This is a genomic window from Burkholderia sp. Tr-20390 (assembly GCF_017104595.1).
GTDB lineage: Bacteria > Pseudomonadota > Gammaproteobacteria > Burkholderiales > Burkholderiaceae > Burkholderia.
The window spans coordinates 1-52816 of the sequence record NZ_JAAGPC010000045.1 but is presented as its reverse complement, the minus strand read 5'-3'; the positions used below and the strand labels follow the sequence as shown (position 1 = coordinate 52816).

Annotated in this window: 61 protein-coding genes; 5 read left to right on the top strand and 56 right to left on the bottom strand. The window is 64.7% G+C overall.

Annotation, left to right across the window (positions count from 1 at the left end; genetic code table 11):
- From G3N98_RS15120 to G3N98_RS15095, 6 genes are all read right to left on the bottom strand, one after another.
- Window positions 1-245: 2'-5' RNA ligase family protein (locus G3N98_RS15120; RefSeq protein ID WP_277396902.1), on the bottom strand; the 245-nt coding region annotated here is incomplete at its 3' end.
- Window positions 242-1732: an alanine/glycine:cation symporter family protein gene (locus G3N98_RS15115; RefSeq protein ID WP_089424324.1), complete on the bottom strand. Its 1491-nt coding sequence runs from the start codon at window positions 1730-1732 to the stop codon at window positions 242-244. The genes G3N98_RS15120 and G3N98_RS15115, both read right to left, overlap by 4 nt.
- Before the next feature lie 159 nt (window positions 1733-1891).
- Window positions 1892-2971 (bottom strand): phytanoyl-CoA dioxygenase family protein, encoded by a 1080-nt coding sequence (locus tag G3N98_RS15110; protein WP_206148573.1) that lies wholly within the window; start codon window positions 2969-2971, stop codon window positions 1892-1894.
- Window positions 2972-3032: 61 nt separating this feature from the next.
- Window positions 3033-4499: a glutamate synthase subunit beta gene (locus G3N98_RS15105; RefSeq protein WP_089493961.1), complete on the bottom strand. Its 1467-nt coding sequence runs from the start codon at window positions 4497-4499 to the stop codon at window positions 3033-3035.
- A gap of 85 nt (window positions 4500-4584) precedes the next feature.
- Entirely contained in the window at window positions 4585-9288 is a 4704-nt protein-coding gene (locus tag G3N98_RS15100) for a glutamate synthase-related protein (protein WP_089424321.1), read from the bottom strand.
- 289 nt (window positions 9289-9577) lie between these two features.
- Window positions 9578-10291, bottom strand: a complete 714-nt coding sequence (locus G3N98_RS15095) for a transposase (RefSeq protein ID WP_006477151.1) — start codon at window positions 10289-10291, stop codon at window positions 9578-9580.
- A gap of 193 nt (window positions 10292-10484) precedes the next feature.
- On the opposite strand from G3N98_RS15095, the gene G3N98_RS15090 reads away from it, so the two are divergent.
- A complete protein-coding gene (locus tag G3N98_RS15090) occupies window positions 10485-11210 on the top strand; it encodes an OmpW family outer membrane protein (protein ID WP_089472018.1) in 726 nt (241 codons plus the stop codon).
- A gap of 170 nt (window positions 11211-11380) precedes the next feature.
- On the opposite strand, the gene ugpQ is transcribed toward G3N98_RS15090, so the two are convergent.
- From ugpQ to G3N98_RS15030, 12 genes are all read right to left on the bottom strand, one after another.
- Window positions 11381-12154, bottom strand: a complete 774-nt coding sequence (gene ugpQ, locus G3N98_RS15085; RefSeq protein ID WP_206148572.1) for a glycerophosphodiester phosphodiesterase — start codon at window positions 12152-12154, stop codon at window positions 11381-11383.
- A gap of 28 nt (window positions 12155-12182) precedes the next feature.
- Window positions 12183-13268: a sn-glycerol-3-phosphate import ATP-binding protein UgpC gene (locus G3N98_RS15080; RefSeq protein WP_089430498.1), complete on the bottom strand. Its 1086-nt coding sequence runs from the start codon at window positions 13266-13268 to the stop codon at window positions 12183-12185.
- Between the two features lie 32 nt (window positions 13269-13300).
- Window positions 13301-14146 carry a sn-glycerol-3-phosphate ABC transporter permease UgpE gene (gene ugpE, locus G3N98_RS15075; protein ID WP_039366729.1) on the bottom strand — a complete coding sequence of 282 codons (846 nt, stop codon included), beginning with the start codon at window positions 14144-14146 and terminating at the stop codon, window positions 13301-13303.
- Window positions 14143-15027 carry a sn-glycerol-3-phosphate ABC transporter permease UgpA gene (gene ugpA / locus G3N98_RS15070; protein ID WP_089424317.1) on the bottom strand — a complete coding sequence of 295 codons (885 nt, stop codon included), beginning with the start codon at window positions 15025-15027 and terminating at the stop codon, window positions 14143-14145. The genes ugpE and ugpA overlap by 4 nt, the downstream gene beginning before the upstream one ends.
- 106 nt (window positions 15028-15133) lie before the next feature.
- A complete protein-coding gene (ugpB, locus tag G3N98_RS15065; protein WP_089472016.1) occupies window positions 15134-16468 on the bottom strand; it encodes a sn-glycerol-3-phosphate ABC transporter substrate-binding protein UgpB in 1335 nt (444 codons plus the stop codon).
- 90 nt (window positions 16469-16558) lie between these two features.
- Complete coding sequence (locus G3N98_RS15060) at window positions 16559-17743, bottom strand: deoxyguanosinetriphosphate triphosphohydrolase (protein ID WP_241025923.1); 1185 nt, start codon at window positions 17741-17743, stop codon at window positions 16559-16561.
- Window positions 17744-17808: 65 nt separating this feature from the next.
- Window positions 17809-18888, bottom strand: coding sequence for a 3-dehydroquinate synthase (aroB, locus tag G3N98_RS15055; protein ID WP_206148571.1), 1080 nt, complete (start codon window positions 18886-18888; stop codon window positions 17809-17811).
- Entirely contained in the window at window positions 18885-19439 is a 555-nt protein-coding gene (locus G3N98_RS15050; protein WP_089424313.1) for a shikimate kinase, read from the bottom strand. Before G3N98_RS15050 ends, aroB begins: the two co-directional genes overlap by 4 nt.
- 40 nt (window positions 19440-19479) lie before the next feature.
- Window positions 19480-21111 (bottom strand): type IV pilus secretin PilQ, encoded by a 1632-nt coding sequence (pilQ, locus tag G3N98_RS15045; protein ID WP_206148570.1) that lies wholly within the window; start codon window positions 21109-21111, stop codon window positions 19480-19482.
- Window positions 21108-21977 (bottom strand): pilus assembly protein, encoded by an 870-nt coding sequence (locus G3N98_RS15040; RefSeq protein ID WP_206148569.1) that lies wholly within the window; start codon window positions 21975-21977, stop codon window positions 21108-21110. The genes pilQ and G3N98_RS15040 overlap by 4 nt, the downstream gene beginning before the upstream one ends.
- Window positions 21974-22582 (bottom strand): fimbrial protein, encoded by a 609-nt coding sequence (locus G3N98_RS15035; protein ID WP_175240900.1) that lies wholly within the window; start codon window positions 22580-22582, stop codon window positions 21974-21976. Before G3N98_RS15035 ends, G3N98_RS15040 begins: the two co-directional genes overlap by 4 nt.
- Complete coding sequence (locus G3N98_RS15030) at window positions 22579-23505, bottom strand: competence protein ComA (RefSeq protein ID WP_206148574.1); 927 nt, start codon at window positions 23503-23505, stop codon at window positions 22579-22581. Before G3N98_RS15030 ends, G3N98_RS15035 begins: the two co-directional genes overlap by 4 nt.
- Window positions 23506-23725: 220 nt before the next feature.
- On the opposite strand from G3N98_RS15030, the gene G3N98_RS15025 reads away from it, so the two are divergent.
- Window positions 23726-26116 (top strand): penicillin-binding protein 1A, encoded by a 2391-nt coding sequence (locus G3N98_RS15025; protein WP_206148568.1) that lies wholly within the window; start codon window positions 23726-23728, stop codon window positions 26114-26116.
- Window positions 26117-26207: 91 nt separating this feature from the next.
- Here the strand turns inward: G3N98_RS15025 and cyaY are convergent, their stop codons facing one another.
- The gene (gene cyaY / locus G3N98_RS15020; RefSeq protein ID WP_039366759.1) at window positions 26208-26537 is read right to left on the bottom strand and encodes an iron donor protein CyaY; all 330 of its coding nucleotides are present in this window, start codon (window positions 26535-26537) and stop codon (window positions 26208-26210) included.
- 36 nt (window positions 26538-26573) lie between these two features.
- Between cyaY and G3N98_RS15015 the strand changes: the two genes are divergently transcribed.
- The gene (locus tag G3N98_RS15015) at window positions 26574-26849 is read left to right on the top strand and encodes a lipoprotein (protein WP_089455451.1); all 276 of its coding nucleotides are present in this window, start codon (window positions 26574-26576) and stop codon (window positions 26847-26849) included.
- Between the two features lie 78 nt (window positions 26850-26927).
- Here G3N98_RS15015 and msrQ read toward each other — a convergent pair whose 3' ends face one another.
- The 5 genes from msrQ to G3N98_RS14990 form a co-directional block, all read right to left on the bottom strand.
- Window positions 26928-27614: a protein-methionine-sulfoxide reductase heme-binding subunit MsrQ gene (msrQ, locus tag G3N98_RS15010; protein WP_206148567.1), complete on the bottom strand. Its 687-nt coding sequence runs from the start codon at window positions 27612-27614 to the stop codon at window positions 26928-26930.
- Between the two features lie 20 nt (window positions 27615-27634).
- Window positions 27635-28630 (bottom strand): protein-methionine-sulfoxide reductase catalytic subunit MsrP, encoded by a 996-nt coding sequence (gene msrP / locus G3N98_RS15005; RefSeq protein WP_089424306.1) that lies wholly within the window; start codon window positions 28628-28630, stop codon window positions 27635-27637.
- A 158-nt stretch (window positions 28631-28788) separates the two neighbouring features.
- Window positions 28789-29979 (bottom strand): c-type cytochrome biogenesis protein CcsB, encoded by a 1191-nt coding sequence (ccsB, locus tag G3N98_RS15000; protein WP_071335435.1) that lies wholly within the window; start codon window positions 29977-29979, stop codon window positions 28789-28791.
- Window positions 29980-29983: 4 nt separating this feature from the next.
- Window positions 29984-32200: a cytochrome c biogenesis protein ResB gene (locus G3N98_RS14995; RefSeq protein ID WP_206148566.1), complete on the bottom strand. Its 2217-nt coding sequence runs from the start codon at window positions 32198-32200 to the stop codon at window positions 29984-29986.
- A 204-nt stretch (window positions 32201-32404) separates the two neighbouring features.
- Entirely contained in the window at window positions 32405-33058 is a 654-nt protein-coding gene (locus G3N98_RS14990; protein WP_089472006.1) for a c-type cytochrome, read from the bottom strand.
- 214 nt (window positions 33059-33272) lie between these two features.
- Here G3N98_RS14990 and yihA point away from each other — a divergent pair, with 214 nt between their 5' ends.
- Both yihA and hemB read left to right on the top strand, forming a co-directional pair.
- A complete protein-coding gene (yihA, locus tag G3N98_RS14985) occupies window positions 33273-33932 on the top strand; it encodes a ribosome biogenesis GTP-binding protein YihA/YsxC (RefSeq protein WP_089424303.1) in 660 nt (219 codons plus the stop codon).
- Window positions 33933-34184: 252 nt separating this feature from the next.
- Window positions 34185-35183, top strand: a complete 999-nt coding sequence (gene hemB, locus G3N98_RS14980) for a porphobilinogen synthase (RefSeq protein ID WP_089424302.1) — start codon at window positions 34185-34187, stop codon at window positions 35181-35183.
- Window positions 35184-35335: 152 nt separating this feature from the next.
- Here the strand turns inward: hemB and dsbD are convergent, their stop codons facing one another.
- The 32 genes from dsbD to G3N98_RS14820 all read right to left on the bottom strand — a co-directional run.
- Window positions 35336-37192, bottom strand: a complete 1857-nt coding sequence (gene dsbD, locus G3N98_RS14975; protein WP_089472005.1) for a protein-disulfide reductase DsbD — start codon at window positions 37190-37192, stop codon at window positions 35336-35338.
- Window positions 37185-37511 carry a divalent-cation tolerance protein CutA gene (gene cutA / locus G3N98_RS14970; protein ID WP_089472004.1) on the bottom strand — a complete coding sequence of 109 codons (327 nt, stop codon included), beginning with the start codon at window positions 37509-37511 and terminating at the stop codon, window positions 37185-37187. Before cutA ends, dsbD begins: the two co-directional genes overlap by 8 nt.
- A 202-nt stretch (window positions 37512-37713) precedes the next feature.
- Window positions 37714-38109 (bottom strand): 50S ribosomal protein L17, encoded by a 396-nt coding sequence (rplQ, locus tag G3N98_RS14965; RefSeq protein ID WP_006477175.1) that lies wholly within the window; start codon window positions 38107-38109, stop codon window positions 37714-37716.
- 138 nt (window positions 38110-38247) lie between these two features.
- Entirely contained in the window at window positions 38248-39225 is a 978-nt protein-coding gene (gene rpoA / locus G3N98_RS14960; protein ID WP_006477176.1) for a DNA-directed RNA polymerase subunit alpha, read from the bottom strand.
- Window positions 39226-39349: 124 nt separating this feature from the next.
- Window positions 39350-39973: a 30S ribosomal protein S4 gene (gene rpsD / locus G3N98_RS14955; protein ID WP_021161733.1), complete on the bottom strand. Its 624-nt coding sequence runs from the start codon at window positions 39971-39973 to the stop codon at window positions 39350-39352.
- 154 nt (window positions 39974-40127) lie between these two features.
- Window positions 40128-40529, bottom strand: a complete 402-nt coding sequence (gene rpsK, locus G3N98_RS14950; protein WP_004197937.1) for a 30S ribosomal protein S11 — start codon at window positions 40527-40529, stop codon at window positions 40128-40130.
- Window positions 40530-40557: 28 nt separating this feature from the next.
- Window positions 40558-40923 carry a 30S ribosomal protein S13 gene (gene rpsM / locus G3N98_RS14945; RefSeq protein ID WP_006477178.1) on the bottom strand — a complete coding sequence of 122 codons (366 nt, stop codon included), beginning with the start codon at window positions 40921-40923 and terminating at the stop codon, window positions 40558-40560.
- A gap of 38 nt (window positions 40924-40961) precedes the next feature.
- Entirely contained in the window at window positions 40962-41078 is a 117-nt protein-coding gene (rpmJ, locus tag G3N98_RS14940) for a 50S ribosomal protein L36 (protein WP_004199844.1), read from the bottom strand.
- Window positions 41079-41098: 20 nt separating this feature from the next.
- A complete protein-coding gene (infA, locus tag G3N98_RS14935; protein ID WP_004521905.1) occupies window positions 41099-41317 on the bottom strand; it encodes a translation initiation factor IF-1 in 219 nt (72 codons plus the stop codon).
- Between the two features lie 7 nt (window positions 41318-41324).
- The gene (gene secY, locus G3N98_RS14930; RefSeq protein WP_006482915.1) at window positions 41325-42674 is read right to left on the bottom strand and encodes a preprotein translocase subunit SecY; all 1350 of its coding nucleotides are present in this window, start codon (window positions 42672-42674) and stop codon (window positions 41325-41327) included.
- A gap of 42 nt (window positions 42675-42716) precedes the next feature.
- Window positions 42717-43151 (bottom strand): 50S ribosomal protein L15, encoded by a 435-nt coding sequence (rplO, locus tag G3N98_RS14925; protein ID WP_006477180.1) that lies wholly within the window; start codon window positions 43149-43151, stop codon window positions 42717-42719.
- Window positions 43152-43177: 26 nt separating this feature from the next.
- Complete coding sequence (gene rpmD, locus G3N98_RS14920) at window positions 43178-43360, bottom strand: 50S ribosomal protein L30 (RefSeq protein ID WP_006400644.1); 183 nt, start codon at window positions 43358-43360, stop codon at window positions 43178-43180.
- A 15-nt stretch (window positions 43361-43375) separates the two neighbouring features.
- Complete coding sequence (gene rpsE / locus G3N98_RS14915; RefSeq protein ID WP_006482895.1) at window positions 43376-43894, bottom strand: 30S ribosomal protein S5; 519 nt, start codon at window positions 43892-43894, stop codon at window positions 43376-43378.
- Window positions 43895-43908: 14 nt separating this feature from the next.
- A complete protein-coding gene (gene rplR / locus G3N98_RS14910) occupies window positions 43909-44274 on the bottom strand; it encodes a 50S ribosomal protein L18 (RefSeq protein ID WP_006477183.1) in 366 nt (121 codons plus the stop codon).
- Window positions 44275-44286: 12 nt separating this feature from the next.
- Window positions 44287-44817, bottom strand: a complete 531-nt coding sequence (gene rplF, locus G3N98_RS14905) for a 50S ribosomal protein L6 (RefSeq protein WP_006758786.1) — start codon at window positions 44815-44817, stop codon at window positions 44287-44289.
- A gap of 18 nt (window positions 44818-44835) precedes the next feature.
- Entirely contained in the window at window positions 44836-45231 is a 396-nt protein-coding gene (gene rpsH / locus G3N98_RS14900) for a 30S ribosomal protein S8 (RefSeq protein WP_011350677.1), read from the bottom strand.
- Window positions 45232-45245: 14 nt separating this feature from the next.
- Complete coding sequence (gene rpsN / locus G3N98_RS14895) at window positions 45246-45551, bottom strand: 30S ribosomal protein S14 (protein WP_011350676.1); 306 nt, start codon at window positions 45549-45551, stop codon at window positions 45246-45248.
- Window positions 45552-45558: 7 nt separating this feature from the next.
- Complete coding sequence (gene rplE, locus G3N98_RS14890) at window positions 45559-46098, bottom strand: 50S ribosomal protein L5 (RefSeq protein WP_006477186.1); 540 nt, start codon at window positions 46096-46098, stop codon at window positions 45559-45561.
- Between the two features lie 16 nt (window positions 46099-46114).
- Window positions 46115-46423, bottom strand: a complete 309-nt coding sequence (gene rplX / locus G3N98_RS14885) for a 50S ribosomal protein L24 (protein ID WP_006477187.1) — start codon at window positions 46421-46423, stop codon at window positions 46115-46117.
- Between the two features lie 9 nt (window positions 46424-46432).
- Window positions 46433-46801, bottom strand: a complete 369-nt coding sequence (rplN, locus tag G3N98_RS14880) for a 50S ribosomal protein L14 (protein WP_006482918.1) — start codon at window positions 46799-46801, stop codon at window positions 46433-46435.
- 309 nt (window positions 46802-47110) lie between these two features.
- A complete protein-coding gene (gene rpsQ, locus G3N98_RS14875) occupies window positions 47111-47383 on the bottom strand; it encodes a 30S ribosomal protein S17 (RefSeq protein WP_006477189.1) in 273 nt (90 codons plus the stop codon).
- Entirely contained in the window at window positions 47380-47574 is a 195-nt protein-coding gene (gene rpmC / locus G3N98_RS14870) for a 50S ribosomal protein L29 (protein WP_006400652.1), read from the bottom strand. The genes rpsQ and rpmC overlap by 4 nt, the downstream gene beginning before the upstream one ends.
- A gap of 9 nt (window positions 47575-47583) precedes the next feature.
- Entirely contained in the window at window positions 47584-48000 is a 417-nt protein-coding gene (gene rplP, locus G3N98_RS14865) for a 50S ribosomal protein L16 (protein WP_006482873.1), read from the bottom strand.
- 2 nt (window positions 48001-48002) lie between these two features.
- The gene (gene rpsC / locus G3N98_RS14860; RefSeq protein WP_006482899.1) at window positions 48003-48803 is read right to left on the bottom strand and encodes a 30S ribosomal protein S3; all 801 of its coding nucleotides are present in this window, start codon (window positions 48801-48803) and stop codon (window positions 48003-48005) included.
- An 11-nt stretch (window positions 48804-48814) separates the two neighbouring features.
- Window positions 48815-49144: a 50S ribosomal protein L22 gene (gene rplV / locus G3N98_RS14855; RefSeq protein ID WP_004199272.1), complete on the bottom strand. Its 330-nt coding sequence runs from the start codon at window positions 49142-49144 to the stop codon at window positions 48815-48817.
- A gap of 12 nt (window positions 49145-49156) precedes the next feature.
- On the bottom strand, window positions 49157-49432 hold the full coding sequence (gene rpsS / locus G3N98_RS14850) for a 30S ribosomal protein S19 (RefSeq protein WP_004199273.1): 276 nt from the start codon (window positions 49430-49432) through the stop codon (window positions 49157-49159).
- Between the two features lie 10 nt (window positions 49433-49442).
- Complete coding sequence (rplB, locus tag G3N98_RS14845) at window positions 49443-50270, bottom strand: 50S ribosomal protein L2 (protein WP_006482900.1); 828 nt, start codon at window positions 50268-50270, stop codon at window positions 49443-49445.
- A gap of 2 nt (window positions 50271-50272) precedes the next feature.
- Entirely contained in the window at window positions 50273-50587 is a 315-nt protein-coding gene (gene rplW / locus G3N98_RS14840) for a 50S ribosomal protein L23 (protein ID WP_004199275.1), read from the bottom strand.
- On the bottom strand, window positions 50584-51204 hold the full coding sequence (gene rplD / locus G3N98_RS14835; RefSeq protein WP_011350675.1) for a 50S ribosomal protein L4: 621 nt from the start codon (window positions 51202-51204) through the stop codon (window positions 50584-50586). Before rplD ends, rplW begins: the two co-directional genes overlap by 4 nt.
- Window positions 51204-51854 carry a 50S ribosomal protein L3 gene (rplC, locus tag G3N98_RS14830; protein WP_006482922.1) on the bottom strand — a complete coding sequence of 217 codons (651 nt, stop codon included), beginning with the start codon at window positions 51852-51854 and terminating at the stop codon, window positions 51204-51206. Before rplC ends, rplD begins: the two co-directional genes overlap by 1 nt.
- Before the next feature lie 178 nt (window positions 51855-52032).
- Window positions 52033-52344, bottom strand: coding sequence for a 30S ribosomal protein S10 (gene rpsJ, locus G3N98_RS14825; protein WP_004199280.1), 312 nt, complete (start codon window positions 52342-52344; stop codon window positions 52033-52035).
- 287 nt (window positions 52345-52631) lie between these two features.
- Window positions 52632-52816, bottom strand: a 185-nt coding sequence (locus G3N98_RS14820; protein ID WP_080485512.1) for a translation elongation factor Tu, incomplete at its 5' end; no start/stop codon positions are given.

Sequence of the window (52816 nt, the reverse complement as noted above, 5' to 3'; positions counted from 1 at the left end):
GGCCACCACGCGATCCGTTCGACCGGCATCAACGGCAGTGCATGCGCGGCCGCGAGCGCCGGCAGGCACGCGGCCAGCGCGTCGCAGCACGCCCGCTCGATCGCGCCGACGAACGCGAGCGTCACATGCAGTTGCGCGGGCAGCGGACGCCGCGCGCCACGGGTAACCGGCAACGCGTGCAGCGCGTCGCGCGATGCCGCATCGGGCATCAGCGCGACGAACACGCGCAGCCGGTCGCCGTTCATGACTCGCTCGCCACCGCGCGCGGCGCGCGCGCCGGATCAGCCGCGGCCGGACGTTGCGGCAGCGGGCCATGCTCGCCCCACACGTCGGTCGGCAGCACGTTCGCGAGCTCCGGAATCGTGTTGCGCGTGAACACCGGATCGGCCACGCCTGCCGCGCGCTGGCGGCGATAGTCGCGCCAAGCCGCGTGCGCGTACTTGCCGAGCGCAAGGATCGCGATCAGGTTGATGATCGCCATCAGCCCCATGCTCGTATCGGCCATCGCCCATACGAGCGGCAGTTGCCCGACGCTGCCGAACATCACCATCGCGAGCACCGCGACGCGGAACAGCGGCAGCACGCCGCGCCGCTTCGTGATGAATTCGACGTTGCCTTCCGCATACGCGTAGTTGCCGATCACCGACGAGTACGCGAAGAAGAAGATCGCGAACGCCATGTAGATGCCGCCCCAGTCGCCGACGTGGCTCGCGATCGAGCGCTGCGTGAGCGCCGCGCCTTCCATGCCGGTGCCGAGTTCGTACTGGCCCGACAGCAGAATCACGAAGGCGGTCGCGCTGCAGATCACGATCGTGTCGACGAACACGCCGAGCATCTGGATCAGCCCCTGCACGACCGGATGCCGCGTGCTGGCCGTTGCCGCCGCATTCGGCGCGCTACCCATGCCGGCCTCGTTCGAGAACAGCCCGCGCTTCACGCCCATCGCGACCGCCTGGCTGACCGCATAGCCCGTCAGGCCACCCGCCGCCTGTTCGAGACCGAACGCGCTCTTCACGATCAGCGCGATCACGCCCGGCACCAGCGCAATATGCGTCGCGACCGCATAGACCGCGAGCGCGAGGTAGCCGATCGCCATCAGCGGCACGATCACCTGCGCAACCGCCGCGATCCGGCGAATCCCGCCGAAGATGATCGGCGCGGTCAGCAGCACGAGCCCGAGACCGACCGTCGCGCGGCTCCAGCCGAACGACGTGTCGAACGCATCGGCGATCGCGTTGGCCTGCACCGCATTGAACACGAAGCCGAACGCGAGGATCAGCGACAGCGAGAACAGCACGCCGAAGCCGCGCGAGCGCAGGCCCGTCTGGATGTAGTACGCGGGGCCGCCGCGATAGCTGCCGTCCGGATGCGACACCTTGAAGATCTGCGCGAGCGTCGCCTCGACGAACGCGGACGACATCCCGACCAGCGCCGTCATCCACATCCAGAAGATCGCGCCCGGCCCGCCGACGGTCAGCGCGACCGCGACGCCGGCGATGTTGCCGGTGCCGACGCGGCTCGCGAGCCCGGTCGCGAACGCCTGGAACGACGAGATGCTGCCCGGCTCGCCCTTGCTGCCGACCAGCTTCACGCTGAGCAACAGCGCCTTCAGCTGGATCATCCGGAACCGCAGCGTGAACCACAGGCCCACGCCGAGCAGCAGCGCGATCAGCACGTAGTTCCACAACACGCCGTTGACGGCGTCGATCAGCCCTTGCACGAGTGCTTCCATCCAGAGTCCTTGTAAATAGGGTCAGTCACATGCTGCCACCGCGAATGCGGCCCGAGGGGCGACATGATATGACAGTTCGCAAGGAACATTACAAAATGAAAGATATCGGCGGGTTATTCGCGGTCTCCTGTCCGAACGACGCGGGCACGCTTCGTTGCGTCAGCGAGGCCGCCATTCGGCCGGAACATCAAAGACCAGCCCGGACAATCCGCTGGCGAGCAAGACGCGCGCAAAATGCGCCCAGGCAGGTTCGATCGACGCGAATCGCTCGTACTGCAGGATCTGCTTGGCGATCAGTTCGAGCCGCAATCCGGCATCCGGCAACACGTCGGATTTCAGCAGCGGCGGATTCAGCGGGCCCAGGCTGTCGACCTGCACGCCCATCGACATGCTGATCCGCGGCAGGTCCGACAGCGGGCTGCCGCGGCTGCCCCAGTGCAGCACGGCCTGGCTCCACATCATCAGGTCGCCGGCGAGCCCGGGAAGCGCGCGGATGTCCCGCACGTCGAATTCGGCCTGCGACACGCGATCCGTTCCATAGTCGGGATCGCGATGCTTCGGCAGCAGCATCACGCAACCGGTGGACGAATCGACGGGCGTCAGCGGGATCCACAGCGACAGCGCGCCGGCGCGCCCGTCCGGCAGCAGCGATCTCGCCCCCGCATCGCGATGCATGCTCCAGCCGGCCTGCCCCGCGTTCGCGCGGACGTGCCATACCCAGAAATCCGGCATCAACTGGTAGGTGTCGGCACCCAGCGCCGCCTGGACAATCCGGTGCAACCGCCAGTACGTGAGCCAGAATTCGTCGCACACGAACGCGAACACCGGCGGAATGCCGGCCTGCACGAGGCTCGTCACCATGTCGCGCATCGCCGCGAGCGGTAGGGTGCCCCGCACGTCGTCGCTGGGGGTGAACTGGGCGAAGCCCTCGAGCGCCACCCGGGCGTGGATCGCGTCGGCAATGTGTTGCTCGATTTCGATCGGCCGCTGCCGTCCGACGAAAGCGTGATCCTCGACGTGAAGACCGCGGCCGAACGAAAGCAGCAGCGCGACGGCCTCGTCCAGCCGGACGCGCTGGCCGTCGTCCGTCAAGCACGGTCGGGTGATTTCCGGGGCGGTTTCTCGAGACATGGACTGCGCGATACGTTCGTGGCTGAAACAGGCTTCGACCGTCGCCCGGCCAACGCCTGAACCCTGATTCGCGCATGTTAAGCGGCAACGGCCATCCGGCGCACGCATAAAAAAGCGGGCGCCCTTCCGGACGCCCGCCTTTCGTCAAAACCCGCTCGCGAGATTCAGCTTATCGCGGCAAGTTCGAATGCCCCATCAGGTACGCATCGACCGAGCGTGCGCACTGGCGGCCTTCGCGGATCGCCCACACCACGAGCGACTGGCCGCGGCGCATGTCGCCCGCCGCGAACACCTTGTCGACCGACGTGTAGTACGAACGATCACCTTCGGTCGCCGCACGCGCATTGCCGCGCGCATCCTTCGCGACGCCGAATGCCTCGAGCACGGGGGCTGCCGGTTGCGTGAAGCCCATCGCGAGCAGCACGAGGTCGGCCTTCATTTCGAACTCGGAACCCGGCACTTCCTGCATCTTGCCGTCCTTCCACTCGACGCGCACCGCGATCAGCTTCTCGACCTTGCCGTTCTTGCCTTCGAGACGCTTCGTCGCGACCGCCCAGTCGCGCTCGCAACCTTCCTCGTGCGACGACGACGTGCGCAGCTTGATCGGCCAGTACGGCCACACCAGCGGCTTGTTTTCCTCTTCCGGCGGCTGCGGCAGCAGCTCGAACTGCGTGACCTGCTTCGCACCGTGACGGTTCGACGTGCCGACGCAGTCCGAACCCGTGTCGCCACCACCGATCACGATCACGTGCTTGCCCTTCGCGAGCAACTGGTCGACGAGCTTGTCACCCGCGTTCACGCGGTTCTGCTGCGGCAGGAAGTCCATCGCGTAATGCACGCCCGCGAGTTCGCGGCCCGGCACCGGCAGGTCGCGCGGCGTTTCCGAGCCGCCCGCGATCACGACCGCGTCGAATTCTTCCTTCAGCGTGTCCGGCGAGATGGTTTCCTTCGCGAGGCTGCCGATCGACTCGGGCAGCGGATCCTTGCCGATGAACACGCTGGTGCGGAACGTCACGCCTTCCGCTTCCATCTGGCGCATGCGGCGGTCGATCAGCCACTTCTCGAGCTTGAAGTCGGGAATCCCGTAGCGCAGCAGGCCGCCGACGCGGTCGTTCTTCTCGAACACCGTCACGTCGTGGCCCGCGCGTGCGAGCTGCTGCGCGGCGGCGAGGCCCGCGGGGCCCGAACCGACGACCGCGACCTTCTTGCCCGTCTTGTGCTCGGCCGGCAGCGGCTTCACCCAGCCTTCCGCCCAGGCCTTGTCGATGATCGCGTGCTCGATCGACTTGATGCCGACCGGATCGTCGTTGATCCCGAGCGTACAGGCGGCTTCGCACGGCGCCGGGCAGATGCGGCCCGTGAATTCCGGGAAGTTGTTGGTCGAGTGCAGGACTTCGATCGCCTGCTGCCAGTCCTGGCGGTAAACGAGATCGTTGAAGTCCGGAATGATGTTGTTGACCGGGCAGCCGTTGTTGCAGAACGGGATGCCGCAATCCATGCAGCGCGCGCCCTGGACCTTCGCGTCCGCGTCGGTCAGTGCCGCGACGAACTCCTTGTAGTGCTTCACGCGCGTGAGCGGTGCTTCGTACGCCTCGTGGCGGCGTTCGAACTCCAGAAAACCGGTTGCCTTGCCCATAAGGTGCTCTTCTGTTCGGTGTATCGGGTGGGGGAGCCGCGCGCGGCAATCATGCGCGCGCGGCATTCGCTATGTCGTTCGTCGCTCAGGCGGCCAGTTCTTCCTTCGCCGCCTTCTTCGCACCGATCTCGCCCAGCGCGCGCTTGTATTCGTGCGGGAACACCTTCACGAACTGGCGGCGCGCCGCGTCCCAGTTTTCCAGCAGCGACTTCGCGCGCGGCGAACCCGTGAACTGGAAATGACGCTCGACGAGCCCCTTGAGCAGCGCTTCGTCCGTCGTGCCTTCGTGCCAGAGCGCGCGGTCGACCGTGCGCTCCTGCTCGGCCTGCTGCAGCACCGGCTCGAGCGCGACCATCGACTTGTTGCACTTCGCCGCGAACGTGCCTTCCGGATCGTAGATGTACGCGAGACCGCCCGACATGCCGGCCGCGAAGTTGCGCCCGGTCTCGCCGAGCACGACGACCGTGCCGCCCGTCATGTATTCGCAACCGTGATCGCCCGTGCCTTCGACGACCGCCGTCGCCCCCGAGTTGCGCACGCAGAAGCGCTCGCCCGCCACGCCGCGGAAGAACGATTCGCCTTCGATCGCGCCGTACATCACCGTGTTGCCGCAGATGATGTTTTCCTCGGACTTGCCGCGGAAGTCGTTGGTCGGGCGGATGATGATCCGGCCGCCCGACAGGCCCTTGCCGACGTAGTCGTTGCCGTCGCCGACGAGGTCGAGCGTCACGCCCTTCGCGAGGAACGCGCCGAAGCTCTGGCCGGCCGTGCCCTTCAGCTGGATGTGCACCGCGTCGTCGGCCAGGCCGTCATGGCCGTGCTTCTTCGCGATCACGCCCGACAGCATCGCGCCGACCGTCCGGTTCACGTTGCGCACCGGCTGGATGAACGACACATGCTCGCCGTTCTCGATCGCGGCCTTCGCCTTCTCGATCAGCACGTGGTCGAGCGCGCGCTCGAGGCCGTGATCCTGCACGTCGACGTGACGCGGCGCGACGTCCTCGCATTCTTCCGGCTGGTAGAACACGCGCGAGAAGTCGAGGCCCTTCGCCTTCCAGTGCTCGATGCCCTTGCGGGTGTCGAGCAGGTCGGCGCGGCCGATCAGGTCGTCGAACTTCGCGACGCCGAGCTGCGCCATGATCTCGCGCACTTCCTCGGCGACGAAGAAGAAGTAGTTCACGACGTGCTCGGGCTGGCCCTTGAACTTCGCACGCAGCACCGGATCCTGCGTCGCGACGCCGACCGGGCACGTGTTCAGGTGGCACTTGCGCATCATGATGCAGCCTTCGACGACGAGCGGTGCCGTCGCGAAGCCGAATTCGTCCGCGCCGAGCAGCGCGCCGATCACGACGTCGCGGCCCGTCTTCATCTGGCCGTCGGCCTGCACGCGAATGCGGCCGCGCAGGCGGTTCAGCACCAGCGTCTGCTGCGTTTCGGCCAGGCCGAGTTCCCACGGCGTGCCCGCATGCTTGACCGACGACAGCGGCGACGCACCCGTGCCGCCGTCATGGCCGGCGATCACGACGTGATCGGCCTTCGCCTTCGCGACACCGGCCGCGACCGTGCCGACGCCCACTTCCGACACGAGCTTCACGGAGATGCTCGCGCTCGGGTTCACGTTCTTCAGGTCGTGGATCAGTTGCGCCAGATCCTCGATCGAGTAGATGTCGTGGTGCGGCGGCGGCGAGATCAGGCCGACGCCCGGCACCGAGTAACGCAGCTTGCCGATGTATTCGGACACCTTGTGGCCCGGCAGCTGGCCGCCTTCGCCCGGCTTCGCGCCCTGCGCCATCTTGATCTGGATCTGGTCGGCCGACGCGAGGTACTCGGCGGTGACGCCGAAGCGGCCCGACGCGACCTGCTTGATCTTCGAGCGCAGCGAATCGCCGTCCTTCAGCGGAATGTCGCTGACGATTTCATCGCCGATCACCGACTTCAGCGTCTCGCCCGACTTGATCGGAATGCCGCGCAGTTCGTTGCGGTAACGCTTCTCGTCTTCGCCGCCTTCACCGGTGTTCGACTTGCCGCCGATCCGGTTCATCGCGATCGCAAGCGTTGCGTGCGCTTCGGTGCTGATCGAACCGAGCGACATCGCGCCCGTCGCGAAGCGCTTGACGATGTCCTTCGCCGGTTCGACGTCGTCGATCGGGATCGCCTTGGTCGGCTCGACCTTGAACTCGAACAGGCCGCGGAACGTCATGTGACGCTTGGTCTGGTCGTTGATCAGGTGCGCGTATTCCTTGTACGTCTGGTACGAGTTGCTGCGCGTCGCGTGCTGCAGCTTCGCGATCGAATCCGGCGTCCACATGTGGTCTTCGCCACGCACGCGGTACGCATACTCGCCGCCCGCGTCGAGCATGTCGCGCAGGACCGGGCTGTCGCCGAACGCGTCGCGGTGCAGGCGGATCGCCTCTTCCGCGACTTCGAACAGGCCGATGCCGCCGACCTTCGACGCCGTGCCCTTGAAGTACTTCTCGACCAGGTCGCTCGACAGGCCGAGCGCTTCGAAGATCTGCGCGCCCGTGTACGACATGTACGTCGAGATGCCCATCTTCGACATCACCTTCTGCAGGCCCTTGCCGACTGCCTTCGTGAAGTTGTAGACGGCCTTCTCCGGCGACAGGTCGCCCGGCAGCCCTTCGGCCATCTTCGCGAGCGTTTCCATCGCGAGGTACGGGTGCACGGCTTCCGCGCCGTAGCCCGCGAGCAGCGCGAAGTGGTGCGTCTCACGTGCGGAGCCCGTCTCGACGACGAGGCCCGTGCTCGTGCGCAGCCCCTGCTGGACGAGGTGCGAGTGGATCGCCGACGTGGCGAGCAGCGCCGGAATCGCGACATGCTCGGCGTCCGTCTTGCGGTCCGACACGATCAGCATGTTGTAGCCCGACTTCACCGCGTCGACGGCTTCCGCGCACAGCGACGCGAGGCGCGCCTCGATGCCTTCCTTGCCCCACGCAACCGGGTAGCAGATGTTCAGTTCGTACGCGCTGAACTTGCCGCCGGTGTACTGGTCGATCGCGCGGATCTTTGCGATGTCCTTGAAGTCGAGCACCGGCTGCGACACTTCGAGACGCATCGGCGGGTTGATGTTGTTCGTGTCGAGCAGGTTCGGCTTCGGGCCGATGAACGACACGAGCGACATGACCATGTTCTCGCGGATCGGGTCGATCGGCGGGTTCGTGACCTGCGCGAACAGTTGCTTGAAGTAGTGATAGAGCGTCTTGTTCTTGTTCGACATCACCGCGAGCGGCGAGTCGTTGCCCATCGAACCGACGGCTTCCTCACCCTGCTGCGCCATCGGCGCCATCAGGAACTTCAGGTCTTCCTGCGTATAGCCGAACGCCTGCTGGCGGTCGAGCAGCGCGGCGCCCTGCGTGCGGCCGGCCGCGACTTCCTCGGCCTTCGGCTCGATCTCGTCGAGCTTGATGCGCACGGCGTCGATCCAGCTCTTGTACGGCTTCGCGTTCGCGAGGTTGTCCTTCAGTTCCTTGTCGTCGATGATGCGGCCGTGTTCCATGTCGATCAGGAACATCTTGCCCGGCTGCAGGCGCCACTTCTTGACGATCTTCGATTCGGGGATCGGCAGCGTGCCGGCTTCCGACGCCATGATGACGAGGTCGTCGTCGGTGACGATGTAGCGCGCCGGACGCAGGCCGTTACGGTCGAGCGTCGCGCCGATCTGGCGGCCGTCGGTGAACGCGATCGCGGCCGGGCCGTCCCACGGCTCCATCATCGCGGCGTGGTATTCGTAGAACGCGCGGCGGTTCTCGTCCATCAGCGTGTGCTGTTCCCACGCTTCCGGGATCATCATCATCACCGCGTGCACGAGCGGGTAGCCGGCCATCACCAGCAGCTCGAGACAGTTGTCGAACGACGCGGTATCCGACTGGCCCGGATAGATCAGCGGCCACAGCTTCGGCAGATCGTCGGCGAGCACGTGCGACGCGATCGCGCCGGTACGCGCGTTCAGCCAGTTCACGTTGCCCTTCACGGTGTTGATCTCGCCGTTGTGCGCGATCATCCGGTACGGGTGAGCGAGCTCCCACGCCGGGAACGTGTTGGTCGAGAAGCGCTGGTGCACGAGCGCGAGCGCCGACACGACACGCGCGTCCTGCAGGTCGCGGTAATACACGCCGACCTGGCCCGCGAGCAGCAGCCCCTTGTAGACGATCGTGCGCGCCGACATCGACGGCACGAAGTATTCCTTGCCGTGCTTGAGCTTCAGCGCCTGGATGCGGTGGCTCGCCGTCTTGCGGATCACGTACAGCTTCCGCTCGAGCGCGTCCGTCACCATGATGTCCTTGCCGCGGCCGATGAAGATCTGGCGGATCAGCGGCTCGCTCGCCTTGACCGTCGGCGAAATCGGCATCGCATGATCGACCGGCACGTCGCGCCAGCCGAGCACGACCTGGCCTTCGGCCTTCACCGTCCGCTCGAGCTCCTGCTCGCACGCGAGACGCGATGCGTTTTCCTTCGGCAGGAAGATCATGCCGACCCCATATTCGCCGGCCGGCGGCAGGTTCACGCCCTGCTTCGCCATTTCCTCGCGATAGAACGCGTCCGGAATCTGGATCAGGATGCCCGCGCCGTCGCCCATCAGCGGATCGGCGCCGACCGCGCCACGGTGATCGAGGTTCTCGAGGATCTTCAGGCCCTGCTGAATGATCTCGTGGCTCTTCTTGCCCTTGATGTGAGCGACGAAGCCGACGCCACAGGCGTCGTGTTCGTTTTGCGGGTCATACAGACCTTGTGCGGCGGGCACCGCGGCGAGCGGCTGCTGGTGGTCGTTCATGGGGACACCGTCGTAAAGGGGGCCTGGAGGCCGTTGAACCATTTTCTTGTTGCCGTCGATCCCGCTCCCGACGGGAGACGGCACGGCCGACCGTGGATGGGCATGCTTCGCCCGGGCCACCGGAATTCGGAATATACGCGACGAATCAAAGGAATAGCAACAAAAACCGCTTGATCGAACCCCAATAAAATGGATGCCTCGATCTGGTGCCGTTTTATTGGGGCCGTATCGTTTTGGTGCAAAAAGAAGCGGCGCCCGCAGCGCCGCCTCCTGAACCGACATTCCTGCGTTACTGCTGGATCGGCGGCGTGTTTTCACGCACCTTTCTGGGGCGTCCGCGCGGCAGCGGCGACACGCGCCGGTTCGCGGTACGCGCCGCCCACTCGCGATAATTCTCGCCGCCGAGCACCCAGCCCTTCAACGTCGCCTGCTGCAGCTGGTCGGCCTGGCGCTCGTCGAGCGGCTGCTCGCATAGCTCCTTGTACGCGCGCTGGCGGTCGAACGGCGTATTGCCGAGCGCCCAGTAGAGCGGATGGTCGGTGATCAGGCTGTCGACGGTGAGCCCGACGTGGTGCCGGTAGCTCGACCAGCGATAGGCCTCGGGCGTCGCGACGAGCTGCGCGCGCACCGGGCTCATCTCGACCACGCGGCTCGCGAGCAGGAAATAGCGCTCGCCTTCGATCACGGTCGCGCGATAGCGGCCTTCCCACAGGGTGCCGCGCCGCGAATAGCGCCGGTTGAAATGCGCGACGTAGCGGCGACCGACGGCCTGCATCGCTTTCGGCAGGCTCGCTTCGTCGCTCGGCGTCACGAGCAGTTGCACCTGGCGGGGCAGCAGCACGTAGGCGTGCACCGACAGGTGATGATCGCGCGCGGCGGCCTTCAGGCAATCGATGAAGAGTTCGTAGTCCTGGTCGTCGACGAACGCGGGTTGCTGATCCAGGCCGCGCAGTATCACGTGCTGCGGCTGGTCGGGAACGTAGAGTCGTGCTAACCGTGCCATGCTGAATGTCCGTTTGAACGCGTTAGGAAATACCCGGGGGTCCGAAAGTGCGCACCTGCGTAGAATGCCTGTCCCCGCTGGGCGCGAAAGCGTACGGTCGTACGAAACCTAGGGAGAAAACTCTAACTTACGAGCTTGTTTGGTTTTAAACGCAGTCGTCATAATGAGCACGCCTTTGATCGGAGGAGACACAATGAAACGAAAACTGGCCATTACGGGGGCCGCAGCGCTCGCATTCGCGGGCGGTACGGCACACGCACAATCCGCAGGTGATTTCTACGTCAGCACCGGCTGGCTGCACCTTTCGCCGCAGGACAGCAGCGACCCGCTGTTCGTCTACCGCGTAGGCGGCACGCCCATCAACCAATCCATTCCCAACACCGGCGCGGGCATCAACGACGCCGACACGCTGGGGCTCGCGGCGGGTTACTTCGTCACCGACCATATCTCCACCGAGCTCGTGATGGGGATACCGCCGAAGTTCGACATTACCGGCAAGGGTCAGTTCGATAGATTCGGCGTACTCGGCCGCGCGTACCAGTGGAGCCCCGCCGTCTTGCTGCGCTACCACTTCAACGACGCCAATGCGAAGTTCCGTCCGTATGTCGGCGTCGGCGCGACGTATGTCTGGTTCACCGGCGCGAAGATCACCAACGGCACGTTCGAGAACGGCGTGCTCGGCGGCCCGACCAGCGCGACGACCAGCAACCAGTGGGCGCCCGTCTTCAACGCCGGCTTCACGTACAACTTCACGAAGCACTGGTTCGCGGGGCTGTCGCTCTCGTACATCCCTGTCAGCGTGACCGCGACCTTCACGACGGCCCGCCGGACGCCGGTCGGCACCCTGACCGAAACGTCGAAAGCGAAGATCTCGCTGAACCCGATCGTCACGTACCTGAACCTCGGCTACCGCTTCTAAGCGTAGTCGAATATTTGGGGAATGGTTAATCCTGCTGCAATTTGTAGCGGATTTTTCGTGACGTAACGTCTCCACGATGCGAAACGCCCCGGCGGGAATCCCGTCGGGGCGTCGTTTTTTCGCATCAGGCACGTTCCTGACGCCGGTTTCGCCGGCCGTTGTCGCGGCCGTCAGGGGATGGCGATGTCGTCCAGCGCTGCCGGGCCGATCAGGTCGATCCGGTCCGTGCAGACCGCGTCGACGCCCCAGCGGGCGAGTTCGCGTGCCCGCTCGAGGTCGTTCACCGTGTAAACCAGGATGCGCAGCCCGGCCGCCTTGATCGCGCGCACGAGCGGTTCGTCGAGCTGTGTGTGGTCTGCATGCAACGAAACGCAGCCGAGCGCGCCGACGACCTGCGCATGCCAATCGTCCGGCACGGACTCGTAGAGCATCCCGCGCGGCAGCGCAGGCGCCGTCGCGCGTGCCTGTTGCAGTGCGTCGAACGAGAACGACGACAGGAGCGGCGCAATCGCGGCATCACGCCAGTACGCGGCCGCGTCGGCCGCCACGCGATGCCCGGTCTCAATCTCGCGCCCCGGGCACGGCTTGATCTCGACATTCGCTGCCAGCCCGTGGGCGAGGCAGCGCGCCGCCGCCGCCTCGAGCGTCGGCATCCGCTCGCCCGCGAAGCGCGCGTCGCGCCACGTGCCCGCGTCGAGCGCGGCCAGCGCGTCATAACGCATGCCCGCCGCCGCGCCGTGACCGTTCGACGTGCGGTCGACCGTGTCGTCGTGCAGCAGGAACGTCACGTCGTCGGCCGACAGCTTCGCGTCGAACTCGACCATCCGGTGGCCACGGCGCGCGCCCTCGTAGAGCGCGGCGAGCGTGTTCTCCGGCGCGAGCGTGCCGCCGCCGCGATGGGCGACGACGCGCGGATAAGGCCACCAGTCGGTACGGGTCGTCATCGTCGGTCTCTCGGCAAGGTCAGCAGGGTCAGCCGGCACGCTTGCCGGTCTCGGGATCGAAGAAATGCAGGCGGTGCGCCGGCAACGCAGCCGCCAGCGCCGTGCCGCGCGCGGGACGGTCCGCGTGCGGCAGGCGTACCGCGACGTCGTGACTGCCCCAGCGGCCGTGCGCGAGATTGTCCGCGCCGAGCAGCTCGCACGAGTCGACCGGCAGCGTCGCCTGCGCGACGCCCGGCTGCGGCGTCATGTGTTCCGGACGCACACCGAGCACCCAGTCGCGCCCGGTGGCGATTGCCGCGCCGATGCCGGGCGCGCCCGCGACCGGCAGCGCGGGGCCGCCGCCCGCGACCGTAAACGTCGCGCCGTCGTCCGACAGCCGGCCGTGCATCAGGTTCATCGCCGGCGAGCCGATGAAGCCCGCGACGAACACCGTCGCCGGCTTCTCGTACACGTCGACCGGCGCGCCGATCTGCTCCGCGTAGCCGCGGTTCATCACGATCACGCGCTGCGCGAGCGTCATCGCCTCGATCTGGTCGTGCGTCACGTAGACGCTCGTCGTCGCGAGCCGCGCATGCAGCCGCTGGATCTCGAGCCGCATCTGCACGCGCAGCTTCGCGTCGAGGTTCGACAACGGCTCGTCGAACAGGAACACCGACGGCTCGCGCACGATCGCGCGCCCCATCGCGACACGCTGCCGCTGGCCGCCCGACAGCTCGCGCGGCCGCCGCGCGAGCAGCGGCTCGAGCTCGAGGATCTTCGCGGCCGCGGCCACCCGCGAATCGATCGTCGCGCGCTCGATCCCGCGGATCTTCAGCCCGTAGCCCATGTTCTGCGCGACCGTCATGTGCGGGTACAGCGCATAGTTCTGGAACACCATCGCGATGTCGCGATCCTTCGGCTCCAGCGCGTTGACGACACGCTCGCCGATCGCGATCTCGCCGTCCGTCACCGTCTCGAGCCCCGCGATCATCCGCAGCAACGTCGACTTGCCGCAGCCCGACGGGCCGACCAGCACGATGAATTCGCCGTCGGCGATCTCCACGTCGATGCCATGCAGCACGTGCTGCTTGCCGTCGTAGGATTTCCTGACGCCCTTCAAGCTCAGCGCAGCCATTCTTGGTCTTTCTCCCGGTTGCCGTCCGTCATTTATTTCTCGGAATCGACGAGGCCGCGCACGAACCAGCGCTGCATCGCCAGCACGACGACGAGCGGCGGGATCATTCCCAGCAGCGTCGCCGCCATCACGTATTGCCATTCGGTCGCGGCGTCGCCGCTCGCGATCATCGTCTTGATGCCCACCACCGCCGTCGACAGCGAGGCCTCCGTCGTGATCAGGATCGGCCACAGATACTGGTTCCAGCCGTAGATGAAGGTGATCACGAACAGCGCCGCGATGCTCGTCTTCGACAGCGGCAGCACGACGTCCCAGAAGAACCGCAGCGGCCCCGCGCCGTCGATGCGCGCGGCATCCATCAGCTCGTCGGGCAACGTCATGAAGAACTGGCGGAACAGGAACGTCGCGGTCGCCGATGCGATCAGCGGCAGCGTGAGCCCCGCGTAGGTGTTCGTCAGGTGCAGCGTCGACACGACCTGCACGGTCGGGAAGATCCGCACTTCCACCGGCAGCATCAGCGTGACGAAGATCAGCCAGAACGCCGTGTTGCGGAACGGGAAGCGGAAATAGACGATCGCGTACGCGGACAGGATCGACACCGCGATCTTGCCCACCGCGATGCCGAGCGCCATCGCGAAGCTGTTCACGAGCAGGCGGCCGAACGGCGCGGTCGTGCCGCCGCTGCCGTGCCCCCAGATGTACGCGACGTTCTCGAACAGGTGCGTGCTCGGCACGAGCGACAGCGGCACCGTGAACACTTCCTGCGCGTTCATCGTCGCCGCGCAGAACGCGACGTAGACGGGAAACACGATCAGCACCACACCCGCGATCAGCACCGCGTGGCAGAACAGGTCGAAGCCCTTGCGATTTTCGATCATGCGTATTGCACCCTGCGTTCGACGAAGCGGAACTGGATCACCGTGAGCCCGACGACGATGATCATCAGCACGACCGACTGTGCGCCCGAGCTGCCGATGTCGAGCCCCTGGAAGCCTTCCGCGAAGATCTTGTAGATCAGCGTCTTCGTGCTCTGCGCCGGGCCGCCGCCGGTGGCCGCGTCGATCACCGGGAACGTGTCGAAGAACGCGTAGACGAGGTTCACGACCAGCAGGAAGAAGCTGGTGGGCGACAGCAGCGGCAGCACGATGTTGAAGAAGCGCCGCACCGGCCCCGCGCCGTCGATCGCCGCCGCCTCGATCAGCGAGCGCGGAATCGCCTGCAGGCCTGCGTAGAAGAACAGGAAGTTGTAGCTCACCTGCTTCCACACCGACGCGAGCACGACGAGGAACATCGCCTGCCCGCCGTTCAGCGCGTGGTTCCACACGATGCCGCTCTTCGCGAGCGCATAGGTGATCAGGCCGATGCTCGGGTTGAACAGGAACGCCCACAGCACGGCAGCGATGGTCGGGGCGACCGCGTACGGCCAGATCAGCAGCGTGCGGTACACGCGCGCGCCGCGGATCACGCGGTCGGCGCACGCGGCGAGGACCAGCGACACGACGAGCCCGCTCACCGTGACGAGCGAACTGAACACGAGCGTCGTGCGGAACGAATCGAGATATAGCGGATCGGCGAACAGGTGCGTGAAGTTCGCGAGGCCGACGAATTCGCTCGACGTGCCGAACGCGTCCTGCATCTGCGTCGACTGCCATAGCGCGACGCCGGCCGGCCACAGGAAGAACACGGCGGTGATCGCGAGCTGCGGCGCGATCAGCAGGTACGGCAGCAGGCTCGTACCGAAACGGGAACGGGATTGCATCGCGAAGATCCGGTCAGGCGTAACGGAAAGGGGGCGTGCCGCCAGCCGGCACGCGCATCCGCACTGGATGCGACGCGGCCGGCCGGCGGCACGGTGCGATGCGGGCTCAGCCGCCCGACTTCTCGAAGCGGCGCAGCAGTTCGTCGCCGCGCGACGCGGCCGAATCGAGCGCGTCCTTCGGCGATTTCTTCTGCGCCCAGACCTGTTCGAACTCCTCGTCGACCACCGTGCGGATCTGCGGCATGTTGCCCAGGCGCAGCCCCTTCGTGTACGGCAGCGGCGGCTTGTTCAGCATCTGCTTGATCGCGGTTTCGGCGCTCGGGTTCTTCGCGTAGAAGCCCTGCTGGCGCGTGAGGTCGTACGCCGCGGTCGTCACGGGCAGGTAGCCTGTGTCCTGGTGCCACTTCGCGGCGACCGCCGGCGAGGCCAGGTACGCGAGGAATTTCGCGACGCCCTTGTAGGTCGCCGGATCCTTGCCCGCCAGCACCCACAGGCTCGCGCCGCCGATGATCGCGTTCTGCGGAGCGCCCTTCACGTTCGCGTCGTACGGCATCATGCCCGTGCCGTAGCTGAACTTCGCGAACTTCTGCACGTTCGCGAGCGCGCCCGACGACGTCGTCAGGATCCCGCAGTCGCCGCTGTAGAACTTCGCCGACGCCTCATCCTTGCGCCCCGCGTACGTGAACGTGCCGTCCTTCGCCATCTGCTGCAGGAACGAGATGTGCGCAATCTGCTGCGGCTTGTTGAATTCGAGCGCCGCGTCGGTACCGTCGAAGCCGTTGTTGCGGCTCGCGAACGGCAGCCCGTGCCACGCGCTGTAGTTCTCGAGCTGGATCCAGCCCTGCCAGCCGGTCGTGAAGCCGCACGCCATCCCCGACTTGCGCAGCTTCTCGGCATCGGCCTGCACGTCGGCCCACGTCTTCGGCGGCTGGTTCGGGTCGAGCCCGGCCTTCTTGAACGCGTCCTTGTTGTAGTACAGCACCGGTGTCGAGCTGTTGAACGGCATCGAGACGAGATGGCCCGTCTTCGCGTCGCTGTAGTAGCTCGCGATGGTCGGCACGAACGCCTTTTCGTCGAGCGGCACGCCGGCCTGCTTGAACACGTCGTAGACGGGCACGACGGCCTTCTTCGCCTGCATCATCGTGGCCGTGCCGACTTCGTAGACCTGGAGGATCGCCGGCGCGTTGCCGCTGCGATAGGCGGCGATGCCGGCCGCGAGCGCCTGGTCGTAGGTGCCCTTGAAGACCGGCACGATCTTGTAGTCGCTCTGCGACGCATTGAACTGGTCGGCGATCGCATTGACCCGCTCGCCGAGCGCGGCCTCCATCGCATGCCAGAACTGGATTTCCGTCGCGGCGAGCGCCACGTGCTGCATCCCGAACATCAGCGCGCCGCCGAGCGCGATCGAACGAACCAGTGTCCCCGCAGGCTTCTTCTTCATCGACCTCTCTCCTATGAAAACGTTACCAACAGCGTGTGCAACATTCCCGTCGCCATTGAACCGGCGAAGTCTAGTGATCGTTTGTGACAGTCAGTTGTCGCCGATGACGAACAGGCGCTGATACTCCTTCAGCGCGAAGCGGTCGGTCATGCCGGCGATGTAGTGCGCGACGAGGCGCGGCTGCTGCGCGGTGTCGTCGGACTGGTATGGCGGCGGCAGCAGGCGCGGATCGTCGATGAACGCATCGAACAGGCCGGTGACGACGCGCTGCGCCTTGCTCGCCATGCGCATCACCTTGTAGTGACGATAGAGGTTCTTGAAGAGGAAACGCTTGAGGGCAGCCGCTTGCGCGGCGACCGTTTCGCTGTGCGACACGAGCGGCGGCGCGGCGCGCACGTCGTCGAGCGAAGCGGGCGCGACACGCGCGAGATTGCGCGTCGTCTCGTCGATCAGGTCGACGATCAGCGTGTTGATGATGCGGCGCACGGTCTCGTGCACGAGACGGCGGCCTTCGAGGTGCGGGAATTCGGCGAGCGCCGCCTCGTAGTGGCGCTGCCACAGCTCGACTTCCGCGAGCTGCTCGATCGTGATCAGGCCGGAACGCAGGCCGTCGTCGACGTCGTGGTTGTTGTACGCGATCTCGTCCGCGATGTTGGCGAGCTGCGCTTCGAGCGACGGCTGGCGGCCCTGCAGGAAGCGCTCGCCGAGCGCGCCGAGCTTGCGCGCATTCTCGCGCGAGCAGTGCTTCAGAATGCCTTCGCGCGTCTCGAAGCACAGGTTCAGCCCGTCGAACGCACCGTAGTGCTCCTCGAGCTCGTCGACGACCGCGAGGCTCTGCAGGTTGTGCTCGAAGCCGCCATGCTCGCGCATGCAGGCATTCAGCGCGTCCTGCCCGGCATGGCCGAACGGCGTATGCCCAAGGTCGTGCGCGAGCGAGATCGCCTCGACGAGATCCTCGTTCAGGCGCAGGTTGCGCGCGACCGAGCGCGCGATCTGCGCGACTTCGAGACTGTGCGTGAGGCGGGTGCGGAACAGGTCGCCTTCGTGATTGACGAAGACCTGCGTCTTGTATTCGAGCCGGCGAAATGCGGTCGAATGGACGATGCGGTCGCGGTCGCGCTGGAATTCGGTGCGCGCCGCCGGCGGTGCTTCCGGATGGCGACGGCCGCGCGACTGCGACGCGTGTGCGGCATACGGAGCGAGATGGGCTTCCAGCGCCGCCAGCGTCGGCGGCTCGGCCACCGGCGCAGCAGACGCGTGGCCGGCTTCGGGCAGTGTGCTGCTGGATGTCTCGCTCACGTCTCCTCCATGTCAGGGGCGCCGGGGCATCCGGGCCGCCGTTAGCGGGTGGTCTGCGCCAGTGTGGCGAACACGGCTTCGTCCGGCGCCTGCGTGATCAGCGTATCGCCGAATCGCTTCAGCAGGATGAACTTGATCGCGCCGGCCTCGGCCTTCTTGTCGACGCGCATCAGGTCCATGTAGCGCGCATCGCCGAGCGCGGGCCCGCGGGTCGGCAGGTGCGCGGCCGCGATCACCGCATCGAGACGCTGCCGCGACGCTTCGTCGAGCAGGCCGAGCCGTACCGACAGGTCGCCCGCCATCACCATCCCGCAACCGACCGCCTCACCGTGCAGCCACTCGCCGTAGCCGAGCCCGGCCTCGATCGCATGGCCGAACGTGTGGCCGAAATTCAGGATCGCGCGCAGGCCGCCTTCGCGCTCGTCGGCCGCCACCACGCTCGCCTTGATCTCGCACGAGCGCTTCACCGCATGCGCGAGCGCAGCCGGGTCGCGACGGTTCAGCACGTCGACGTTCGCCTCGATCCAGTCGAAGAATTCCGCATCGGCGATCGCGCCGGTCTTGATGATCTCGGCGACGCCGGCCGCCAGTTCGCGGTCGGGCAGGGTCGTCAGCGCGCCGATGTCCGCGATCACGGCCTGCGGCTGATAGAACGCGCCGATCATGTTCTTGCCGAGCGGGTGGTTGATGCCCGTCTTGCCGCCGACCGACGAGTCGACTTGCGACAGCAGCGTCGTCGGCACCTGGATGAACGGCACGCCGCGCATGTAGCACGCGGCGGCAAAGCCCGTCATGTCGCCGATCACGCCGCCGCCGAGCGCGACGAGCGTCGTCTTGCGGTCCGCGCGGTCGGTCAGCAGGCCGTCGAAGATCAGGTTCAGCGTTTCCCAGTTCTTGTACGCCTCGCCATCCGGCAGCACGACCGTCGACACGCGCTTGCCGAGCGGCGCAAGCGCCGCACGCAGCGCGTCGCCATAGAGCGGATCGACTGTTGTGTTCGTGACGATCGTGACGGACGAGCCCTTGATATGCGGCGCGAACAGCTCGGCGCGGCCGATCAGGCCGGCGCCAATGTGAATCGGATAGGCGCGGTCGCCCAGGTCGACGTTGACAGTAATCATGCTTGTAGCGGCTTGGCGATGACGCCGGCCAGTTCGAGTTGCATCAGCACCATGTTGACGAGACCGTTGACCGACGGACGGCCGGTCTCGATGACGAAATCCGCGCATTCGCGGTACAGCGGGTCGCGTACCTCGTACAGCGCTTCGAGACGGCCCTTCGGATCTTCGGTCTGCAGCAGCGGGCGGTTCTTGTCCTTGCGCGTGCGCAGCCACAGATCGTGCGGATTGGCGCGCAGGTAGACGACGATGCCGTGGTTTTTCAGGCAGTCGCGGTTTTCCGGGCGCAGCACCGCGCCGCCGCCCGTCGCGAGCACGATGTTCTCGCGCTGCGTGAGATCGGCGATCACCTGCGTTTCGCGATCGCGAAACCCGGCCTCGCCCTCCATCTCGAAGATCACCGGAATGCGCGCGCCCGTGCGGGCCTCGATTTCGTGGTCGGAGTCGAAGAACGTCCTGTCGAGACGACGCGCGACCGCACGGCCCACGGTGGTCTTACCCGCTCCCATAAGGCCGACGAAAAATACGTTTGCATGTGGGTCCCGCGCTTGCAACGGCTTCCTCTGCTTCAATCTTGCTGGTGTGTGGCGCAGCTTACTGGCAAAGCGGCTGCCTTGTCGAGCCTGCGCCGGCGGCTTCCGGCCCCGTTTTCTCGGCATCCGCGCTGACCGCGCCGCGCGCATTGCAGCGCGCATCGACGACGGTCGGCGTGATGAAGACGACCAGTTCGTTACGCTGATCGCGTTGCGCGCGGTGCCGGAAAAGCGCGCCCAGAAACGGTATTTTGCCCAAGAGCGGCACGCGCGTCACATCGTTCCGGTTCAGTTGTTCATAGATCCCGCCGATCGCGACCGTCCCGCCATTCTCGACCTCGACGCGCGTCTGGACGTGTTTCGTATGAATCGCCGGGCCGGCCGCCGTCGGCTCGCCGATGCTGTCCTTCGTCACGTCCAGGTCGAGCACCACGCGCCCGTCCGGCGTGATTTGCGGCTCGACCTCCAGTTTGAGCGTGGCCCGGCGGAACTGCACGCCGCTCACGCCGTTGCCCACCTTCGCCTGGTACGGCAACTCCGACCCCTGTTCGACGATGGCCTTGACGCGATCGGCGGTCACCACGCGCGGGCTCGAAACGATCTGCCCCCGCCCCTGTGCCTCGAGCGCGCTCAGTTCGACGTCGAGCACACGGCTGAGCGGCGCGGCGAACAGCGTGAAGCCGGCGGTTGCCGCTTCGAAGCCGCCGAGCGGCCGTGCAGCCAGGTCGAGCGCATTGCGGGCACCGGTCGCAAACGTGGCGCTCTCGCCCGACGGCGGCCGCTCCTGCGCGCGCAGCGCGACGCGTGCGCCGAGATTGCGCGAAAAACCCTGCTCGCCCTCGACGATGCGGGCCTCGATCCGGACCTGCCGCGACGGCCGGTCGATCGCCTCGATCAGGCTCGCGACCTGGTCGAGACGCGGCGCGAGATCGGTGACGAACAGCAGGTTCGTGCGCGGATCGGCCGCCGCTGCGCCACGCTTCGACAGCAGCCGCTGGCCGGTCGCGCCGGCCAGCAGTCGCTGCACGTCCTGCGCGCGCGGGTAGTGCAGCGCGAACGTCCGGCTCGCAAGCGGCTCCAGATCGGCGGCCCGCGCGTGCATTTCGAAGCGCTCGCGTTCGCGGGCGGCCAGTTCGACCGCCGGCGTGACCCATATCACGTTGCCCCGCCGGGTCATCGCGAGCGCGTGTGTGTCGAGTAGCGTGTCGAAGGCATCGCGCCAAGGGACATTGTTCAGACGTAACGTGACGGTGCCGCGCACCTGCTCGCTGACGACGATATTGAGCCCCGTGAACCGCGCGAACGCGTCGAACGCGGCCGCGAGCCCTGCGCCCTGCAGATTCAGCGAGATCCGCCGCGTGTCGTCAGCATCGCCCGGTTGCCGGGCCGCAGCGTCGCCCATCCGGGCGGGCGGCGCCAACGGGATCGGCGGCCCCTCCAGCCCGGGTGCGCGGGAGGCGGCCTCCGCTTGCAGCGCCGCGCGAGCCGCCTGATCGAACGGCGGCGGATCGACCTCCGTCGCTACGGTGTGATCCGCACCCTCCACCGCGCCTTGTGGCAACGGCAGGCCCGGCACCTGCGTATCCAACGATGCGGCAGGCCAGACGGCCGGCAGCGGCGGCAATGACGCGCTTGCACCGAACGCGGTCAATCCGGCCCAAACGGCGAGCACCCGGCATCCATGCTTGATCATGGCTGCCTCCCGTCGTCCAGCGTGACCCGGTACGCGCCGTCCGCTGTCGCGAGCGTCACGGCGACGGGATCGACTCGCACCACCCGCGCGGCCCCGAGGGTGTCGCCGGGGACCACGGCCGTGAACACGCCGTCACCGTCGTCGAACAGCGCGAGACCGGTACGCCAGTCGCGAATCGTGCCGGCCAGGCGGACAGCCGCCCCCTGCGCTTCGGACGAACCGGCCTCGCCGAACGGATCGGCACCGGGCGCGCCGGCCAGAACCGACGCCTCCCCGCCCGTGGACGTTGGCGCCGGCAACGCCGGAAACACGTCGACGGACATTTCCACGCGCGCGGCCTCCTTTCCCCGTTCGACACGCAGCGCGGACGGCACTGCCAGCACCGGGAAGCGGGCCAGCCCGCCGACCATCTGCAGCAACGCGTGAAAGTGGCCCTCCGCGACGATGCGCACCGTGCGCCTGCCGTCCGGCACTGCGCCATCGGCGCGCAACGGTTCGATCGATACGTCGCGCAGCCCGCTCGACGCGGCGCGATCCGCCAGTTCCAGCATCAACGCAGCCCATTCCGGCGTACCCGGCGAGCGATCGCCGTATGCCGCCGCCGGCTGCACGCCGCGTTGCCGTGCAGCGGCAGCCAGGACACGCCGCGCATCGGCCTCCCGCATCTGCGCCGCGGCGAGCAACGCGCGGCTATGTGCGAGCCCGCTCCAGTCGGCGGCATTCGCCAGATGAATGCCGCCCGCCAGCACGGCCGCGAATGCGAGCCCGCAGCCTGCGATGTGCGCAGCCGCCGGCGACACACGCCGCATGCCGCCTCGCCATCCGTCGCTGCGCATTGCGGACCGATGCGCGAACACCGCCGTCATGCGCCACCTCCCGACGCATTCCGGGATGCCATCTTGTCGTGCCAGCGCAGCTGGACCGAGAACCGGAACGGCATCCCGCCTGTCACGACCGGAGCACCGGAAGCAGGCTTCAACGCATCGATATCGATCCGCCAGCCACGTTGCTCGCGTGCCATCCCCGCGAGCCATCGCGCGGCCGCCCGGTAGCTCGCGGCGCGCGCATCGATCACGGCGCCGGCCGACGTCGTGCGCAGCGCGTCGAGCCGGACGGTGCCGTCGCGCACCTGCGCGAGTGTGGCCAGCAGACCTGCGACGTGCCGATAAGGCGCGGCGAGCGCGGCCGCCTGCGCGTCGCGTTGCGCGGCAACGGCCGCAGCCTTGGCTGCGCGTGTCGCGGCCCCCACCTGCGGCTGCAACTGCCGCAGCCGCGCCTCCACACTCGCGCGCTCGGCATCCACGCGCCACCGCGCCCCGGTGGCGGCGCCCGCCCACAGGCCGGCGCCGAGCACACCGAACAGAATCGCCGCACCGCACTGCGCGGCACGGCGACGTCGCAACGCCTGCGCCAGCCGCTCGCGGTACGGCAGCAGGTTGAAGCCGCCCGGCTCCGCACGACAGGCCGTCATTCCCACACCCCGCGCAAGGCCAGCCCGAATGCGACCGCCCATGCCGGGCCGCCCGGCATGCCGGCGGCCGGGCACGGTTGCCCACTCCAGCCGGTGCAGTCGAACGACACCGCAACCGCGCCGAGCACGTCGCCAATCTCGGCGACGGACGTGTCGAAGCGAGCAATACACCGCTCGTCCCCGGCCACGAGTACGCAACACACGGCCCCGAGCGCGCGCTGGCGCAATGCATCGGAAAACGCCCCCGGCACGGCGCCGGACAGCATCAGCACCGGTACGGCCAACGGGCCGTCGATTCGCCAGCCGTGCACGCCCGAGTCATGAAACCAGAGCGCCGCGTAGGGGCCCGCCTGCGCGTCGGGTTCGAATTGCGCGGCATAGCGCAACGCACGCAGCGCCGCGGCCGACTCGCCGTCGACCACCGTCAGGTCGACACCGGCCTGGGCGGCCACGTCGATCCGGCGTTCGAGCAGCGCCAGCGGGGCCACGGCAATCTCGATCTCGCCGGCTCCCGCGCCGCCCTCCTGCCGCCAGTCGAACGCGAGACTGTCCGGCGCCAGCCCCGAGATGCGTTCAGCCGCCTGCCGCGCGGCGTCCTCGACGTCGGCCCGCCCGGCCAGATCGAGCGTCGCGGTACGCATCTCGTCATCGTGCAACGCCATCACGCCGCGCGCGTCGCACCGCACCCCGGCCGCCGACAGCCTCGACACGGCGGCGGCCAGCGCACGCGCAACCGCCGCCCAGCGCGCATCCTCCGGCCCGCCCGCCAACCCGACCGGCTCCCGCTCCAGCCCCTCGACGCACACCTCCGCGCCCCGGCCGCGCCGGCTCAGCACGGCCACCCTCACCTCGTCCGCACCGACGTCGATTCCCGTCGACCGTTGCCCACCCTGCGCAAACCGCGCTCGCCATCGTCCCGCCATCCCAGCCTCCCGAAATCGTCGCGGCCCATGCCGCGTTTCCGAGACCTGATTCTGCAAATCGGCGCGTGCGGCCGACAGTCGGCCTAACGGCCAGCATCCGCTCGCGACGGCCATGCACGGGCTATGCTGGAAGCACGCCAGACCGCGTCTTCGCGGCGGGCGCCCCCTGCGTCAGGACCGGTCTTACCGGGCAGCTATAATCGCGGGACTGTTTTCCGGTATGCCTATGCAATCCACGACTCCTACGTCCCCGCCTCCCGCCCCGGAGCCGAAGAAGCGGCCCTGGTGGCAAAAAGTCCTGCTCGGATTCGCCACGATGTGCGTCGCGCTCGTCGTGGCCGGCGGCCTCGTGCTCGGCTACGCGCTCGTCGTTGCGTGGCCGAACATGCCGTCGCTCGACGCGCTGACCGACTATCGGCCGAAGGTGCCGCTGCGCATCTATACGTCCGATCACGTGCTGATCGGCGAATTCGGCGAAGAGCGCCGCGACGTCGTCCATTTCAAGGACGTGCCCGACTCGCTGAAGAAGGCGATCCTCGCAATCGAAGACGCGCGCTTCTACGATCACGGCGGCGTCGATCTCACCGGCATCGTCCGCGCCGGCATCGTCGCGCTGACGAACGGCCATGCGTCGCAGGGTGCGAGCACGATCACGATGCAGGTCGCGCGCAACTTCTTCCTGTCGAGCGAGAAGACCTACACGCGCAAGATCTACGAGATGCTGCTCGCGTACCGGATCGAGCGTGCGCTGACGAAGGATCAGATTCTCGAGGTCTACATGAATCAGATCTATCTCGGCCAGCGCGCGTACGGCTTCGCGAGCGCCGCGCGGGTCTACTTCGGCAAGGACCTGAAGGACATCTCGCTCGCCGAAGCGGCGATGCTTGCCGGGCTGCCGAAGGCGCCGTCCGCATACAACCCGGTCGTGAACCCGAAGCGCGCGAAGGTGCGCCAGGAATACATCCTGCAACGGATGCTCGAGCTGAACTTCATCTCGCGCGAGCAGTACGACGAGGCCGTCGCACAGCCGCTCGTCGTCAAGGGCCCGGGCCGAGATTTCAGCGTGCACGCCGAGTACGTCGCGGAAATGGTCCGACAAATGATGTACGCGCAGTACCGTGAGGAAACCTACACGCGCGGCTTCAACGTCGTCACGACGATCGACTCCGCGGATCAGCAGGTCGCGTACACCGCGCTGCGCAAGGGCATCATGGATTACGAACGCCGGCACGGCTATCGCGGGCCGGAAGGCTTCATCGAGCTGCCGGCCGGGGCCGACGACCGCGAACAGGCGATCGACGATGCACTGCTCGAACACCCCGACAACGGCGAACTGATCGCCGCGGTCGTCACGGCCGCCAGCCCGCGCCAGATCACGGTCGCGTTCATCGACGGCAGCAATGCGACGATCGAGGGCGACAACCTGCGCTTCGCGTCGGGCGCGCTGTCGGCCAATGCGCAGCCGAATCGCCGCATCCGCCCGGGCGCGATTGTCCGCGTCGTGAAGAACGACGCCGGCAAATGGGCGATCACGCAGTTGCCGCAGGTCGAGGGGGCATTCCTGTCGATCGTCCCGCAAGACGGCGCGATCCGCTCGCTCGTCGGCGGCTTCGACTACAACAAGAACAAGTTCAACCACGTCACGCAGGCGTGGCGGCAGCCGGGTTCGTCGTTCAAGCCGTTCATCTATTCGGCGTCGCTCGACAAGGGCCTCGGGCCGGCCACCGTGATCAACGACGGCCCGCTGTATTTCAGCGCCGCCGAAACGGGCGGCCAGCCGTGGGAGCCGAAGAACTACGGCGGCGGCTTCGAAGGCCCGATGTCGATGCGCACCGCGCTGCAGCGCTCGCGCAACCTCGTGTCGATCCGGATCCTGAATCACATCGGCACGAAGTACGCGCAGCAGTACATCACCCGCTTCGGCTTCGACGCCGAACGCCATCCGGCCTACCTGCCGATGGCACTCGGCGCGGGCCAGGTCACGCCGCTGCAGATGGCGGGCGCGTACTCGGTCTTCGCGAACGGCGGCTACCGCGTCAATCCGTACCTGATCGCCGAAGTCACCGATCCGAACGGCGCGATCGTCGTGCGTGCGCAGCCGCTCGTCGCCGAGCAGAATGCGCCGCGCGCGATCGACCCGCGCAACGCGTACGTGATGAACAGCCTGCTGCAGAGCGTCGCGCAGCGCGGCACGGGCGCACGGACCAACGTGCTGAAGCGCACCGACCTCGCGGGCAAGACAGGCACGACGAACGACTCGCACGACGCGTGGTTCGCCGGCTACCAGCACACGCTCGCCGCGATCGCGTGGATCGGCTACGACAATCCGCGCAGCCTCGGCGATCGCGAAACGGGGGGCGGCCTGTCGCTGCCGGTCTGGATCGATTACATGGGCGCCGCGCTGAAGGGCGTCCCCGAGTTCAAGCCGACGGTGCCGGACGGCGTCGAATCGCTCGGCGGCGAGCTGTACTTCACCGAGTTCGCGCCGGGCCACGGCTTCGTGTCGACGGTCGGCGTACCGCAGGCACCGGCCGCGCAGAACGTCGACGCCACCGTGCCGCACGTCGACGAGCAGGAAAAGCAGGACATCATGAACCTGTTCGCGCACTGACCACCGGCCCGGACATGAAAAAAGCGCCCCGCGGGGCGCTTTTTCTTTGGCACGACGCGTCGACGCGCCGCCCCGGCTTCGGCCTGGGCGGTTACGGCGCGCTGAACGTGATCGGCAGGCCGGCCTGCTGCGTCGCGTATTCGGTGAGCGCCGAGAAAAACTCGGTGCCCGTGCGCGTATCGCGCCATTCGCCGTCGATGAAACGGTAGTGGAAACCGCCCGCCTTCGCGGCGATCCACACTTCCTTCATCGGCGGCTGCAGGTTGACGATGATTTTCGAGCCGTTCTCGAACGTCAGCGTCAGGACGCTGCCGTTGCGCTCCAGATCGATGTCGTGATCGCCGTCGTTGGCGTCGTCGACGGTACGCTCGACGGCCGCCAGCACGGCCTCGGCACGGGTCAGGTATTCGGTATCGGACATGCTAAACTCTATCGGTTCAATTGTTCAGGGACGATCATGCGAGTCGTTTTCCGGATGAGCGCGATTGTAGCGGCTTTGGCGATTCTTGCCGGCTGCGGTCAAAGCGGCGCGCTCTATCTGCCCACCGTGCCTCCGATGCCCAAGCCGCTCCAGCAGCAGGACACCCCGCCGTCGGACGTGAAGCCGACCGATGAAAACGCGTCGTCCGACAGTGTGCCCGATTCGTCCGGCACGCCGCTCACGCTGTCACCCGAATTGTCGAGCAGCGCATCGTCCATGCCTGCACCGGCGTCGAGCCCGGCCGCGAAGTAACGACGCGCCGCCTGCACGGCTCACGAAACAAGGCGATGACTTCCCGGTCATCGCCTTTTGTTTTTTCAGGCTGCGCCGTCACACGCGCACGCGCCGCCATCCCCATGCAATGAGCCGCCAGCCGAGCAGCACGGCGACGACTCCCGCATACAGCTTCGGCTGCGCCAGATTGTGCTTGCCGGCTCGCATCCACCAGAAGTGCAGCACGGCGAACAGCGCGATCGCGTAGATCGCGCTGTGCAGCGTCGCCCAGTGGCGGCCCAGGCGGCGCACCATCGCGCGCGGCGACGTTGCCGCGAGCGGAATCAGCAGCACGAACGCGGCGAAACCGACCGTGATGAACGGGCGCTTGCCGACGTCCTTCAGGATCGCGACGACGTCGAACCACTTGTCGAACCACAGGTAGGTCGTGAAGTGCAGCGTCGCGTAGAAGAACGCGAACAGCCCGATCATCCGGCGAAAGCGCAGCAGCGTCGCGAACCCCGTCATGCGCCGAAGCGGCGTGACGGCGAGCGTGATGCACAGGATCACGAGCGTCCAGAGCCCCGTCGAGCGCGTGATGAACTCGACCGGATTCGCGCCGAGCCGGTCGGTCAGCCCGAACAGCACGAGACGCGCGAGTGGATAAAGACCGGCCGCGAAAACCAGCACCTTGGCCGGCGCGAGCCAGCGCGGTGCGGCGGGACGCACCGCGCCGCGCCGTGCGGCACGTGCGGCCTGGCCGGCGCCGGCTGTGGGCGCGGCCGTCAGCGTCGAAGGGGGCATGTCGTTTCTCACCGTCGCCCTCAGAAATTCTTCTTCAGGTCCATGCCCTGATACATCGACGCGACCAGGTCGCCGTAGCCGTTGAACATCAGCGTCTTGCGCTTCGGCGTGAAAAAGCCGTCCTCGCCGATGCGCCGCTCGGTCGCCTGGCTCCAGCGCGGATGATCGACGTTCGGGTTCACGTTCGAATAAAAGCCGTACTCGTTCGACGCATACGTGTTCCAGCTCGTCTTCGGCTGCTTGTCGACGAAGCGGATCTTCACGAGCGACTTCGCGCTCTTGAAGCCGTACTTCCACGGCACGACGATCCGCACCGGCGCGCCGTTCTGGTTCGGCAGCACCTGCCCGTAGACGCCCATCGTCAGCAGCGTCAGCGGATTCATCGCCTCGTCCATCCGCAGCCCTTCCGAGTACGGCCAGTCGAGCACGGGCGTCGAGAGGCCGGGCATCTGCGACGGATCGGCCAGCGTGATGAACTGCACGTATTTCGCGTTGCCGGTCGGCTGCACGCGCTTGATCAGCTCGGACAGCGGCACGCCGATCCACGGGATCACCATCGACCAGCCCTCGACGCAGCGCAGCCGGTACACGCGCTCCTCGAGCGGCGCGAGCTTCAGCAGTTCGTCGAGATCGAACACCTTCGGATGCAGCACCTCGCCCTCGACGCTCACCCGCCACGGGCGCGGCCGCAGCGTGCCGGCGTTCTGCGCGGGGTCGCTCTTGTCGGTGCCGAATTCGTAGAAGTTGTTGTAGGTGGTGATGTCCTTGAACGGCGTCACCTTGTCGGCCGCGACGAACTTCGGATTCGTCTTCGCCGCAAGCTTCGCGGCCCGCGCGTCGGGCGACGCATAGGCGGCCAATGCTGCGCCGCTGCCGCCGAGCAACCCGCCCGCCGCCGCGAGGCCGGCCGCCTGCAATACGCGCCGCCGGTTCTCGAACACCGCACGCGGCGTGATGTCGCCGGGTGCAATATCGCCGCCGGTCAGTACGTTCCGCAAAGGGCGTTTGATCCACATCGTGCTGCTCCTCCTGCCTGCGCCGCGCGCAGTTTCATGAGCGTTCGACCCGGCCCGTCTTGCGCCGTTCGACGCCCGGACCGCCCGCCCGTTACAAAAGAAAACCGCCGGGCACGCAGTGCACCGGCGGTCTCATAGTCGGACGAACAGCGGAAATCTTACAGCTTGCCGTAGCTGTGCAGCCCGGACAGGAACATGTTGACGCCGAGGAACGCGAAAGTCGTCACGAGCAGGCCCGTGAGCGCCCACCATGCGGCCACCGTGCCGCGCAGGCCCTTCATCAGGCGCATGTGCAGCCACGCCGCGTAGTTGAGCCACACGATCAGCGCCCAGGTTTCCTTCGGGTCCCAGCTCCAGTAGCCGCCCCATGCTTCGGCGGCCCACAGCGCGCCGAGGATCGTCGCGATCGTGAAGAACGCGAAACCGACCGCGATTGACTTGTACATGACGTCGTCGAGCACGTCGAGCGTCGGCAGGCGATCGGCGAGCACGCCGCGCTCCTTCATCAGGTACGCGACCGACACCATCGCCGACAGCGCGAAGCTGCCGTAGCCGATGAAGTTCGCCGGCACGTGGATCTTCATCCACCAGCTTTGCAGCGCCGGCACGAGCGGCTGGATCTGCTGCGCGTCGCGCGCGACCGAGTACCACATCAGGAAGCCGACGGCCGCGCTAATCACCAGCAGCACGAACGCGCCGAGCGCGCGCGTGCCGTAGTGGCCTTCGTAATACAGATAGAGCAGCGCAGTGATCAGGCTGAACAGCACGAACACTTCATACAGGTTCGATACCGGAATGTGCCCGACGTCCGCCCCGATCAGGTAGGACTCGTACCAGCGCACCATCAGGCCGGTGAAGCCCATCAGCACGGCGACCCACGTGAGCTTCTGGCCGATCGCGGAGCCCGACGCCGAGCGCGCGAGCAAGCCGATCCAGTAGAAGATCGTCGCGAGCACGAACAGCGCGCTCATCCACAGGATCGCCGACTGGCTCGACAGGAAGTACTTGAGGAAGAACGCCGAATCGGCGCGCGCGAGATCGCCCTGGTAGATCTGGATCGACAGCAGCGCCAGCACGGCGATCGACGCCATCATCAGCCGCGCGGGCTTCCAGCGCCAGCCGAGCGCGATGAGCGCCGGCACGGTGCCGATCATCACCGCCTTGTCGTAGTAATCCATGTGCGCGTTGTAGTGCACGAGCGCATAGCCCGCGCCCACCACGAGCGCCAGTGCGAACAACCAGTCGAGCAGCGACAGGCGCGCGAGGAACGGACGGTCGTCGAACAGCGGCGCCGTCACCGGAGCCTGGGCCGACGCCCGATGGGAAGAGGAGACTTGCGTGAGATCCATGATGTTACCGGGTGGAATTCTCGGAATCGGAACCGCCGCCGGCAGGCGGACGGGCCGTCGATGCCGCACCGGCCGGCGCGGCGTCGCGAGGTGCGGCGTGCAAGGCGGCACCGGCCGCGTCGCGCGTCTGCACGAACTCTTTCTCGAAATCGAAGGTCTTGCGGGCCGTGGACATTGCCATCACCACATCGACGCCCGAACCGGCGTCCTTCAACCAGAACCAGAGGCGCCGCTCGCGCACGTAGAACATCGAGAAGATGCCGGCGACCAGCAGCAGGCTGCCAAGATACACCAGATTCTTGCCGGGTGCGCGCGTCAACTGAAATACCGAAGCTTGCACCTGCTTGAATGAGTCAAGCTGCAAATAGACCGGCGATCCATACAAAAAGCTGTCGGATAGCGCATTGATCGCGTTCTGCACGAAGCGGATCGTGTCGGTGCCCTGCTGCGCCGCCGGCTCGCCCGCACGCTCGCGCGCGATCTGCCAGACCTCCCACATCGAGCCTTCGAGCATGCGCAGCAGCAGGCTTGCGGCCTTCTCCTGCTCGGCCTTCGGCACCGAACGGTCGATGAACGTCGCCACGGCCTGGAAGCCGCCGATCGGCTGGCCGTCGGCGCCACGGCCGACGCTGTCGTCGCTCGCCGCAAAAAGGGTCAGCACCTTCAACGCGCTGTCCTGCAAACGGCTGCGCAGCGATGCGTCGGTGCCCGGCAGCGAACGCTGCGCGAAGCGCGCGGCGGCCTCGGCGCGCGCGGACGGATCCTCGAGCGCGGCACGCAGGTGCATCCATTCGCCGATCGAATCCTGGCTGTCGGCCGGAATCCGCATGTAGCGGAACGGGTCGTTCGGGCTCGCACGCACGCCGGCGAGGAACACGCGCTCGCCGTTCATGTCGACGGGCAGCATGTAGTTGTTGAATTCGCGCGCCTGGCCGTCCTTGCCGCGGATCTTGTACTGCACGGACGGGCCGATGTTGTGGAGCTGCGTCGGCTTCGACGTCTTCGCGCCGGAGCCGAGGCGTTCGTCGAACGCTTCCTTCAGCGAGCTCGTCGTCGCGACACCGCGCACGTCCGGCTTGCCGTTCGCGTCGGCCATGTTCTCGACGTTGATCGCACGGAAATCGGAGAACTCGATCGTGTCGCCGTCGTTGCCCGGAATCTGCAGCGGCGCCGAACTGCCGATCGTCCCCTTCACGGGGAAGGTCTTCGCGTTGCCGCCCGTCATCGGATAGGCCGTCATCTGCATCTGCGAGCCGCCGTCCTGGAAGCTCGACTGGTAGATCGACACGCCCTTGTACGTGAACGGCTTGTTGACCTCGACGCGCGCCGGGATCTTCTGGCCGGTCTCGCGATCGATCACGACGATGTCGCTCGCGAACAGCTTCGGCATGCCCGTCGTGTAGTAGTCGACGATGAACTTGTTGAGCTGGATCGAGAACGGCAGGTCCTGGATCAGCGAGCCGCTCGGCTGGTTCAGGATCGCGGTCGACACGAACTGCCCCTCGGGCACCCACGCGTAGCCGCGGAACGTCGGGTTCGACGCGGACAGGCGATGGTCGGGCGAGATCTCGCTGATCGTCGCGCTCGTGTTGACCGGGCTCTTGCCGAACATCCACATCTGGAATTTGATCGGCAGGTTGCTGTCGAGCAGGCCGCCGATACAGATCACGACGATCGCGAGGTGCGCGGAGATGTAGCCCCACTTGGTCATTGCACCGCGTTTCGCGGAAATCAGCGTCGCGCCGTCGTTCTCACGCACGATGTGCTTGTAGCCGGCCTTGGTGACGAACGTGGCGAGCGTCGCCGTGACCGTCGCGCGCGTGCCGGACGTCGTGTATTCGGCCTTGTGGTGGAAGGCCCGCAGGCTGCCTTCGCGAACCTTGTCCTTCCAGCTCTTCGCATCGGCGAGCATCTTCGGCGCGTTGCGGATCACGCACAGCGAGATCGACACGACGAGGAAGATCAGGATCAGCATGAACCACCACGCGCTGTACACGTTGTACAGGCCGAGCGAGCGGAAGATGTCCGCCCAGAACGGCCCGAACTGGTTCACATAGTTCGGATACGGATCGTCCTGGGTCAGGACCGTGCCGATGATGCTCGCAATCGACAGCACCACCAGCAGCGCAATCGCGAAGCGCATCGAGCTCAGCAGCTCGACCGCGCGCTTGGACGCACCCTGACCCGACTTCGACTGCAACCCCGACGTGGTAACGCTCATTCAAACTCCGACTCAGGGGAAACAGCCCCCAACGCTCACTTTGATTATTGCCCCCGAAGGGGCGGCCAGCACGCGCGTGACGGCCGGCGCGCGCTGACAAAAAAGAAGGGCGAGGCAACCGCAACGATGCGGCGCCCCACCCTTTTCTTGTTCTGACTCCGGCCGCCCTTCGGGCGCCCGGTCATTCCATTCGCGGCTGACCGCTCAACGCAGGCCCGCGATGTAATCCGCGACGGCCTTGATCTCGTTGTCCGACAGCCGCGTGGCGATCTGATGCATCGCCTCGTTGTTGTTGCGCGCGCCGGCACCCTGCTGGAACGCGGTCAACTGCGCGACCGTGTAATCGGCCCATTGCCCCGACAGACGCGGATACTGGACCGGGAGCCCTTGCCCTGTCGGCCCGTGGCAGCTTGCGCAGGCGGGTACGCCCTTTTCCGCGATGCCGCCGCGGTAGATCTTCTGGCCGATCGGCACGGTTGCCGCATCGCGTGCGGTGCCGAGCTTTGTCGTCTGCGACCCGTAGTACGCGGCGACGTTGCGCATGTCGTCCGCGCTCAGCGCGCTCGCGAATCCGACCATCACCGCGTTGGTGCGCACCGGCCCCTTCGCGCCCGGCTGCGTCTTGAAGTCGTTCAACTGCTTGACCAGATATTCGGGATGCTGGCCGGCGAGCTTCGGGAAACTGCCCGACGCGCTATTGCCGTCGGCGCCGTGACACGACGCGCAGACTTGCCCGGCAATCGCCTTGCCACGGTCGAGATCCGGCTTTGCCGCATCCGCCGCGTTTGCCTCCGCTACGAAACCTACGAACCCTGCTGCAACCTGAAGCACCATCAGAGACTTGCACAGTCGATTCATTCGCACACCCTGTTTCGTCTTGTGGGAATTTGAGGTTCTGCAAAAAACGACGGCGTTCAGTCTACCGCAGAAGCTACATAAAAGCGCGAGGCAGGCGCCCGGTAGCCTTCGGTAAAACCGCCGTATTGTACAATATCGTGTTGAAAGCTCCGGCGCCTATCGGGGCTACCCCGCCTCCACCAAGCGGCTCGCGCCGCCCGTCCTTCCGGTTCCCATGGCCTTTCTGCTCCATCAAGCCCGCTTCTACACGACCGTCAACCATCTGCGCGACCTGCCGCCGACGGTCCAGCCGGAAATCGCGTTCGCGGGCCGCTCGAATGCCGGCAAGTCGACGGCGATCAACGTGCTGTGCAACCAGAAGCGGCTCGCCTTCGCGTCGAAGACGCCCGGCCGCACGCAGCATATCAACTACTTCTCCGTCGGCCCGGCCGCCGAGCCCGTCGCGAACCTCGTCGACCTGCCCGGCTACGGCTACGCGGAAGTGCCCGGCGCCGCCAAGGCGCATTGGGAAATGCTGCTGTCGTCCTACCTCGCGACCCGCTCGCAGCTCTGCGGCCTGATCCTGATGATGGATTCGCGCCGTCCGCTGACCGATCTCGACCGCCGCATGATCGAGTGGTTCGTGCCGACCGGCAAGCCGATCCACACGCTGCTGACGAAGTGCGACAAATTGACGCGGCAGGAAAGCATCAACGCACTGCGAACCACGCAAAAGGGGCTCGATGCGTATCGTGACCAGGGCGTTCAGGGCAAGCTGACGGTCCAGCTGTTCTCGGCGATGAAGCGCGTTGGGCTCGACGAAGCGCACGAATTGATCGAAAGCTGGGTGCGGCCGTCCGTCGCCGACGAAAAAAGCGAGCCTGTAGCACAATGATCGGGCAACGCGCGGCCGGGATCGGCGGCGCGCACCTGACGGCGCCTGCGGTTTCGGCCGGCTCATAAAAAAACCCGCCGTTGAACGGCGGGTCAAACAGCCTAATCGAAAAACGACAGGCACCCGCTCAGGGAGGAGAAGCGGGGAGCTGCACGCGACGCGTGCCGCTCGATCGCTATCATATACCAACGCTCCCGAAAATGACCTAAGGGTTCCGTAAGGTCTTACTGCCCTGATTTCTACCCAATCGCCATGAGCTTCCATCCGCTTCATCGTCCGCGCCGGATGCGCCGCGACGACTTCTCCCGGCGCCTGATGCGCGAAAACCGCCTGACCACCGACGACCTGATCTATCCGGTGTTCGTCGTCGAAGGCACCAACGAACGGCAGCCGGTGCCGTCGATGCCCGGCGTCGAACGCGTGTCCGTCGATCTGCTGATGCAGGTCGCCGAGCAGTGCGTCGAACTCGGCGTGCCCGTGCTGTCGCTGTTCCCGGCCATCGAGCCGTCGGTGAAAACGCCTGACGGTCGCGAGGCAGCCAATCCGGAAGGCCTGATCCCGCGCGCGGTGCGCGAGCTGAAGAAGCGCTTCCCCGAACTCGGCGTGCTGACCGACGTCGCACTCGATCCGTACACGAGCCACGGCCAGGACGGCGTGCTCGACGAAAACGGCTATGTGATCAACGACGACACGATCGAGATCCTGATCGATCAGGCGCGCGCGCAGGCGGAAGCCGGCGTCGACATCGTCGCGCCGTCGGACATGATGGACGGCCGCATCGGCGCGATCCGCGAAATGCTGGAAAGCGACGGCCATATCCACACGCGAATCATGGCCTATTCGGCCAAGTTCGCGTCGGCGTTCTACGGCCCGTTCCGCGACGCGGTCGGCTCGGCGTCCAATCTGGGCAAGGGCAACAAGATGACCTACCAGATGGATCCGGCGAACAGCGACGAAGCGCTGCGCGAAGTGCGCCTGGACATCGACGAAGGCGCCGACATGGTGATGGTCAAGCCCGGCATGCCGTACCTCGACATCGTGCGCCGCGTGAAGGACGAGTTCCGCTTTCCGACCTACGTGTACCAGGTGAGCGGTGAATACGCGATGCTGAAGGCCGCCGCGATGAACGGCTGGCTCGATCACGACAAGGTCGTGCTGGAATCGCTGCTCGCGTTCAAGCGTGCGGGCGCCGACGGCGTGCTCACGTACTTCGCGCTCGATGCCGCGCGTCTGCTGAAAGCACAGCGCTAAGCGCCTGCCGGCAGGTGGAAAAAAAAACGGCGGGACACTTCGGTGTCCCGCCGTTTTTTTGTTTGCTGTCGATCGCGGCCGTATGCCTCGATCGTCAATTCATGCCACGCAAGCGCGCCGGTTGGCCACCAGCGCGCACGCGACGCGCCTGGTCATACCGTCGGGACCGCAGCCCGGTCGAGGCTGCGCAGGAACGTCTCGGCCGCCTGATAGCCGACCACGCGCCCGATCTCGTTGCCGCTTCGATCGAAGAAGATGATGCCCGGCGGGCCGAACAGGTTGAAGCGCTTCAGCAGCGCCTGGTCGTCCGGGTTGTTCGCGGTGACGTCCGCACGCACGAGGTGAAGTTGCGCGAGTCGCGCCTGCACACGCGCGTCGGTAAACGTCAGATGCTCCATCTCCTTGCAGCTCACGCACCAGTCGGCGTAGAAGTCGAGCATCACGGGCTGGCCCGCCGTCTTCAGCAGCGTGTCGAGTTCGCCGCTCGAGCGCACCGATGCGAACGCGGGCCCGTCCTGAGCAGCGGCCGCGCCTGCTGCCGCCGTACCGCCCGACGCAACCGTGCGTGCCGCCAGCACCGCCAGCGGCTTGACCGGATCGGTCGAGCCCGCGGCCAGGCCGACGAGCAGCGTAGCCGCCCAGATCGCGAGCGCAGCGCCCACGCCACGGCCAAGGCGACGCCAGATCGACGTGGCGCCGGCATTCGGCGTGAACAGCCCGAGCGCCGCGGCCGCGATCAGCAGCCACAACGCAGCGAGCACCATCTTCAGGCCACCGGCCAGCACCGGCCACACGATCCACAGCGCGGCTGCGAGCAGCACGATGCCGAAGAACACCTTCACGCCGTCCATCCATGCGCCGGCGCGCGGCAGTACCGTCCCGGCCCCGACGCCGACGACCAGCAGCGGCACGCCCAGCCCCAGCCCCATCGCGAACAGTGCAGCGCCGCCGAGCAGCGCATTGCCCGTGTGCGCGATGAAGGCGAGCACCGCGAACAGCGGTGCCGTCATGCATGCGCCGACAACCAGTGCGGACAGCGCGCCCATCGCCGCGACCGCGACGAAATGACCGCCCTGGCGCGCGGTCGATGCCTCGGCCGCGCCGTTCTGCCAGCGTGCGGGCAGCGCGATGTCCTTGCCCGAGATCAGCGAGACGGCAAACGCGGTCAACAGCACGCCGAACGCGCCGAGCACCCACGGGTTCTGCAGCCACGCGCCGAGGCTCTGGCCCACCAGCGCCGCGGCGATGCCGAGCACCGTGTAGACCAGCGCCATGCCGACCACATAGGTCAGCGACAGCGCGAAGCCGCGCGCATGCGTCGCGCGTGTGCCTTGGCCGATGATGATCGCCGACACGATCGGAATCATCGGATACGAACACGGCAGGAGGCTCAGCACGACGCCCGCGACGAAATACAGTGCGACGATCGTGAAGAAGCCATGCCCTTCGAGCAGCGACTGCGCGAAATCGGCGCTCGTGACCTTGTCGAACCAGCTGCCCGCGGCAACCGCATCGGCGGACGACGGCGACGACGAGGCGGCGCCCAGCGCGGCGCCATCGACCTTCACGACGTGCTCGGCCGGCGGATAGCAGATGCCCTCGTCCGCGCACCCCTGCGACGTCACCGCGAGCTCGAACGGACCTGACGCCTGCTTGACGGGCACATGCACGACGACTTCGTCACGGTAGGTCTCGACGTCCTTCTGGAACGTCTGGTCGAACTTCACGTGGCCGGCCGGGAATTGCGGATCGCCGAGCGTCGCCTGCCCGCTCTTCACCGCGAACGCGAACCGCTCGCGGTACAGGTAATAGCCGTTGGCGACCTTGAAGTGGACGTCCACCTGCCCCGGGGATTCACTCGCACTGAACTTGAACGCAACCGACGGATCGAGGAAATCGTCGGCCGCGCGCGCGGCCGACAGGCCGCCGAGCACGAGCATGAACGACAACAGGACTGCGAGGAATCGCAGCGCGCGCACGCGCACGGGAAGCGCCATACCGTTAAACATGAAATAGACGTTGAGTTTCGCTCGTCACCCACTGGCCGTACGCGGCCGATGCCGTCGTCTGCCACGAGACGATTTCGGGCGTCTCGTAAGGATGATGCGCGAGAATAAATCGCTCCAGTTCGAGCGCCCGCACGGGGCTCGTCTTGAACAGCAACTGGATCTCGTCGGCCGTTTCGACCTTGCCCTGCCAGTGGTAGCGCGACTTGATCGCGCCGAGCTCCGACACGCACGCGGCAAGCCGCGCATCGAGCGCACCGTCGGAAAGCGTCTTGGCGGTCTCGGCATCGGGCACCGTCGTCAGCATCAGCACCACTATCATCCGCGCCCTCCTGGCTGGTCTATCGGCTCCTGCCGACGCGAATTGCCCACCTGGAGCGCGCGCCGGCTGCCCCGTATCGTAGCGCAGCCCGCGCAACGCTGCCGGCACCTCCCTGCGACAATCGATCGCAGCCGGCGCCGGAAAAACAAAAAGGGCCAAGCAATTGCTCGGCCCCTTTCAGATACTGCTGCGTACCGGAAGCTTACTCAGCTTCTTGCACGTTTTCCGTTTCGTCGACTTCCGGACGATCGAGCAGCTCGACCAGTGCCATCGGTGCGTTGTCGCCCACGCGGAAGCCGAACTTCAGCACGCGCAGGTAGCCGCCCGGACGGTTCGCGAAACGCGGACCGAGCACGTCGAACAGCTTCGCCACCGAGTCACGATCACGCAGGCGGTTGAACGCCAGGCGACGGTTTGCCAGCGACGGCTTCTTGCCGAGCGTGATCAGCGGCTCGACGACTTTACGGAGTTCCTTCGCCTTCGGCAGCGTCGTCTTGATGACTTCGTGCTCGATCAGCGAGTTGGACATGTTACGGAGCATAGCCAGACGGTGGCTGCTCGTGCGGTTCAGTTTCCGCAGACCATGACGATGGCGCATTTCAGTTTCCTTGATTCAAAGTTTTGATCCAGCTCTTCTATCGCACCTCGATGGGTGCACGGGCCGGTAACGAAAAAAAGCAAGATGCGGATTTTAAAGGAAAATCCGCATCTTTGCCAACTACAGCAACAACCAGGCTTACTTGTCGAGACCAGCCGGCGGCCAGTTTTCGAGCTTCATGCCCAGCGTGAGACCGCGCGAAGCGAGCACTTCCTTGATCTCGTTGAGCGACTTGCGACCGAGGTTCGGCGTCTTCAGCAGCTCGTTTTCCGTGCGCTGGATCAGGTCGCCGATGTAGTAGATGTTCTCGGCCTTCAGGCAGTTCGCCGAACGAACCGTCAGCTCGAGATCGTCCACCGGACGCAGCAGGATCGGGTCGATCTGCGGTGCACGCGACGGCGCTTCGGCTGCCGTTTCCGTGCCTTCCAGCGCCGCGAACACGGACAGCTGGTCGACCAGGATGCGGGCCGATTGACGGATCGCTTCTTCCGGCGTGATCACACCGCTCGTCTCGATGTTCATCACGAGCTTGTCGAGGTCGGTACGCTGCTCGACACGTGCGCTTTCGACAGCGTAGCTCACGCGGCGAACCGGCGAGAACGATGCGTCGAGGACGATGCGGCCGATGATCTTGGCCGTGTCTTCGCCGTAGCGACGGACGTTGCCGGGCACATAGCCGCGACCCTTTTCGATCTTGATCTGAACGTCGAGCTTGCCGCCCTTCGACAGATGCGCAATCACGTGATTCGGGTTGATGACTTCGCAGTCGTGAGCCAGCTCGATATCGCCGGCCGTGACAACGCCTTCACCTTCCTTGCGCAGCGTAACCGTCACTTCGTCACGGTTATGCAGCTTGAACACCACGCCCTTCAGATTCAGCAGCAGGTTGACGACGTCTTCCTGCACGCCATCCAGCGTCGAGTACTCGTGCACCACGCCCGCGATCGTCACTTCGGTCGGCGCGTAGCCAACCATCGACGACAGCAGCACGCGGCGAAGCGCATTGCCCAAGGTGTGGCCGTAACCGCGTTCGAACGGTTCCATGACCACCCTCGCGTGGTTCTCGCCCAGCGATTCCACGGCGATGATCTTGGGTTTCAGCAAACTGGTTTGCATGGGCTTTCCTTTTCAATACCCTCGGCTCGTTACACCGATAAGGCTGACCGGTAACAACCAGAAAATAAACAGCCGAGGCCCCTCCTTGCGCAACGCAATCGGGGTACCTCGGCCGTCAATCGGATTAACGCGAATACAATTCGACGATCAGGCTTTCGTTGATGTCGCCTGCGATTTCAGCGCGTTCCGGCATTTGCTTGAACGTGCCTTCGAACTTCTTCGCATCGACTGCAACCCAGCTCGGCATGCCGCCTTGCTCGGCCAGCGACAGCGCTTCGACGATACGCGCCTGCTTCTTCGCCTTTTCGCGGATCGCGACGATGTCACCTGCCTTCACTTGCTGCGACGGGACGTTCGCGACGACGCCGTTCACGGTGATCGACTTGTGGCTCACCAGCTGACGCGCTTCAGCGCGGGTCGAGCCGAAGCCCATGCGATACACGACGTTGTCGAGACGCGACTCGAGCAGTTGCAGCAGGTTTTCACCCGTGTTGCCCTTGCGGCGGTCGGCTTCAGCGAAGTAGCGGCGGAACTGACGCTCCAGCACGCCGTAGATACGCTTGACCTTCTGCTTTTCGCGCAGCTGCGTACCGTAGTCGGACGTACGTGCGCCCGAGGTACGGCCGTGCTGACCCGGCTTGCTGTCGAGCTTGCACTTGTCGGCGAGCGAGCGACGTGCGCTCTTCAGGAACAGGTCGGTGCCTTCACGGCGGGACAGCTTGGCCTTCGGGCCGATATAACGTGCCACTTTGCATTCCTCTATCAATCAGTCACGCAGATCTGAATCCGCGCTAGTTCGCGCCCTTTGGGGCGAACGGTGGGCTTAGTCAATCAAAAAAGCAACGCCCGTCGACGCTGAGCGGCGACAGGCAATGTGCTAGCACGAACGTGCCAGCACACCTTTAGATACGACGACGCTTCGGCGGACGGCAGCCGTTGTGCGGAATCGGGGTGACGTCCGAAATCGCGGTGATCTTGATGCCGAGGCCGTGCAGTGCGCGCACTGCCGACTCACGACCCGGGCCCGGGCCCTTGATCCGCACTTCCAGATTCTTCACGCCGTATTCCATCGCGACGCGGCCAGCCGACTCGGCTGCGACCTGGGCAGCGAACGGCGTCGATTTGCGCGAGCCCTTGAAGCCCTGACCGCCCGACGTCGCCCATGCCAGTGCGTTGCCTTGGCGATCGGTGATCGTGATGATCGTATTGTTGAACGACGCGTGAACGTGAACCACGCCTTCAGCGACGTTCTTCTTAACCTTCTTGCGAACGCGTTGCGCCGCGGTGTTCGAAGCCTTAGCCATTACGTTTTCCTGTAACTGTCAGTTCCGCTTACTTCTTCAGCGCTTGCGCTGCACGACGCGGACCCTTGCGAGTACGTGCGTTCGTACGCGTACGCTGACCGCGCATCGGCAGGCCCTTGCGATGACGAACACCACGGTAGCAACCGAGGTCCATCAGGCGCTTGATGTTCATCGTCACTTCACGGCGCAGATCGCCTTCGACGACAAACTTGCCCACTTCTTCACGCAGCTTTTCCAAGTCTGCGTCGGTCAAGTCCTTGACCTTCTTCGAAAAATCGACGCCAGCTGCCACGCAGATGCTGCGCGAACGGGTGCGGCCGACACCAAAGATTGCCGTCAGGCCGATCTCGGTGTGCTGGTGATTCGGGATGTTAACCCCTGCGATACGAGCCATTGTTTTTCCTCAAACAAAAAGCGCAAACAAACGCGCGGTCAGCCTTGGCGCTGCTTGTGGCGCGGATCCGAGCTGCAGATCACGCGAACGACGCCTTTGCGCTTGATGATCTTGCAATTGCGGCAAATGCGCTTAACCGATGCCATCACTTTCATGATAATACCCTTTTTTCAAATCACTTCGCCCGGAACACGATCCGCGCACGAGACAGATCGTAAGGCGTCAATTCAACCGTCACCTTGTCGCCCGGCAGGATGCGGATGTAGTGCATCCGCATCTTTCCGGAAATATGCCCCAACACGACATGGCCGTTTTCCAGCTTCACGCGGAAGGTCGCATTCGGGAGGTTTTCAATCACCTCACCCTGCATCTGGATTACATCGTCTTTGGCCATAGTCCTTTCAACGCATCGGGATGTTGCCGCCCTTGAAGTTCGCCTTCTTGAGCAGTGACTCATACTGTTGCGACATAACGTACGACTGCACCTGCGCCATAAAGTCCATCGTGACGACGACAATGATCAGCAGCGACGTTCCACCAAAATAAAACGGCACGTTCCAGCGCAGCACCAGAAACTCCGGCAGCAGACACACGAAGACGATGTAGATCGCACCGGCCAGCGTCAGACGCGTGAGGATGCGGTCGATATATCGTGCGGTCTGATCGCCCGGGCGGATACCCGGAACAAACGCGCCGCTCTTCTTCAGGTTGTCTGCGGTTTCCCTGCTGTTGAACACCAGTGCGGTGTAGAAGAAGCAGAAAAACACGATCGCCAGCGTGTACAGCAGCACATAGACCGGCTGGCCCGGCTTCAGCGCTTCCGCAACGTTATGCAACGTATTGGAAATCCAGCTTCCCGTCGGCTGACCGGTACTGAACCAGCCGAGAATCGTTGCCGGGAACAGAATGATCGACGATGCAAAGATCGGCGGAATCACACCCGACATGTTCAGCTTCAGCGGCAGATGCGACGACTGCCCACCGTAGATCTTGTTGCCGACCTGGCGCTTCGCGTAGTTCACGAGGATCTTGCGCTGACCGCGTTCGATGAACACGACCAGGTAAGTCACCGCGGCAATCAGGACGACGATGATGATCGCCGAAATGATGCTCATCGAACCCGTACGCACCAGCTCGAACAACCCACCGACGGCATTCGGGAACCCTGCTGCGATCCCGCCGAAGATGATGATCGAGATACCGTTGCCCAGACCACGCTCGGTAATCTGCTCGCCGAGCCACATCAGGAACATCGTACCGGTAACCAGCGTCACGACCGTCGTCAGACGGAACAGCATGCCGGGGTCAGTAACGAGGCCCGGCTGGTTTTCCAGCGCAGCCGCGATACCGAACGCCTGGAAGGTCGCGAGCACCACGGTGAAATACCGCGTGTACTGCGTGATCTTCCGTTGCCCTGCCTGCCCTTCCTTCTTCAGCGCCTCGAGCTGCGGCGAGACAATCGCCAGCAACTGCATGATGATCGACGCCGAGATGTACGGCATGATCCCCAGCGCAAAGATCGTGAAGCGGGAAAGCGCGCCACCCGAGAACATGTTGAACATGCCCAGGATGCCGCCCGCCTGGCTCTGGAACAGCTTCGCCAGTTGATCCGGATCGATGCCCGGCACGGGAATGTGCGCGCCGATGCGATAGACGATCAGCGCCAGGAGCAAGAACATTGCTCGCCGGCGCAGATCGCCGAATTTCGCCGTGCTTCGACCGGGTTTTGCAAGACTCGGGCTGTTAGCCAAGTACCTTCTCCGATGAATGCAAGTGACGACGCGCTACGCGTGTCACTCGGCGAACGAACCGCCAGCCGCTTCGATCGCAGCGCGCGCACCCTTGGTGGCACCGAGACCCTTCACGACGATCTTGCGCTTCAGTTCGCCCGTCGCGATGATCTTTGCGCTCTTCGTCAGCTCGCCGACCAGGCCGGCTTGCTTCAGTGCGAGCAGATCGATCTCATCGACCGGCAGCTTCTCGAGGTCGCTCAGGCGCACTTCACCGACGAATTCCTTCGTCAGCGACGTGAAGCCGCGCTTCGGCAGACGACGTTGCAGCGGCATCTGACCGCCTTCGAAACCGACTTTGTGGAAGCCGCCCGAACGCGATTTCTGACCCTTGTGACCACGGCCAGCCGTCTTGCCGAGGCCCGAACCGATGCCACGGCCGACGCGACGCTTGGCGTGCTTGGCGCCAGCTGCCGGCTTCAGGTTATTCAATTCCATATCAACTCCTTGATCCGTAGGGCCGCTTACGCGATGACCTTAACGAGGTACGAGACCTTGTTGATCATGCCGCGGACCGCCGGCGTGTCCTGAAGCTCGCTGACCGAGTTGAGTCGGCGCAGGCCCAGGCCACGCACGGTCGCGCGGTGCGATTCGCGGGTCCCGATCAGGCTCTTAACGAGCTGAACCTTGACAGTTTTTTCAGACATGGTGACCACCCGGGCTTAGCCCAAAATTTCTTCGACGGACTTGCCGCGCTTCGCCGCGATGTCTGCCGGGGTGGACTGCTTGCGCAGACCGTCCAGCGTGGCGCGAACGAGGTTGTACGGGTTCGTCGAACCGTGGCTCTTTGCCACGACGTTCTGAACGCCCATCACGTCGAACACTGCGCGCATCGGGCCGCCGGCGATCACGCCCGTACCTGCCTTCGCCGGAGCGAGGAGGACAGCGGATGCGCCATGCTTGCCGTGCACTTCGTGTTGCAGCGTGCCGTTCTTGAGCGGCACCTTGAACATGTTGCGGCGAGCTTGTTCCATTGCCTTCTGGACAGCGACCGGCACTTCCTTCGCCTTGCCCTTGCCCATACCGATGCGGCCATCACCGTCGCCGACCACGGTCAGTGCGGCGAAGCCGAGAATACGGCCACCCTTCACGACCTTGGTCACGCGATTGACCGAAATCATCTTTTCGCGAAGGCCGTCGTCGCGCTCGTCAGCCTGAACTTTCGCTTGCATCTTTGCCATGACGAATTCCTTCCTTAGAACTTGAGCCCAGCTTCGCGAGCTGCCTCAGCCAGCGCCTTGACGCGGCCGTGGTAGCGGAAGCCCGAGCGGTCGAAGGCGACGGATTCGATGCCGGCAGCCTTTGCCTTTTCGGCAATACGCTTGCCGATCAGCGTCGCGGCATTGACGTTGCCGCCCTTGCCCGACTTGTCGGCCAGTTCTGCGCGCACTTCTGCTTCGAGCGTCGACGCGCTGGCGAGCACCTTGGTGCCGCACGGCGAGAACACTTGAGCGTAGATGTGCGTGTTCGTGCGATGCACGGCGAGACGCGCGACCTGCAGCTCAGCGATCTTGATACGCGTCTGGCGAGCGCGGCGCAGGCGAGATTGAGTCTTATCCATGATTGCGCACCCTTACTTCTTCTTCGTTTCTTTGAGGATCACAACCTCGTCGGAATAGCGCACGCCCTTGCCCTTGTAGGGTTCCGGCGGACGGTAACCGCGGACTTCCGCAGCCACTTGACCGACTTGTTGCTTGTTGATCCCCTTGATCACGATTTCGGTTTGCGTCGGGGTTTCTGCCTTGACGCCTTCCGGCATCTGGTGCACCACCGGGTGCGAGAAACCCAGCGACAGGTTCAGCTTGTCGCCTTGCGCTTGCGCACGATAACCGACGCCAACCAGCGTCAGCTTGCGCTCGAAACCCTTGGTCACGCCGTGCACGGCATTCGCGATAATCGCGCGCATCGTGCCCGACAGTGCATTTGCTTCGCGGCTTTCGTCCACCGGCGACAGGTTCAGCGTGCCGTCGTTGTTCGCCACGTTCACGAGCGGATTGATCGCTTGCGTGATGGTGCCCAGCGGGCCCTTGACGGTGATCGCACCGTCGGCCAGCTTGACTTCCGCGCCTTGCAGCGCGATCGGGCTCTTACCTACTCGAGACATGTTTCTCTCTCCTCGGCTTTAAGCGACGTAGCAGATGACTTCGCCGCCGACGCCGGTAGCGCGCGCCTTGCGGTCGGTCATCACGCCCTTCGGCGTCGACACGATTGCCACACCGAGGCCATTCATGACCTGCGGGATGTCGTTACGGCCGCGGTACACGCGCAGGCCAGGCTTCGACACGCGTTCGATGCGTTCGATGACCGGACGGCCAGCGTAGTACTTCAGCGCGATATTCAGTTCGGACTTCGCACCTTCCGCCTTCACGGCGAAATCGTCGATATAGCCTTCGTCTTTCAGGACTTGCGCGATTGCAACCTTGACTTTCGACGAGGGCATCGACACCGATACCTTCTCGACCATCTGCCCGTTGCGGATGCGAGTCAGCATATCGGCGATAGGATCACTCATGCTCATTTACGTTTCTCCTATTACCAGCTCGCCTTGGTCAGGCCAGGAATCTCGCCACGGAATGCGATTTCACGAATCTTGTTACGCGCGAGGCCGAATTTACGGAACGTGCCACGCGGACGGCCCGTGATCGCGCAGCGGTTACGCTGGCGGGTCGGGTTTGCGTTGCGGGGCAGTTGCTGCAGCTCAAGGCGTGCTTCGTAGCGCTCTTCTTCCGACTTGCTTTGGTCTTCGACGATCGCCTTCAGCGCATCGCGCTTTGCTGCGAACTTCGCGACCAGGCGGGCGCGCTTCTTTTCACGTTCGATCAGTGCCAGTTTAGCCACGGTAACCTCAGTTTCTGAACGGGAACTTGAAGCTGGCGAGCAGAGCCTTTGCTTCGTCGTCGGTCTTCGCAGTCGTCGTGATGCTGATGTTCAGCCCACGCAGTGCGTCGATCTTGTCGTAGTCGATTTCGGGGAAAATGATCTGCTCTTTCACACCGATGTTGTAGTTGCCACGGCCATCGAAAGCACGACCCGACACGCCGCGGAAGTCACGCACGCGGGGCAGGGCAACCGTCACGAAACGGTCGAGGAATTCGTACATCGCTTGGCCACGCAGCGTCACCATCGCGCCGATCGGGTAGCCCTGGCGGATCTTGAAGCCTGCGATTGCCTTGCGTGCCTTGGTCACGACCGGCTTCTGACCAGCGATCTTCGTGAGGTCGCCAACGGCGTTCTCGATAATCTTCTTGTCAGCGATCGCTTCGCCAAGACCCATGTTCAGCGTGATCTTGGTGATGCGCGGCACTTCCATGACCGACTTGTAACCGAACTTCTCGATCAGGCCGGGCACAACCTTTTCTTTGTAAAACTCTTGAAAACGAGCCATTTTTTACTCCGCTGCGTCAGGCGCTCAGTACAGCACCGGTCGTCTTCAGGAAGCGAACCTTCTTGCCTTCCTCGACCTTGATGCCAACACGCGACGCCTTGCCATTCGCGTCGACCAGTGCGACGTTCGAAATATGCAGGGGCATCGTCTTCGCTTCCACGCCGCCCGTCGTACCCTTCATCGGGTTCGGCTTCACATGCTTCTTGACGAGGTTGATACCTTCAACCGTCACATGCTCTGCACCGACAGCCAGCACGACGCCGCGCTTGCCCTTGTCCTTGCCAGTGACGACGATGACTTCGTCACCTTTGCGAATCTTGTTCATCGCGACTCCTTACAGCACTTCCGGCGCCAGCGAAACGATCTTCATGAATCGTTCGCTACGCAGCTCACGCGTGACCGGCCCGAAAATACGGGTGCCGATCGGCTCGAGCTTGTTATTCAAAAGCACAGCGGCGTTGCCGTCGAACTTGATCAGCGAGCCGTCTTGACGGCGCACGCCCTTGGCGGTGCGGACCACCACGGCGTTGTAAATTTCGCCTTTCTTCACGCGCCCGCGCGGCGTTGCCTCTTTGACGCTCACCTTGATGATGTCGCCAATGCCGGCATAACGACGCTTCGAGCCGCCGAGCACCTTGATGCACAGGACTTCACGTGCACCCGTGTTGTCGGCTACTTCGAGCCGAGATTCGGTCTGGATCATGGTTTGTCTTTCCCAACTTAATCCGGATGCACCACCATGATGCATTCGGTCAGTCTTGGTCCCGTCAGCCAATCGGCTGCTTGGGTTGGAACAGCAGCGACGGCAAACGAAACCCGCCATCGCAATTCGGTGAATCTTTCGGACAGGCAGGCGCCAGTCCGCTTCCCCCACCAACTTCGCCCGCGACGGGGCTCCCATAAAGAGGGAAGACCAGGATTATAACAAATAATCCTGGTCACGCAAGCAAATACTTTGCGATTTCAAGCACTTCGCGGAGAAGTGCCTGTTACTGCCTACTGCGCTGCCCGCTTAGATGACGCGAGCTGCTTCGACGAGGCGCGACACCGTCCAGGCCTTCGTCTTCGAAACAGGACGAGTTTCCTGGATTTCGACGAGATCGCCTTCGTTGTAGGTGTTCGCTTCATCGTGCGCGTGGTACTTCTTCGAACGCACGACATACTTGCCGTAGATCGGGTGCTTGACGCGGTGCTCGATCAGCACGGTGACGGTCTTGTCCATCTTGTTGCTGACGACCCGACCGACCAGCGTCCGCTTCAGCGAGGTTTTCACGCTATCGTTCATTTCTGGTTCGCCTTCTGAGTCATGACGGTCCGCACACGTGCGATGTCGCGACGAACCTTCTTCAGCTGGCTCGTGTTCGTGAGCTGCTGGGTCGCGAGTTGCATGCGCAGGCCGAATTGCGCCTTCAGCAGGTCCGCCAGCTCCTTGTTGAGCGCGGCCTGGTCTTTCTGGAGAAGTTCGGAAGCCTTCATATTTTCTCCTTAGGCGCCGAGCTGGCGCACGATGAACGCCGTCTTCAGCGGCAGCTTGGCTGCAGCCAGACGGAACGCTTCGCGTGCCAGTTCTTCGGTTACGCCGTCCATTTCATAGAGCATCTTGCCCGGCTGAATCTCGGCGACGTAGTACTCCGGGTTACCCTTACCGTTACCCATACGCACTTCGGCCGGCTTCTGCGAAATCGGCTTGTCCGGGAAGATCCGGATCCAGATGCGGCCGCCACGCTTGATGTGACGCGTCATTGCACGACGCGCCGCTTCAATCTGGCGTGCGGTCAGACGACCGCGACCGATAGCCTTCAGGCCGAATTCACCGAACGACACTGCGTTGCCGCGCGTCGCCTTGCCGGTGTTACGACCCTTCTGCTCTTTACGATACTTTCTGCGTTTCGGTTGCAGCATCGTTATTCTCCAGTCTTGCCGTCTTCGGGCTTGCCGGCGCCGCGGCGCGGTGCGCCACGACGAGCACCCGGAGCGCCGCCTTCGCCGTCACGGCGCGGACGACGGTCGCCCGGACGCGCATTGCGACGCGGACGCTTGTCTTCGGCTACTTCTTCCACCACCGGTGCGTCGTTGCGGCCGAGCGTGTCGCCCTTGTAAACCCACACCTTGACGCCGATGATCCCGTAGGTCGTCTTCGCTTCCGAGGTCGCGTAGTCGATATCAGCACGCAGCGTGTGAAGGGGCACGCGACCTTCGCGATACCACTCCGTACGAGCGATTTCGATACCGTTCAGACGGCCAGCGCTCATGATCTTGATGCCTTGGGCACCCAGACGCATCGCGTTCTGCATCGCACGCTTCATCGCGCGACGGAACATGATCCGGCGCTCGAGCTGTTGCGTGATCGAGTCAGCGATCAGCTGAGCATCGGTTTCCGGCTTGCGGATTTCTTCGATGTTGACGTGAACCGGAACGCCCATGCGGCGTTGCAGTTCCGTCTTCAGCTGCTCGATATCCTCGCCCTTCTTGCCGATGACCACACCCGGACGCGAGCTGTAAATCGTGATGCGCGCGTTCTTCGCCGGACGCTCGATGACGACCCGACCGACCGAAGCGTTCTTCAGCTTCTTCTTCAGGTATTCACGAACACCGATGTCTTCCTGCAGCATCGCCGCGAAATTGTTGTTGTTCGCGTACCAACGCGAAGCCCAATTGCGGCTGACAGCCAGGCGGAAGCCAGTCGGATGAATTTTCTGTCCCATCGTATGGCTCCTTAATTCCCGACCGTCACAGTGATGTGACAGGATTGCTTCTCGATGCGGTTACCGCGGCCCTTGGCGCGCGCGGTGAAACGCTTGAGCGATGCAGCCTTGTCGACGTAGATGCTCTTGATCTTGAGCTCGTCGATATCAGCGCCTTCGTTGTGCTCCGCATTCGCGATTGCCGACAGCACAACCTTCTTCACGATGCCAGCCGCCTTCTTCGGCGAGAACGTCAGAACGTTCAGCGCCTTGTCGACCGGCAAACCGCGGATCTGGTCAGCCACAAGGCGCGTTTTCTGCGCCGAGATGCGGGCACCGCGATGAATTGCTTTCACTTCCATCTTGATTGCCCCTTATTTCTTGGCCTTCTTGTCGGCTGCGTGACCCTTGAACGTACGGGTCAGTGCGAACTCGCCAAGCTTGTGGCCGACCATGTTTTCCGAGATGTACACCGGAACGTGTTGACGGCCGTTGTGAACAGCGATCGTCAGGCCGATGAAATCCGGCAGAATCGTCGAGCGACGCGACCAGGTCTTGATCGGCTTTTTGTCGCGCGAAGCTGCAGCCGCCTCAACTTTCTTCAGCAAATGGGCGTCGCAGAACGGACCTTTTTTAACAGAACGTGCCATTGCCTACTCCTTAACGCTTGTGACGGCGCTGGACGATCATCGTCGTCGTGCGCTTGTTGCTACGGGTGCGATAACCCTTAGCCGGCGTACCCCACGGGCTAACCGGATCGCGACCTGCAGCCGTCTTGCCCTCACCACCACCGTGCGGGTGATCAACCGGGTTCATCGCAACGCCACGCACCGTCGGGCGGATACCGCGCCAGCGGTTCGCGCCAGCCTTGCCGATCTGGCGCAGGCTATGCTCTTCGTTGCCGACTTCACCGATCGTTGCACGGCACTCGATGTGCACGCGGCGGATTTCGCCCGAACGCAGACGAACCTGCGCGTAGACGCCTTCACGGGCGAGCAGCATGGCCGACGTACCAGCCGAACGCGCCATTTGCGCGCCCTTGCCCGGCAGCATCTCGATGCAGTGGATCGTCGTACCGACCGGAATGTTGCGGATCGGCAGCGTGTTGCCTGCACGGATCGGCGCTTCCGAACCCGACATCAGCTGTTGGCCGACGGTCAGGCCCTTCGGGGCGATGATGTAGCGACGTTCGCCGTCTGCGTAGAGCACCAGCGCGATGTTCGCGCTACGGTTCGGGTCGTACTCGAGACGCTCGACCTTTGCCGGAATGCCATCCTTCGTGCGACGGAAATCGACGATACGGTAGTGCTGCTTGTGACCACCACCCTTGTGACGCGTGGTGATACGACCGTTGTTGTTACGGCCGGCGGTCGAGCTCTGCGAGTCGAGCAGTGCCGCGAACGGCTTGCCCTGGTGCAGGTTCTTGTTGACCACCTTGACCATCGCGCGGCGACCCGGCGATGTCGGCTTAACTTTAACGATTGCCATGATTACTTGGCCTCCGCTTCAAAGTTGATTTCCTGGCCGGGCTTCAGGCAAACGTACGCCTTCTTCACGTCCTTGCGGCGGCCCATCGAACGGCCAAAGCGCTTCTGCTTGCCCTTCTGAACCAGCACGTTGACGGAATCAACTTCAACCTTGAACAGCAGCTCGACAGCCGCCTTCACTTCCTGCTTCGTGGCATCCGGTGCGACTTCGAACACGACTTGCTCGTTCTTGTCGGCAACCAGCGTCGCCTTTTCCGAGATCACCGGCGCGAGCAGGACCTGCATCAAACGATGATCGTTCTTGCGAATCTCGCTCATGACAGCAACTCCTCGATCTGGGCGACCGCAGCCTTCGTGACCAGCACTTTCTTGAAGTAGATCAGCGACAGCGGGTCAGCGTAGCGCGGCTCGACAATCGCCACGTGCGGCAGGTTGCGCGAAGCCAGGTACAGGTTCTCGTCGACCGTATCCGTAATGATCAGCACGGAGTCGAGACCCATGGTCTTGAATTTTTCGGCCAGCAGCTTGGTCTTCGGCGCTTCGAGGATGATGTCCTCGACGACCGACAGACGGCCTTCACGGGCCAGCTGCGAGAAGATCGAGCAGAGACCTGCGCGATGCATCTTCTTGTTGACCTTGTGCGAGAAGTTTTCTTCCGGCGAATTCGGGAAGATACGACCACCGCCACGCCACAACGGGCTCGACGACATACCGGCACGAGCGCGGCCCGTACCCTTCTGGCGCCACGGCTTCTTCGTCGTGTGCTTGACTTGCTCACGGTCCTTCTGTGCGCGGTTACCCTGGCGAGCATTCGCCTGGTACGCGACGACGACCTGGTGGATCAGCGCTTCGTTGTAGTCACGACCGAACACGACGTCCGATGCGTTGACCACTGCACCTTCCTGACCATTTTCGTTCAGGAGCTTGAGTTCCATTATTTCGCCCCCTTGGTCTTGACGGCCGGCGTCACGAAGACCTTGCCGCCCTTCGCGCCCGGAATCGCACCCTTCACGAGCAGCAGCTTGCGCTCTGCGTCGATACGGGCGATTTCGAGGTTCTGCACCGTCACCGTCACGTCACCCATGTGACCCGTCATGCGTTTACCCGGGAAAACACGACCCGGATCCTGCGCCATACCGATCGAGCCCGGCACGTTGTGCGAGCGCGAGTTACCGTGCGTGGCACGGCCGGAGGAGAAGTTGTAACGCTTGATCGTACCGGCGTAGCCCTTACCGATCGACACGCCTTGCACGTCGACCTTCTGGCCCACTTCGAAAAGATCAGCACCGACCACGGCGCCATTCGACAGCTCAGCTGCCTTGGCCGCGTCAATGCGGAATTCCTTGAGGATTTCACCGGCTTCGACACCGGCTTTGGCGAGATGACCTGCCAGCGGCTTCGTCACGCGCGAGGCACGACGGGAGCCGAATGCAACCTGCACGGCCGTGTAGCCGTCGGTTTCAACAGTCTTGATCTGCGTCACGCGGTTGTCCGACACGTCCAGCACGGTGACGGGAATCGAATCCCCTTCCGCCGTGAAGATACGGGTCATGCCAACCTTGCGACCTACGAGTCCAAGGCTCATCATTTTCTCCATTCCCGACTGCGATTGGTCGGGGCTGATTTACAAAATGCCGGGCACGCAAGGCCCAACTTTTTTACGCGAATACGCGAAAAGCCAAGCAGTATAGCCCGACTTCTCGATTTCCGCAAGCAATACAAAGACTTAGCGCCGCCCGGCATGCCGATCGGCGCTGGAAGCCTTACTGCAGCTTGATTTCCACGTCGACGCCAGCCGGCAGGTCGAGCTTCATCAGCGCGTCAACCGTCTTGTCGGTCGGATCGACGATGTCCATCAGGCGCTGGTGGGTACGGATTTCGAGCTGATCGCGCGACGTCTTGTTGACGTGCGGCGAACGCAGGATGTCAAAACGCTGAATGCGCGTCGGCAGCGGCACCGGGCCACGGACGATTGCGCCAGTCCGCTTCGCGGTATCGACGATCTCGGCAGCCGATTGATCGATCAGACGATAGTCGAATGCCTTCAGGCGAATGCGGATTTTCTGTTGCTGCATGACGATTCCTTGGAAAGAGCGAGGCGATGTTGCATCGCCGGACACTAAAAGAACGTGAAACATGACGCCTGCGGGGAGCGAGACATCAGGTTCCGGACGGTACTTCCACTGCTAAGCCCGCGATTCTACACGAAATTCTGGAGCGATGGTGCGAGTTTCTCGCCCCGCGCTTTCGCGTGACGGAAAAACAAAACCGGGTGCCAGCGCAAGCTGGACACCCGGTTTCGACGGTACGGACTGCATACCGCGGAATCGCGGACCCCGTCGGGATCCGCGGATCGTCGATATTACTCGATGATCTTGGCGACGACGCCGGCGCCGACCGTACGGCCGCCTTCGCGGATAGCGAAGCGCAGACCTTCTTCCATCGCGATCGGAGCGATCAGCTTCACCGTGATCGACACGTTGTCGCCCGGCATCACCATTTCCTTGTCCTTCGGCAGCTCGATCGAGCCCGTCACGTCCGTCGTAC

What these genes read in the sequence shown, in the direction of transcription:
- G3N98_RS15115 (WP_089424324.1), bottom strand. Translation starts at nt 1,732, where the DNA reads ATGGAAGCACTCGTGCAAGGGCTGATCGACGCCGTCAACGGCGTGTTG.
- G3N98_RS15110 (WP_206148573.1), bottom strand. Translation starts at nt 2,971, where the DNA reads ATGCGTGCGCCGGATGGCCGTTGCCGCTTAACATGCGCGAATCAGGGT.
- G3N98_RS15105 (WP_089493961.1), bottom strand. Translation starts at nt 4,499, where the DNA reads ATGGGCAAGGCAACCGGTTTTCTGGAGTTCGAACGCCGCCACGAGGCG.
- G3N98_RS15100 (WP_089424321.1), bottom strand. Translation starts at nt 9,288, where the DNA reads ATGAACGACCACCAGCAGCCGCTCGCCGCGGTGCCCGCCGCACAAGGT.
- G3N98_RS15095 (WP_006477151.1), bottom strand. Translation starts at nt 10,291, where the DNA reads ATGGCACGGTTAGCACGACTCTACGTTCCCGACCAGCCGCAGCACGTG.
- G3N98_RS15090 (WP_089472018.1), top strand. Translation starts at nt 10,485, where the DNA reads ATGAAACGAAAACTGGCCATTACGGGGGCCGCAGCGCTCGCATTCGCG.
- ugpQ (WP_206148572.1), bottom strand. Translation starts at nt 12,154, where the DNA reads ATGACGACCCGTACCGACTGGTGGCCTTATCCGCGCGTCGTCGCCCAT.
- G3N98_RS15080 (WP_089430498.1), bottom strand. Translation starts at nt 13,268, where the DNA reads ATGGCTGCGCTGAGCTTGAAGGGCGTCAGGAAATCCTACGACGGCAAG.
- ugpE (WP_039366729.1), bottom strand. Translation starts at nt 14,146, where the DNA reads ATGATCGAAAATCGCAAGGGCTTCGACCTGTTCTGCCACGCGGTGCTG.
- ugpA (WP_089424317.1), bottom strand. Translation starts at nt 15,027, where the DNA reads ATGCAATCCCGTTCCCGTTTCGGTACGAGCCTGCTGCCGTACCTGCTG.
- ugpB (WP_089472016.1), bottom strand. Translation starts at nt 16,468, where the DNA reads ATGAAGAAGAAGCCTGCGGGGACACTGGTTCGTTCGATCGCGCTCGGC.
- aroB (WP_206148571.1), bottom strand. Translation starts at nt 18,888, where the DNA reads ATGATTACTGTCAACGTCGACCTGGGCGACCGCGCCTATCCGATTCAC.
- pilQ (WP_206148570.1), bottom strand. Translation starts at nt 21,111, where the DNA reads ATGATCAAGCATGGATGCCGGGTGCTCGCCGTTTGGGCCGGATTGACC.
- G3N98_RS15040 (WP_206148569.1), bottom strand. Translation starts at nt 21,977, where the DNA reads ATGACGGCGGTGTTCGCGCATCGGTCCGCAATGCGCAGCGACGGATGG.
- G3N98_RS15035 (WP_175240900.1), bottom strand. Translation starts at nt 22,582, where the DNA reads ATGACGGCCTGTCGTGCGGAGCCGGGCGGCTTCAACCTGCTGCCGTAC.
- G3N98_RS15030 (WP_206148574.1), bottom strand. Translation starts at nt 23,505, where the DNA reads ATGGCGGGACGATGGCGAGCGCGGTTTGCGCAGGGTGGGCAACGGTCG.
- G3N98_RS15025 (WP_206148568.1), top strand. Translation starts at nt 23,726, where the DNA reads ATGCCTATGCAATCCACGACTCCTACGTCCCCGCCTCCCGCCCCGGAG.
- cyaY (WP_039366759.1), bottom strand. Translation starts at nt 26,537, where the DNA reads ATGTCCGATACCGAATACCTGACCCGTGCCGAGGCCGTGCTGGCGGCC.
- G3N98_RS15015 (WP_089455451.1), top strand. Translation starts at nt 26,574, where the DNA reads ATGCGAGTCGTTTTCCGGATGAGCGCGATTGTAGCGGCTTTGGCGATT.
- msrQ (WP_206148567.1), bottom strand. Translation starts at nt 27,614, where the DNA reads ATGCCCCCTTCGACGCTGACGGCCGCGCCCACAGCCGGCGCCGGCCAG.
- msrP (WP_089424306.1), bottom strand. Translation starts at nt 28,630, where the DNA reads ATGTGGATCAAACGCCCTTTGCGGAACGTACTGACCGGCGGCGATATT.
- ccsB (WP_071335435.1), bottom strand. Translation starts at nt 29,979, where the DNA reads ATGGATCTCACGCAAGTCTCCTCTTCCCATCGGGCGTCGGCCCAGGCT.
- G3N98_RS14995 (WP_206148566.1), bottom strand. Translation starts at nt 32,200, where the DNA reads ATGAGCGTTACCACGTCGGGGTTGCAGTCGAAGTCGGGTCAGGGTGCG.
- G3N98_RS14990 (WP_089472006.1), bottom strand. Translation starts at nt 33,058, where the DNA reads ATGAATCGACTGTGCAAGTCTCTGATGGTGCTTCAGGTTGCAGCAGGG.
- yihA (WP_089424303.1), top strand. Translation starts at nt 33,273, where the DNA reads ATGGCCTTTCTGCTCCATCAAGCCCGCTTCTACACGACCGTCAACCAT.
- hemB (WP_089424302.1), top strand. Translation starts at nt 34,185, where the DNA reads ATGAGCTTCCATCCGCTTCATCGTCCGCGCCGGATGCGCCGCGACGAC.
- dsbD (WP_089472005.1), bottom strand. Translation starts at nt 37,192, where the DNA reads ATGTTTAACGGTATGGCGCTTCCCGTGCGCGTGCGCGCGCTGCGATTC.
- cutA (WP_089472004.1), bottom strand. Translation starts at nt 37,511, where the DNA reads ATGATAGTGGTGCTGATGCTGACGACGGTGCCCGATGCCGAGACCGCC.
- rplQ (WP_006477175.1), bottom strand. Translation starts at nt 38,109, where the DNA reads ATGCGCCATCGTCATGGTCTGCGGAAACTGAACCGCACGAGCAGCCAC.
- rpoA (WP_006477176.1), bottom strand. Translation starts at nt 39,225, where the DNA reads ATGCAAACCAGTTTGCTGAAACCCAAGATCATCGCCGTGGAATCGCTG.
- rpsK (WP_004197937.1), bottom strand. Translation starts at nt 40,529, where the DNA reads ATGGCTAAGGCTTCGAACACCGCGGCGCAACGCGTTCGCAAGAAGGTT.
- rpsM (WP_006477178.1), bottom strand. Translation starts at nt 40,923, where the DNA reads ATGGCTCGTATCGCAGGGGTTAACATCCCGAATCACCAGCACACCGAG.
- rpmJ (WP_004199844.1), bottom strand. Translation starts at nt 41,078, where the DNA reads ATGAAAGTGATGGCATCGGTTAAGCGCATTTGCCGCAATTGCAAGATC.
- infA (WP_004521905.1), bottom strand. Translation starts at nt 41,317, where the DNA reads ATGGCCAAAGACGATGTAATCCAGATGCAGGGTGAGGTGATTGAAAAC.
- rplO (WP_006477180.1), bottom strand. Translation starts at nt 43,151, where the DNA reads ATGGAATTGAATAACCTGAAGCCGGCAGCTGGCGCCAAGCACGCCAAG.
- rpmD (WP_006400644.1), bottom strand. Translation starts at nt 43,360, where the DNA reads ATGTCTGAAAAAACTGTCAAGGTTCAGCTCGTTAAGAGCCTGATCGGG.
- rpsE (WP_006482895.1), bottom strand. Translation starts at nt 43,894, where the DNA reads ATGGCAAAGATGCAAGCGAAAGTTCAGGCTGACGAGCGCGACGACGGC.
- rplR (WP_006477183.1), bottom strand. Translation starts at nt 44,274, where the DNA reads ATGGATAAGACTCAATCTCGCCTGCGCCGCGCTCGCCAGACGCGTATC.
- rplF (WP_006758786.1), bottom strand. Translation starts at nt 44,817, where the DNA reads ATGTCTCGAGTAGGTAAGAGCCCGATCGCGCTGCAAGGCGCGGAAGTC.
- rpsH (WP_011350677.1), bottom strand. Translation starts at nt 45,231, where the DNA reads ATGAGCATGAGTGATCCTATCGCCGATATGCTGACTCGCATCCGCAAC.
- rplE (WP_006477186.1), bottom strand. Translation starts at nt 46,098, where the DNA reads ATGGCTCGTTTTCAAGAGTTTTACAAAGAAAAGGTTGTGCCCGGCCTG.
- rplX (WP_006477187.1), bottom strand. Translation starts at nt 46,423, where the DNA reads ATGAACAAGATTCGCAAAGGTGACGAAGTCATCGTCGTCACTGGCAAG.
- rplN (WP_006482918.1), bottom strand. Translation starts at nt 46,801, where the DNA reads ATGATCCAGACCGAATCTCGGCTCGAAGTAGCCGACAACACGGGTGCA.
- rpsQ (WP_006477189.1), bottom strand. Translation starts at nt 47,383, where the DNA reads ATGAACGATAGCGTGAAAACCTCGCTGAAGCGGACGCTGGTCGGTCGG.
- rpmC (WP_006400652.1), bottom strand. Translation starts at nt 47,574, where the DNA reads ATGAAGGCTTCCGAACTTCTCCAGAAAGACCAGGCCGCGCTCAACAAG.
- rplP (WP_006482873.1), bottom strand. Translation starts at nt 48,000, where the DNA reads ATGCTGCAACCGAAACGCAGAAAGTATCGTAAAGAGCAGAAGGGTCGT.
- rpsC (WP_006482899.1), bottom strand. Translation starts at nt 48,803, where the DNA reads ATGGGACAGAAAATTCATCCGACTGGCTTCCGCCTGGCTGTCAGCCGC.
- rplV (WP_004199272.1), bottom strand. Translation starts at nt 49,144, where the DNA reads ATGGAAGTGAAAGCAATTCATCGCGGTGCCCGCATCTCGGCGCAGAAA.
- rpsS (WP_004199273.1), bottom strand. Translation starts at nt 49,432, where the DNA reads ATGGCACGTTCTGTTAAAAAAGGTCCGTTCTGCGACGCCCATTTGCTG.
- rplB (WP_006482900.1), bottom strand. Translation starts at nt 50,270, where the DNA reads ATGGCAATCGTTAAAGTTAAGCCGACATCGCCGGGTCGCCGCGCGATG.
- rplW (WP_004199275.1), bottom strand. Translation starts at nt 50,587, where the DNA reads ATGAGCGAGATTCGCAAGAACGATCATCGTTTGATGCAGGTCCTGCTC.
- rplD (WP_011350675.1), bottom strand. Translation starts at nt 51,204, where the DNA reads ATGGAACTCAAGCTCCTGAACGAAAATGGTCAGGAAGGTGCAGTGGTC.
- rplC (WP_006482922.1), bottom strand. Translation starts at nt 51,854, where the DNA reads ATGAGCCTTGGACTCGTAGGTCGCAAGGTTGGCATGACCCGTATCTTC.
- rpsJ (WP_004199280.1), bottom strand. Translation starts at nt 52,344, where the DNA reads ATGCAGCAACAGAAAATCCGCATTCGCCTGAAGGCATTCGACTATCGT.